The following is a 57,449-nucleotide window of genomic DNA, read 5'->3' as shown; positions in this document are numbered from 1 at the left end:
AATCACGTTGTAAATATTGAAGAATAGAGGGGCTTGAAAATGGTAACGGAAAAAACGTTAAGAACTTGTGAACAGGGACACGAGTACTATAAAAGTAGCGATTGTCCAACTTGCCCAGTCTGTGAGAAAGAGAGAAAACCAAAAGAAGGTTTTTTCTCTCTTCTTTCAGCGCCAGCAAGAAGGGCATTAGAGCACCGTGGAATTCAAACTGTAGAAGAACTCTCAAAATATAGTGAAAAAGAAATTTTAAAACTTCATGGTATGGGACCTGCGTCTTTGCCGAAGCTTAGGAAGGCTTTGGAGGAGAGTGGGTTATCATTTAAATAAAATAGTGCCTCTTCACTACTTACTTGTTTATACCACTATTTGTGGACAGTCAAGCTCTTGCTTATTAAAATTTCATTTTAATAATTTTGAATTAGATAAAAGAAAAAAGTAGGAGAATATCTCCTACTTTTTTTACGCTGTTCCAATCTGATCTTGATCTGCCACATCAGAATCAAATGTATTCGTTGCACTAACACCGTTAAACGTATTCACGACAAATCCAACATTGGAAGCTCCGGACCCATTATAAGCTTTCGTGTTTTCTTTCGGAGAAACGTTATAAAAATCTCCTAAATTGAAAGAACCGTTACTGTTTTGAACGACGAGATTTCCAACAACAGAAGGCATATCCATCCACCTACTTTACTAAACTTTGTAATTACTATATGAATTATTGTGCGGAAGGTTCATCTGTAATATATTGGCGGATTTGCATAATACGAGAGTTATTAAAAACATAATCAACATTTCCAATTTGAAATCCACCAGAGTTTAAAAGTGTGCGCAATTCAACGTTATTCACTTCAATAAAAGGGCATTCATTTACAATATTTAATTTTACATCTGTCGTTCGTTTTGGAATTGTAATGTGTTCATCTGTAAAGATTTCAAAAGCATCAAAGCGACCTTCTCCCCGTATATAAAAAGGAATTTCACGGTGGACGGCAATAGCTCTACTTTTTAATTCCATTTGGTTTGCATCTCCAACTTGAAATACAGCAGCAATCCCTAAAGAAATAATAGAAACATTTTGGACAATAGACACATGATGCAACATAATTTCTCAGTCTCCTTAACCTGGAGTAGGAGGGACATCTGTTACTAATGGTACAAATGGACCCTCTGTAACTGTTTCAAATGGTGTATCGAGAATAGAAGATAGAATGAGGAGATTTGCATCTCCAATTAAAAAGAGTGCGGACGACGATACACCGTTCATTTTAATCTGTCCGACTTTTAACTCACGGTTTACAACGTTAAGGTTCATACCTACTTACTCCTTTCGGAAATTTCCCGGTATGTGCTGAATAAAGGAGAGAAAGGCTTTGTCAATATCTTGTTTCATTGCCTGAATAATGATATCTCGTAAATAATCTGGATCTGTTGAAATACCTTCATATGATTGCGCTTGTGATAAATAATAAGGGAGTCGATGCTCCATCTGTTTTTTTATGTCATCCACCATCATTTGTCGATACATTTCATCAAGCGGTGTTCTCTCTTCTTGTTCAAAATGGAGAATACGATTATATGCTTCTTCATCTAAGTATCGATGCATTTCTTGGAGGATACCTTGATAAAAGTCTGGGTTTGTTTCGGTTTCAGGGTTTACCTTCAATGTTTCTGTATCCACTTGAAAATCTTCAATTTGTTGTCCTTTTGCTGAAAATGGGTTTAAACCAATATTTAAAGTACCATTTAAATTTTCGACTTTTAATTGATCGAATTTGTATTCCACTTTTCCTACAGAAGAGGAGGGGCGATTTTTTAATTCGTTAAGCTCTTCTTGGAGTTGGCGCACTTGATCTTCTAAATTCAGGATGGCTGCTTGTTGTGTTTGAAGAGCTTGTTGAAGTTGGTGTAAGTAAGTATATATATCTTGATTCATTTGTGAAACCTCCTTTTCAATAGGGAGGGTAAAAATATTCCTGCTATATATTTATGACAAGGATGTCTTAAGAAGAACTAGTTGATGGTTTGATAGAAATAATTTGTCCTTTTGCCTGTAATGGGCGAAGCGGTTCCGTAAATCCGCCCGTATTTGAAAATTTAGATAGGGCTTTAATACTTCCGGCAGTACCAATTTGGAACACAGAAGAGGTTGTAATGCTATCAATTTTAATACTGTTGATGATGATACTTTGGTTTACATAAAAATTCAATGCAATTGCCTCCTTTAAGTTGAGCCAATTATCGCTTGATCGATTACATCTGAATCGTTGACAGTCGTTGCACTTTGATAATTGTAGACAGAAACATTATCTCCAACGTTGAAAGAGCCGGCCCCGGCGAAAGCACGTGAGTAACTAATAGGCCTAATCGCAAATACATCTCCAATATGAAAAATACCACTTGATCCAATATTGACGATACGAATATGTCCGACCATAGCTGGCATACAAAACACCCTTCGTTTTTAAAATTTTCTTTTCTACTATTGTATGGGCGTTTCCAATAAAATGTGTATTTTTTTGAAATAAAAGAAACACACGCATTATTGCGTGTGTGTTTTGAACGTTTGATTAGGGTGTAAATCCGTATGTACATGACAAATTACATTTAAGAGCCTGTCCAGTTCTTGGCTACAATCCACTGTTTTTTGAGAAGTCATTCCATAGCGTTCAGCAAAATAAATCATTTTTTCACGTTTTTTTTCAATCGCTTGCTCAAACATTGAAATCGGCTCCATCTCTAAATGAAATTTTTAGTATATATGTAGTACATATTATACAAAAACTTCATAAAAAAGAAATGCATTCGCTAAAAAAAGTAAAATTTCTACATTTTATGCCAAATGATAAAGGGGTAACGAATAGGGGATGAGAAGAATATTGTAAAAATTAGCGTGCATGAGAAGGTTTTTTTCTTGCGGATGCGAATACAATTAAAGGGTATGAGTTTTAGGATGGAGAGTGGAAATATTGCGTTTTGTAACGGCGAAGAAAGAAGAAAAGGTATTTGTAGGTATTGTAGATGAAGAAGAAGAAAAGGTATTACACTTAAGAGAAGCGCAAAGACAAAAAGGGGAAAAGGTTACAATCCCTATTACAATGTTAGAGTGTATTGAAAGAGGGACTGAATGCTTTGAGAAAGTATGTGAAATTGTAAATTGGGCAAAAGAGAACGGGGAAGCGGCGTATTATCCGTTAACAGAGGTGAAAATATTAGCGCCGATTCCAAGGCCAAGAAAGAATATTTTGTGTGTTGGAAAAAACTATCGTGAGCATGCGGTAGAAATGGGCGGAGTAGAGTCTATTCCAGAAAATATAATGATCTTTACGAAAGCGCCAACAACAGTTATTGGCATAAATGAGCAAATTAATGGTCACCCTCATGCAACGGACGAACTAGATTACGAAGGAGAATTAGCTATCATTATTGGTAAGCGAGGGAAGCAAATAAAAAAAGAAAAAGCGCTTGAGCATGTTTTTGGTTATACGATTATCAATGATGTAACAGCTCGAGACATTCAAAGAAAACATAAACAGTTTTTCCTTGGGAAAAGCTTCGATACATTTTGTCCGATGGGACCGTATTTAATTCATAAATCGGTGGTTAATGCGCCGAATGCATTACACATTGAAACGGTAGTAAATGGAGAAGTAAGGCAAACTTCTAACACAAATAAAATGATTTTTTCAATAGAAGAAATTATTTCAACGATAAGTAAAGGAATGACTTTAGAACCAGGCGATATTATCGCAACAGGAACGCCGGCTGGTGTCGGAAAAGGTTTTACACCACCGAAGTTTTTACATGCTGGTGATGAAGTGGTCATTACAGTAGAAGGAATTGGTACTTTACGAAATGTAGTGAAATAAAGAAAAGAGCTATCTTGTTAAAAGATAGCTCTTTTTTATGGCCTTGGGTTATAGAGGTAATCGATAACGGCAAAAGTGTAAAGACCAATGAATGCAAGTGTACAAATGCCAAATAGTATAACCGTAAGTGCGCTTTTTTCTCGTCCAAAACCAATGATAGTAAGAATAACAGCAGTCCAAAATGATGCTTTCAGTAGTGTGAGTGTAGTAGGAGTTGAGTAATGAAGCCATGTTGTGGAAAGTAGGAAACCAAAGAATGTAACTAAAATAAAAGCTGTAGCTAAATAGTTAATATGTTTACCATATCTTAATAGCATGTCGCACCTCCTTTACGATTTTAAAATACAGAAAATTACAATTTCATCTTAATATAAATGAATATAAAAAGAAAGAGGTTGTCCCAACATGTCGGACAACCTCTCTATCATTACGATAATACAGCTTTAATTTTTTGGAATGCCCACTCTAAATCTTCTTCAGAGATTACTAGAGGTGGTGCGATACGAATTACATTTTCGTGTGTTTCTTTACATAATAGACCAGCTGCTTTTAGTTGTTCACAGTAAGGACGAGCTGGCTCGTTTAATTCGATACCGATGAATAAACCTTTACCACGAACTTCAGTGATCATTGGGTTATCAATCTCTTTTAATTGCCCAACTAATTTTTCACCTAATTGAAGAGAACGCTCTGTTAATTTTTCTTCTTCTAACACTTCAAGAGCCGCGATAGAAACAGCACATGCAAGTGGATTACCACCGAATGTAGAACCGTGAGAACCTGGTTCAAATACACCTAAAATGTCGCGGTTTGCTGCTACGCAAGAGATCGGGAACACACCGCCGCCAAGTGCTTTACCAAGTATGTACATGTCAGGAGTTACATTGTCCCAGTCACAAGCAAATACTTTACCAGTACGGCCTAAGCCAGTTTGGATTTCATCTGCTACAAATAAAACGTTTTCTTTTTTACATACTTCAAAAGCTTCTTTTAAGTAACCAGCTGGTGGGATATTAATTCCTGCTTCACCTTGAATTGGCTCTAAAATGAATGCTGCTGTGTTTGGTGTAATTGCGGCTTTTAATGCTTCTAAATCACCGTAAGGAATTACAACGATGCCAGGAAGCATTGGACCGAATCCACGCTTGTACTCTTCATTTGAAGACATAGAAACAGAACCCATTGTACGTCCGTGGAAGTTATCTTCACAAACGATGATTTCAGCACGGTTTGCTTCTACTTTCTTCACATCATAAGCCCAGCGACGAACTGTTTTAATTGCAGTTTCAACAGCTTCAGCACCTGTATTCATTGGAAGTACCATTTCTTTATTAGTTAGTTTCGCAACTTTTTCGTACCAAGGACCTAATTGATCGCTATGGAAAGCACGAGAAGTTAACGTAACACGATTAGCTTGGTCAATTAAAGCGTTAATAATTTTCGGGTGACGATGACCTTGGTTTACTGCAGAATATGCACTTAATAAGTCCATATAGCGGTTTCCTTCAGGATCTTCTACCCAAACACCTTCTGCTTTAGAAATAACGATTGGAAGTGGGTGATAGTTATTTGCTCCGTATGTGTCTGTAAGTTCGATAATATCCTTAGTTTGAATCATGATTGTTCCCCCTTTTGTTATTACAAGAAGTTTGTAAATACTCTAAATATTATAGCATTTAAATGTAAAAAAGCGAAACATTTCCTGAAAATAAATGAACATGTTATCATATAGAGTGAAAAAGTGTGAAAAGAGGAGGTAAGGGATACGATGGTACATATGCATATTACAGCATGGGCGTTAGGTTTAATTTTATTCTTCGTTGCGTATTCACTTTATTCAGCAGGAAGAAAAGGGAAAGGTGTACATATGGGGCTTCGCCTAATGTATATCATTATTATTGTGACAGGCTTCATGTTGTACATGAGTATTGTGAAGACAGCAACAGGTAGCATGCACATGTGGTATGGCTTAAAAATGTTAGCTGGTATTTTAGTTATCGGTGGAATGGAAATGGTTCTTGTGAAAATGAGCAAAAACAAACCAACAGGGGCGGTTTGGGGCTTATTTATTGTTGCGCTAGTAGCAGTATTTTACCTTGGGCTGAAATTACCGATTGGCTGGAAAGTATTCTAATAAAAAATAAAGCCACCTTATAATCTCAAAGACTTGGGAGATTATAAGGTGGTTTTTTACTTTATCCCGTAAACATCAGATTGGTGAAGGTTAATAATCAGTGGGCTACCCCACTGATTAAAGTTTCACTTTATGTCGCATCGATATGCAACTCTTCTCCATTTACTTTCGTAAAACGGAACATATTTTTATTTGACGTAGTGTGACGGACGAAATGGTGCTGCAGTGTACAGATCATTTCTTCGTTATCAAACAAAAGAATATTTACTCCTTCGCGTGACTCCTCTTGCGGTAAGAAAGATAAATAATTATGACAATACATGCAATCATATAAAGAGTAGTGAAGTGATTGCAATGATTCGGTTAATAATGTGAAGACAGAGTCAGGTAATTCCTCCAGCCATTCATTATAGCTAAGAAGTAACTTTTTTCGAATACGTATCATTTCACCATTTTGCAAATGGTGTTGCTCGTTGGCGATTTGTAATACATCTTGTTCATAGAAACGGGCTGGTAGCCAATTGTTATTATACAAAATTTCAAACCCATCTTCGGCAATATCTTCTAATAAAAACGCTTCATCATTTTCATCATCAAAGAATACCCACTCATTGTTTATATATTCTACATTACCGACTGTATGAGCACGGGGCTGATTATATAAAATATGTTTACGTTGTATCATACACGATTTCTCCTTTATGAAAAGTAGTTATTCCTGTTATAGACAGTTCGTGCGTTCTTTATAACTAGACACATCTAGACATAGGTGGGCATACAATAAAACACGTTTTACTGAGTGAGAATGCTATTCCATATGTGGATAGTAGGTTATCGTCAAGTTTTTCATTTTTTTGATCCGCACTCTTAGGGTGGGGATTACTGCACGTTCAAGAAAAGAAATAAGATGGAAGGATGATTTATATGTGCGGGATTACAGGATGGGTGGATTATAAACGCTCATTAGAAGGAGAAAGAGATGTCGTTACGAAGATGGCTGAGACGTTAGCGAAACGGGGGCCGGATGATAATAAAGTTTGGATTAAAGGAAATGTCGCATTTGGGCATAAGCGGTTAATCGTTGTGGATCCTGAGGGCGGTAAACAGCCGATGACTTGTTTAAAAGATGAAACGAATTACGCCATTTGCTATAACGGTGAACTTTATAACACAGAAGACATTCGAAAGGAATTATTAAGAAGAGGATATACGTTCAAAGGTCATTCTGATACAGAAGTATTATTAGCTTCTTATATTGAATGGAAAGAAGAATGTGTCGATCATTTAAACGGTATATATGCGTTTGCAGTATGGGACGAACAGAAAGAACAAGTATTTATTGCGAGAGATCGATTAGGTGTAAAGCCACTTTTTTATAAATATGATAGCGGACGCTTACTATTTGGTTCGGAGTTAAAAGCGATATTGTCGCATCCAGATGTGAAGGCGGAAGTAACGTTAGAAGGATTATCAGAAATATTCGGGCTCGGACCGTCAAGAACGCCTGGCCACGGTATTTATGCTGGTATAAAAGAATTGCGTCCAGGTCATGCGATGACATTTTCAAAGAACGGTTTATGTATATGGAGATATTGGAATGTAGAAAGTAAAAAACATGAAGACTCTTTTGAAGAAACAGTAGAGAAAACGCGCTTTTTATTACAAGATGCTATTACAAGACAGCTTGTTTCTGATGTACCACTATGTACTTTTTTATCGGGTGGTGTAGATTCGAGCGCTATTACAGCTATTGCAGCGAAAGAATATGAGAGATCGGGAAAAGGGCAATTACACACGTATTCTATTGATTACGAAGATAATGACAAATACTTTAAAGCGAATGCATTCCAGCCGAATTCAGATGCTCCGTTTATTAATTTAATGACTGAGACATTTCAAACAACCCATCATCGCTGCGTCATTTCGAATGAAAAATTAGCAGAGTATTTAACTGAAGCAGTACTCGTTCGTGATTTGCCTGGTATGGCAGATATCGATTCGTCATTATTATGGTTTTGCCGAGAAATTAAACAAGATTTTGTCGTTGGCTTATCTGGAGAATGTGCAGATGAAATATTTGGTGGATATCCGTGGTTTTATAGAGAAGATGATTTACAATCGAGTGCATTTCCGTGGATGCGTTCTACAGAGGCACGTGAACAACTTCTAAAAAAAGAATGGAGAAATAAATTAAATTTACAACAATATGTACAAAGGCGCTATGAAGAGTCGATTCAAGAAGTTCCTATTTTAGAGGGGGAAAGTCCGCTAGAAGCAAAAAGACGCCAATTATTTTATTTAAATATGGTATGGTTTATGACAACATTATTAGACAGAAAAGACCGCATGAGTATGGGAGCGAGCTTAGAAGTACGTGTTCCATTTGCAGATCATCGTCTTGTCGAATATGCGTGGAATATTCCTTGGGAAATGAAAATGTATAAAAACCGCGAAAAAGGTCTATTACGTAAAGCGTTAGAAGGTGTACTTCCACATGACATCTTATATAGAAAGAAGAGTCCTTATCCGAAAACGCACAATCCGCACTATACAAAAGCAGTAACAGTATGGCTTCAAAATCTATTAACGGATAAAGGTTCAATTTTACACGAACTGTTTGATAAAGAGCAGTTGAGCGGATTAATTCAGTCTGGCGGCAGTGCATTTCAAACACCATGGTTTGGTCAATTGATGACTGGGCCACAGCTTTTAGCTCATTTAGCACAAATTCACGTTTGGTTTAAAGAATATGGGGTAAATATTAAGGAATAAGGGAAAAGCGGCTTACAATTATGTAAGTCGCTTTTTATTAAAGAAATTTTCATATAAAATTCAAAATCACCTTATAAATAATATTTAATTAGAATTATTATTTTGACGTATTTATTATTACTTGTTATAATTGGAAACGAATGTTCTGAAAAGTATTCTCGTTTATAAAATTGAGGTGTTATATAGATGACAAAGAAAAAAATAGGTTTACTCGTAATGGCGTATGGAACACCAGAATCATTAGACGATGTAGAGGCATATTATACACATATCCGTCACGGGCGTACGCCATCAGAAGAAGCGCTTGAAGATTTAATTGGCCGCTATAAAGCGATTGGTGGAATTTCGCCGCTTGCAAAAATTACGAAAGAACAGGCGCATAAATTAACAGATTCAATGAATAACATATTTACAGAGTATCAATTTACTTGTTACTTAGGTTTAAAACATATTGCACCATTTATAGAAGATGCGGTAGAAGAAATGAAGCGTGATGGGATCGAGCAAGCGATTAGTATCGTATTAGCGCCACATTACTCTACATTTAGCATTAAAGCGTATAATGACCGTGCTATTCGTCTTTCAAAAGAAATCGGTGGTCCTGTTATTGAACCAATTGAACAATGGTACGATGAACCGAAGTTTATTTCGTATTGGGCAGACCAAATAAAAGAGACGTTTACTAATATTATAAATAAAGAGAAAGCAGTCGTAATTTTTTCAGCGCATAGTTTGCCAGAAAAAATTATTGCAGCAGGAGACCCTTATGTAGAACAACTAAAGCATACGGCAGATTTAATTGCAGAAGCTGCAAATATTCAAAACTATACAATCGGTTGGCAAAGTGCTGGGAATACTCCAGATCCGTGGATTGGTCCAGATGTGCAAGATTTAACGAAAGATTTATATGAAGAGCATGGGTACGAATCTTTCATATATTGCCCAGTTGGTTTTGTAGCGGAGCATTTAGAAGTTTTATATGACAACGATTATGAATGTAAAGTTGTAACTGATGAATTAAATGCCAAATATTTTAGACCAAATATGCCGAATGCACAATCAGCATTTATCGACTGTTTGGCTGAAATTGTTTCCAAAAAAGTGAAGGAAATAGTTGACAAAGATTTAGTTTTGAATAATAATTAATTTATAATAATTTTAAATAAATAATAATTACTACGAAATAAAGAGGAGGATCCCCCTAGATGAATCCAAATAATCGCTTAACAACAAACCAAGGTGCTCCAGTTGGAGACAACCAAAATTCTCGTACAGCTGGTCGTCGTGGACCAGTATTATTAGAAGACTATCATTTAGTAGAAAAACTTGCACACTTTGATCGTGAACGTATTCCAGAGCGCGTTGTGCATGCACGTGGTGCAGGTGCTCACGGTGTATTCGTAACGAAAAATAGTATGAAGCAATATACGAAAGCGGCATTTTTACAAAATGAAGGAACTGAAACGCCTGTATTTGTTCGTTTTTCAACGGTTATTCATGGTCAAGGTTCTCCTGAAACAGCACGTGACCCACGTGGGTTCGCTGTTAAATTTTATACAGAAGAAGGAAACTACGATATCGTAGGTAATCATTTACCAGTTTTCTTCATTCGTGATGCAATTAAATTCCCAGATATGGTACATTCCTTAAAACCAGCACCTGATACGAATATTCAAACGCCAGATCGTTATTGGGATTTCATGACGTTAAGTCCAGAATCTACACATATGATGACATGGGTATTTTCTGATTACGGTACACCAGCAAGCTATCGTGAAATGGAGGGTTTTGGCGTCCATTCATTTAAATGGATTAATGAAGAAGGTAAAATTGTTTATATAAAATACCACTGGAAACCACAGCAAGGTGTACGTAACCTAAATGCGAAAGAAGTGCAAGAAGTACAAGGGAAAGACTTCAATCATGCAACTCGTGACTTGTTCGATGCAATCGAAAAAGGAAATCACCCAAAATGGGATTTACACGTACAAGTTATGCAATTAGATGAAATGGACTCTTTAGACTTTGATCCACTAGATCCAACGAAAGTGTGGCCAGAAGATCGCTTCCCATTAATGGAAGTAGGGACAATGACGTTAAATCGTAATCCGAAAAACTTCTTTGCAGAAGTAGAACAAGTAGCGTTCTCTCCAAGTGCAACTGTAAATGGTATTGAGCCATCGGAAGATAAATTATTACAAGGTCGTTTATTCTCTTACCCAGATACACAACGTTATCGTCTTGGGGCAAATTACTTACAAATTCCTGTAAACTGCCCATACGCAGCTGTTCATAACCAACAACGTGATGGTGCGATGCAAGTAAATCAAAACCCATCTACAATCAACTACGAACCGAGCCGTCATGCTGAAAATCCAGTTGAAGACCCAGCTTACCGCGATTCAACTATGAAAGTAGAAGGCTATGTATCTCGTGAAAAAATTGAGAAACCAAATGACTTTAAACAAGCAGGTGAGCGTTACCGTTCATTCTCTAAAGAAGAGCAAGATAACTTAATTGCAAACTTAACAAATGACTTGAAAGACGTAAATGAACGCACAAAATTATTAGCTGTTTGTAACTTCTTCCGTGCAGATCAAGAATACGGTATGCGTTTAGCGCAGGCATTAAATGTTGATATTACGCAATATGTAGGAAATGCTCCGAAATAAATAGGAAAAGACGACCGGGCTTCGGTCGTCTTTTTTGTATAAAGTTATGTGGGGTATTTCGCATGTAAAACATGTCGGAATTTGTTGGTAAATCGATATGTTGTGTCGAACCGTTGATATATTGAAAGAAACAATCGATATATTTGAAAAATCGTTGATATATCCAAAAAACCGTTAATATATTTCCAGTTATACTAGGTGGGGTATGTTGCCCGGTACGCAAAAAAGAGATGCAATCTATCATCGATAGATTGCATCTCTTTTTTAGTTCACTCGCTCAGTATACTCATAAGCTTTCTCCCCATGCATCGAAATATCAAGTCCCATATGTTCCTCGTGCTCATCTACCCGGACAGGGAGGAAGAAGTTGATTGCTTTAATAATGGCATACGTCATTATAATTGTGAACGCATATGTTGCGCCGATCGCTACAAGTTGTTTCAACAGCAGCGAGGCGTTTCCGTAAAATAATCCGTTAGCGCCATCGCCGTTTACGGCAGTAGTTGCAAATAATCCTGTCGCAATACCGCCCCAAGTTCCACCGATGCCGTGACATCCGAATGCATCGAGTGTATCGTCGTATCCGAATTTTGTTTTTAAGAAAAAGACCGCTCCGAAGCATAATACGCCGCCAATTGCTCCGATAAGAAGAGCTGAGAAAGGTGTAACGAACCCGCAAGCTGGTGTAATAGCGACTAGACCGGAAACGGCGCCACAAGCAGCTCCCATCGCAGTCGGTTTTGATTGGAAGAACCACTCTGAAAGCATCCAAGTTAATGCTGAGGCAGCAGCAGCTATATTTGTATTAATAAATGCAGTTAAAGCTACATCATTTAAAGATAATGCGCTTCCGACGTTAAAACCGAACCAGCCAAACCATAATAATCCTGCGCCTAACATTGTAAATGGCAAATGGTGAGGAGAAGAACCATTTATGTTTTTTCGTTTTCCAAGGAAAATAGCTAATACAAGACCAGCAACTCCGGAAGTGATGTGAACGACGTTTCCGCCAGCGAAGTCTAGTGCACCAAGTTCCCTTAGCCACCCGCCGACGCCCCATACCCAATGAGCGACAGGATTGTAAACAATCGTTGTCCATAGAAGGATAAAAATAAGAAAGGCAGAAAATCGCATTCTTTCAGCAAATGCACCTGAAATTAAAGCTGGAGTTAAAATGGCGAACATGAGTTGAAACATCATGAATAAATTGTGAGGAATAGTAGATGAGTAGTCTGGATTTGGTGCGTAGGTAACTCCGTTTAGACCGAACCAATCAAGTGTACCGATAAGCCCGTGCCAATCTGGTCCGAATGATAAAGAATAGCCGATAACAATCCATTGAATCGAAACGATAGCCATTGCACTATAACTATGCATCGTTGTACTGAGTACATTTTTGCTGCGAACCATACCTCCATAAAAAAGTGCCAATCCTGGTGTCATCAACATGACCATTACTGTCGTCACAAACATAAAAACTGTATCTCCCATATTCATGAGCTCTCCTCCTGTAATGTTAGAAAAAATAACATCGTTTTGTTATGTTTCATATCATATTCGAAAAGGAACTAAAAATCAACTAAAAATTCAGAAAAATATATACATGATGTTAGAAAATGTAACATAGATTATTTTGTGAGGATTGAAATCGACATATGCGTTTCTCTCGGATAATTGGTATAATATTCTTACAATTAAAAACTTGGGGGATGCGTGTGGGAAAAATACGGACTAGGAAACTATTCATTTGTTTTTGCTTAGCTTTTGTTTTGTTTGTACCAATACATACTTTTGCAGACGAAAAAAGAGAGTGGAAAGATGAAGTTATATACTCCATTATGATTGATCGCTTCAATAATGGAGAACCGAAAAATGACAAACAATTAGAAGTTGGTAATTTAGAAGGGTATCAAGGCGGGGATATAAGAGGAATTATAAAAAGGTTGGATTACATAAAAGAAATGGGTTTTACTACCGTTATGCTTTCGCCGCTTTTTGAAAGTGGAAAGTACGATGGATTAGACGTGCGAAATTTTAAAAAGGTAAATGAACATTTCGGGACAGACAATGATGTGAAAGAACTTGTAAAAGAAGCTCATGCAAAAGGAATGAAAGTTGTATTTCAATTTCCGCTTGGAGAAAACGAACGACAGGTAATTGACGCAATGAAATGGTGGATAAAAGAAGTTGATTTAGACGGAAGTTATGTTATACATAGTGAAAAAAAGCCGCGTTCCTTTTGGGATAACGCGCAAAAAGATATGCAAGTGATAAAGAAAGATTTTCGTATTATGACAAAGGAGGATAGCGAATACAACGAAAAAATAGTAGAATCGTTTTCCGAAGCGGATGTATCGGTGAAATCGTTATACGATGTGAGTAAAAAAGAAGGGGACTTTGTTACGTTTTTAGATGATCAAGAAACAAAAAGATATGCGCGTATTGCAAAAGAAAATATGTATTATCCACCATCACGTTTAAAGTTGGCGCTTACTTATTTGTTAACATCACCTGGGATTCCGAATTTTTATTACGGAACTGAAATTGCATTAGATGGAGGAAGTGTACCCGATAATAGACGATTAATGGATTTTAAGTCAGACGAAAAGTTTATGCAACACATAACAAAACTAGGTGAACTTAGGCAGGCGAGACCGTCTTTACGACGCGGTACGTTTGAGCTTCTGTATGATAAGAGCGGGATGAGTATACTAAAACGAAAATATAAAGATGAAGTAACTTTAGTAGCAATTAATAATACGAAAGAAACACAAAAAGTCTCCTTACCTGCAAGTGAAATTGGTGAAAAACAAGAGTTAAGAGGATTGTTAGAGGATGAAATTATAAGAGAGGAAAACGGAAAATTTTATCTCGTTTTAAAGCGTGAAGAATCAAACGTGTATAAAGTTAACGGAGAAACAGGTGTGAATTGGTTATTTATCTCCTTAATCGTTGGTGTGAATGTATTATTTATTGCGTTTCTAATTGCAGTTAAAAGGAAACGTAGATGAGATGAGAAGTTACTCACTCTATGCTCATGTCTTCTTATTGGATTTGTAAGTTTGTTCGGTGGGGCCAGGTTAGGGAGAAAGTCTTCTTCCTAGCCTGTTTTTGTGTCCATACGGATAGAGAAAGACCTTTGAAACAATAATTGCAACTATATTAATTTTACATTACATTAAAAGTTAGAGAATACTCTTATACTAATATAGTGCTAAATAGTAGGTGGGAAAATGGAGTTTTACGATTTGGGTATTACCATTAAAGAGCTTAGAATTAAAAAAAATATATCACAATCCGAATTATGTCATGGAATATGTTCACAAAGTCAAATTAGCAAAATAGAAAAAGGTGTGATTTATCCATCTAGTATATTATTATATCAATTATCAGAAAGACTTGGTATTGACCCAAATAATATATTTGCATTAACTCAAAACAAAAAAATAAAATATGTAGAAAATGTAAAATGCGTAATAAAAGATTGCTTAAAGCAAAAACAATATAATGAACTTTATGAAATCGTGAAAAAAGAGAAAGATGAAAAGAATTTCCAGGCAAAAGAAGATAAACAATTTCTCCTATGGCATGAAGCGATTGCTATATTTGAGGTGAACAGATCCATAAAAACTGCTTTAAAGCTTTTAAATAATGCATTAAAACTAACTTTAACCAATGTTGATTTTTTATCAGAAAGAGAAATAGATATTATGCAGACAATGTCTATATTTTATGCGGAAAATAAAGAATATGATAAAAGTATTACTATATTAAGAAGGTGTTTAACTAATTTTAATAAGTTAGATTTCCCGAGAGATAAAGCGATTAAATTAAAAATCATTTTTAATTTAGCGAAATGTTTAGGTATGACCTATCAATATGAAGAGGCGGTAAAATACATTGATAAAGGAATCAAATTAGCTATTAATCTAAATACTTTATACTTATTAGGTGAACTTTACTATTTAAAGGGATGGAATTTATTAAGATTTAAACAACAGAATGAAGAAGATATTGCAAATAACATGAAAAAAGCATTATTTATATTTGAACTAACAGAAAAAGAAAATCTGATAAGAATGGTTAAAGAAAAATATTTTGAAAACCAAACTGAAAACCCCCACTTATAATTCATTTGGAAATCACTTGAAATATAATAAAACCTACAGGGAAAATCCCTGTAGGTTCTAAACTTCTAAACTTTCTTCTAAAATATTAAGTGTTTAATATAAATTTTTGAATAAGAGTTTACTTAGTGTACTTTTTATTTTGAAGTCTGCATCTTTATTAACCATTTATGCTTCTTTTTAACTCCATCCAAATATAATTAAAATTAAGATGTTTCAAGTCGGAGGAAGGCACTTTGAGGTGTCTTTTTTTTATGACCTTTATCATTAACTATTTAATGTTTTTTTAAATGATTACATGACATAGTTTTTTTGTACCAAGCTTTGTTGATACAGTTAGACTTATCCGTTAGTGTATTTGTATTATTAGAACATCCTACAGTATTTAGGGAGAATGTGGCCAATAAAAACCATAGTATTAATTTCTTCATATAACCACTTCTAACTCTTTTTTTATTAACATTTTTTAAGTTCCTTATTAATTTTACATTACATTAAAGGTTGGGAAATATTCTTATACTCATAAATTGTTACGTTTTGGCGGGGGGAGGAATTATGAGTTACAGCGATTTTTAAGATGACTTTGGTCTAGGGTGTAGTTACTAAGAAAAGTAATTCAAATCGAAGGGGGAAACGTCTTGAGGTGTCTTTTTCTTATTTTCAATAAGGTCTGCTAAATACATGTATAAAACAAATTCTACAATAAGGCCTAGTTTAATCATACGGTCACTTGTAAAGTATACGTATGGTTAGACCCTATTCACTTAGCAATTTTCACCGCATATACCTTTTTCTATAGTTTGATCTCGTAATATTGTCTCTACAAGACAAAAAAGAAAACTCCTCTAATTAAGAGGAGTTTTCTTTTTAGCGGTAGTTAATGAACTGTACGTCGATTGGTAAATCAGCGCTACGAACAGCTGCGATTACTGCTTGTAAGTCATCACGGCTTTTTGCTGTAACACGTACTTGATCATCTTGTACTTGTGTTTTTACTTTTAATTTCATTTCTTTAATGATGTTGTTAATTTTTTTCGCGTTATCTTTATCGATACCTTGTTGAAGTGTTGCGCGTTGGCGAACAGTGTTGCCAGTTGCAGCTTCAACTTTTCCGTAATCTAAGTTCTTAATTGGAACGTTACGTTTTACAAGTTTAGAGATAAGAACGTCTTTTACTTGCTCTAATTTAAACTCGTCATCAGAAGTTAAAACAAGTACTTCTTTTTCTAATTTAATATCACTTTTACTTCCTTTAAAGTCATATCGGTTTTGGATTTCTTTTAATGCGATATTAATTGCGTTTGTTACTTCAGGTAATTCTACTTTCGAAACGATGTCAAAAGAACTATCTTTTGCCATAGTTAGCACCTCCAAATAAATTTCTAATCTTGTTATGTACTGTACATACTAAAGTATAGCTGAAAACGAGTCTAGACTTAAGTGTTTTCGTACTTATATTCATGTAACCTCATTTTATTATAGTGAATTTTGGGCAGTTGGACAAATACAGGAAAAATCATGTTATAATTAACTTTTGTTTGGAATGATAAAAAAGATAATTTTATATATATAGAAGGGAATTAAAAAATATGTATTTGCAAATAGGATCGATTGAACAGGTAACTGTTTTACGCGAAACGGAAATCGGATATATGGTTGGGAATGAAGAAGAAGAAATTTTCCTACATAAAAACGAAGTAGCTGGAGAAATTGAAGAAGGCGATACGATTGATGTATTCTTATACCTTGATCACCAAAATCGTATTTCAGCAACAATGAAGGAACCAATTATTACAACTTATGATTGGAACTGGGTAAAGGTTGTAGAAGTTATTCCTAGTTTAGGTGTGTTTGTTGATATTGGTGTGTCAAAAGATATACTAATTCCAGCTGATGAGTTCCCGATTTATATGCCGGTATGGCCAGAAGTAGGCGACGAATTATATTGTACGTTAAAATTAACGAATCGTGATCGTTTAATCGCTCTTCCAGCGAGAGACAGTGATATGCAAGAAATTATCGTAGATGCAACGCCATCTATGCGTAATAAAAATGTAAATGGACGTGTATATCGTTCGCTTCAAGTAGGTTCATTCGTTTTAACAGATGAACATTTCCGTGCTTTCTTACACCATACAGAAAGAAAAGAACAAGTCCGCATCGGTCAGCGTGTAACAGGACGTATTATTGACGTCAAAGATGACGGTACAATTAACATTTCACTTCTTCCTCGTAAAGAAGAAGGAATGGAAGACGATGCTGCAGTAATTTATGCATATATGGAAGAACGAGGCGGAGCAATGCCGTTTTGGGATAAGAGCCATCCAGAAGATATTAAAGAACGCTTTAACATGAGTAAAGCTGCATTTAAGCGCGCACTTGGTAAGTTGATGAAAGAAGAAAAGGTTTACCAAGAAGAAGGTTGGACTTACTTTAAGAAATAAGATGAAAGATTAAAAAGCACACCCTTATCTAAAAAGATAAGGGTGTGCTTTTTTTAATTTCCTTGCGGAGAAACAAGAGTAAATGTATCTTTCAAATCACTATCATTTATTTTAATATTTGCCTTTTTTAATTCCTCTTGTAACAATTTTTTGCTGAATACACGATCAGCAGTACGTTCTTCCTCTAAGTTTTTGCGAATAGAGTTTTTTACCTCATCGTAAGGTTTTAAATCTTTTTTATCAGTTAATTTAATAACGTGATAACCGTTTGATGATTTTACGGGATTGCTAATTTGTCCAACATTTAGTTTGTAGGCAGCCATTTCGAATTCAGGAGCCATTGTACCTGAATTGAAGTATCCAAGGTCTCCGCCTTTATCTTTTGATAGCAGATCTTGTGATTCTTGTTTTGCTAATTCTTCAAATGAAGCACCAGCATCTAGTTTACTCTTTATTTCTTTCGCTTCATTTTCGTCACTTACTAATATGTGACTCGCTTTAATTTCTGGCTTATAGTGGTCTTTTACGTCTTTTTCTGTAATACTTTTCTTAATCGCTTCATTCATAGCAAGTTTGAACTTAATTTGATTTTTGAAATCCTCTTCATCTTTTAAACCATTATTTTCTAATACTTTTTTGAATTGATCTCCATATTGTTTTTTTACTTTTTCTACTTCTTTATTTACCTCTTCATCAGGTACTTTATATTTTTTTGTGATGACGTCTTGTGCCATCATTTCGTATAGCATGTCTTTTCCGTAACGATCTTTCAATTGTTTTTCGAAGTTATCCTTTGTAATGGTGGAGTCTGTTGCTGTAGCGACTGTAGCTGAGCCATTCTTTTGTCCGCAAGCAGATAGCATCAATATACTTATTAGTGCAGTAATAATGAAAATATGTTTCCCTCTCATGCCAACACCTCATCCGAATATGTTATCGCTATTGTAGAATATAGAAGTGAACATGAAGTGAATTTTTAATGTTTTTTTCCTTTAAAATGTAAAAAAGTACATCAACATAATTGTTGATGTACGATGGAATCAAAGGTGATCGGTCTTTTTAGAGTATGCACGTTTACCTTGCTGAATATTTTTTTGCTCTTGCTCATTTTTTTGTGTGCGTTTTGCGTTATTATCGCGTGCTTTTTTGTCGTTATCACTCGTATGTGGCATATGTATCAACTCCATTTCTAAACGTTGTACGTTTATCATTTCCTTTTTCGTAAAGACTATGTATAGCGGTGCATTTATGAAGGGTAAAGGTGGATTCGAAATGGATTTGAAGTTGAATTATACTGAACTTATAAAGAAGTTAATCGTTGTAATCATCGCAGGTTTATTAAACGCGATTGGGATGAATTTATTTTTAACGCCAGCAAAAGTGTATGCGAGCGGCTTTGCTGGATTGTCTCAATTATTATCACAAATATTAGGTGATTTTTTATCGATTCACATATCTACGGGAGTATTGTTTAGCTTATTTAATATTCCTGTCGTTATTTTAGCGTGGAAAAAGGTTGGAAAGGCCTTCACCTTTTTTAGTTTTCTTTGTGTTATATTTATGACTTTGTTTTTAGAAATCATCCCTGTTAGAGCGGTTTCGAATGATATCATATTAAATGCGATTTTTGGCGGGATTATTTCGGCAATTGGAGTAGGGATTGCTTTAAAGTGGGGTGCTTCTACAGGTGGATTAGATATTATCGCCATGATTTTATCAAAAATAAAAGATAAGCCTGTCGGTACATACTTTTTCTTTTTTAATGCAATTATCATTATCGCTGCTGGCTATGTATATGGATGGGAAAAAGCGTTATATACGTTAGTTACTTTATATGTATCAACGAGAATTATTGATGCAATTCATACTCGTCATGTAAAGATTACAGCATTAATTGTTACGAAGAATGGGACAGATGTAAGAAAGGCGATTCACTCACGATTAGTAAGAGGGATTACAACGATACCAGCAACAGGTGCTTATACGAATGAAAATAAAGAAATGTTAATGATGGTTATTACTCGTTATGAGTTATACGAATTAGAGAGGATTATTAAACAAGTGGACCCAGGTGCATTTACAAATATACTGCAAACAGTTGGTGTGTTCGGATTGTTTCGGAAAGATTAAAGAGGACCGAAGTTGGTCCTCTTTTTTAATGTAAATTCGTAATGTTTTGCAATTGCTCTTGCATTTCACGGAGCTGAACTTTTTCAGCAGTTGAAGAGTTTGCGTAAGCGGATTGCAAAGCATTTTTTGCTCTATACACGAGATCTTGTTGCTCAGTACCGCTTGAACAAGATACGGCATTTTCAACAGCATCTCTAGCTTGTTGGAATAGTAAGTTCCCCATTTAAACCCCTCCAAAAGAAGAGTTACTTCTTGCTTTTTCTGCCTCAGCTAATGTACCTCTGTACGGGAATCTTGCATCATGCTTCATAACAGCATCGGCTCCTTGTTGGATAAAACGTTTTGATTTGTTCTTTTTACCCATTCGAAAAACCCCCTTTATTTAGCTGAAAACAATCGACGCGATGTCTCATGCGTCTACTTATAGTATGGACATTTGGCAGGAAACTATAAGTAGGGAATTTTTAGATTACAACCCAAGAACCTCTTCTAAATATAAAGCAATACCATCTTCTTCGTTCGTTAACGTCGTATGGTTTGCAAGTGATTTTAATTCAGGGATGGCATTTCCCATTGCGATACCGTGACCAGCAAATTCAATCATTTCAAAATCATTATCTTCATCACCGAAAGCGATAATGCGCTCTTGTGGAATGTTGTAATGACTAGAAATTTTTTGTAATCCAACTGCTTTATTTAACCCGCTTTTCACAATTTCAATAATCGGCCAAGGTGCGCCCCATTTTCTATGGTCGATTACTTCCGCATGCATATCCGTTAAATGTTGACGAATTGCAGTAGAATGCTCGTCATGTGCGTCAATTAATAAGCAAGTTGGATGATCGTTTAAAATATTTAATAAGTCTCCCGTAAAAATCTTAGGAGAGCCGAATTCGAAAATATGTTTTTTATCTTCATCAATTTCACGAACATACACATCGTCCATTACTTCCGCGTATATATTTTTTACGCCAAAATCAAAGCAAGCTCGGACAATTTCTTGCGCTGTTGCTAGCTCAAGAGGAGAGTGATGTGTTCCCCAGTTTGAATCAAGAGGATGATGTACGTAAGCGCCGTTAAAGTTTACGATCGGTGTGTTAAGATCAAGTTCTTTATAGTAATCATAACTAGCACGGAATGGACGTCCTGTTGAAATAACGACAATATGTCCCTGTTCCTTTGCTTTTGCAATTGTATGTTTCGTTCGAGTGGAAATTATTTTGTTGTCTGTTAATAAAGTGCCGTCTAAGTCTAATGCGATTAAATGTTGTTTGTTCATAATTTCACCTCTTATAATAATTTTTTTGTATCTATCTGTATTTCCGTTTTTAATATGCAGAAATAAGAGGTTAGACTCGGTGAAATCACCATAGATGGAAATTTCACTATATATCCATCTTACGTCTCAAAGTGCTGTGGTGTCTACTATTTATCGTTGGAAATTAAGAAAAGTCAACATCTTTTTAGAAAGTTCAAACAATGTTTCTTTCATTATGTACAAATTGTGAAAAGGGTTACATTGCTCGTGTGATGAGGCATATAATGAACATGTAATCTTCTCGTATATGTTTGACTCTCCTTTGAAACTAGCCTAGAGTAGGTTGGTTTCTTTTTTTTCTACAAGTAGGAAAGAAATCCCTGCTTACGCTTGTGTCATTCATATATATGTACAAGAATGAGATGTAGTACTGTTTCCTAAACATGACAGAAAAGCTTTCTTTTAAAATGGATATACTAATGAGGCAAGACGTCATGGAAGGAGAATGAAGATGGGACAAAATCGCAGGTTTCGTTCTGGACAAAAAGCGCCGAATGATGGCATTTACGTAGAAATTGGTGAAACGGGAAGTATGGTGAAAGATCCGCAAATGGTGAAATTAACTGCCGGTGAAAAGTTTCCGGATAACACGAATCATAACCGCCAGTGGACATATAAAAGAAAACCGTAACAGAAGCCGCAATCATTATTGCGGCTTTTTTGTCGTTACACATTGTAATTTCATTTACCGTATTTTTTAGCAGTATAATGAATGCTCTCTTTTTCTTTTTCAAATAATAAGTTTGAAAATACATAGGCAAAATTATTGTATAAAAAAGTCAGTTGGCGTATAATCAAATCAAAGGTCAAAGAAAGTCAAACTTTTGGAGGGCTGTAAAGATGGACTTAAATCAAATGACAACAAAAACACAAGAGGCGATTATGAGTGCCCAATCTTTAGCGGTATCTCATCATCACCAAGAGGTGGATACTGTTCATCTATTACTTGCATTATTAGAAGAGCAAGATGGATTAGCAGTACGTATATTTCAAAAAATGAATGTTGATATAGAAGCATTAAAGCAAGGTGCTGAAAGTTTAATTAAAAAGAAACCTTCTGTAACGGGGAGCGGTGCAGAAGTTGGAAAATTGTATGTAACGAGCGCTCTGCAACAACTTCTTGTAAGAGCAGGAAAAGAAGCAGAAAAACTGCAGGATGATTACATTTCAGTAGAACATGTATTGCTTGCTTTTTCTGAAGAAAAAGGCGATATAAATCAATTATTTACAAGATTGCATATTACGAAAGATAACTTATTACAGTCTTTAATGACAGTTCGGGGGAATCAAAGAGTGACGAGTCAAAATCCAGAAGCAACTTATGAAGCGTTAGAAAAATATGGTCGTGATTTAGTGGCGGAAGTGAGAGCAGGGAAAATTGATCCTGTAATCGGCCGTGATAGTGAAATACGACGTGTAATCCGTATTCTTTCACGTAAAACGAAAAACAATCCGGTTTTAATTGGGGAGCCAGGTGTTGGTAAAACAGCAATCGTTGAAGGGCTAGCACAGCGTATCGTGAAAAAGGATGTACCTGAAGGGTTGAAAGATAGAACGATTTTTGCGTTAGATATGAGTGCACTCGTAGCTGGTGCGAAATTCCGTGGTGAGTTCGAAGAGCGTCTGCAAGCTGTATTAAATGAAATTAAAAAGAGTGAAGGACGCATTTTATTATTCATTGATGAACTTCATACAATAGTTGGAGCTGGTAAAACAGAGGGAGCCATGGATGCAGGAAATATGTTAAAACCGATGCTTGCGCGCGGTGAACTGCATTGTATCGGGGCGACGACGCTCGATGAATATCGCAAATATATTGAGAAAGATCCAGCGCTAGAAAGACGTTTCCAACAAGTATTAGCAGAAGAACCAACTGTTGAAGATACAATTTCCATTTTACGTGGATTAAAAGAACGCTTTGAAATTTATCACGGTGTAAATATTCATGACCGTGCGATTGTAGCAGCGTCAGTTTTATCAGATCGATATATTTCAGATCGCTTCTTACCTGATAAAGCAATTGACCTTGTTGATGAAGCGTGTGCAACAATTCGTACAGAAATTGATTCTATGCCAACAGAATTAGATGAAGTAACGCGCCGCATTATGCAGCTGGAAATTGAAGAAGCGGCTCTTGGGAAAGAAACGGATCGTGGTAGCCAAGAGCGTCTAAAAACATTGCAACGTGAATTATCGGATTTAAAAGAAGTTGCAAGTGGCATGAGAGCGAAATGGGAGAAAGAAAAAGAAGACATTCACAAAGTTCGTGACTTACGTGAACATTTAGAACGTTTGCGTCGTGAATTAGAAGAAGCAGAAGGCAATTACGATTTAAATAAAGCAGCCGAACTTCGTCACGGGAAAATTCCCGCAATTGAAAAAGAGTTAAAAGAAGCGGAAGAAATGGGCGCGCATAATAAACAAGAAAATCGTTTATTACGTGAGGAAGTAAGTGAAGAAGAAATTGCAGATATTGTTTCACGCTGGACTGGTATTCCTGTTGCGAAACTCGTGGAAGGTGAACGCGAGAAATTATTACGCTTAGAGCAAATCTTATCAGAGCGTGTCATCGGACAAGAGGAAGCAGTAAGCTTAGTGTCAGACGCAGTTCTTCGTGCTCGCGCTGGTATTAAAGATCCGAACCGCCCGATTGGTTCTTTCATCTTCTTAGGGCCAACAGGTGTTGGTAAAACAGAACTTGCAAAAACGTTAGCCCAGTCTTTATTCGATAGTGAAGAGCAAATGATTCGCATTGACATGTCTGAGTATATGGAAAAACACGCCGTGTCTCGCTTAATTGGTGCACCTCCTGGATATGTAGGATATGAAGAAGGCGGTCAATTAACAGAAGCGGTAAGACGTAAACCATATTCCGTTGTTTTATTAGATGAAATTGAAAAAGCACATCCAGAAGTATTCAACATTTTATTACAAATGTTAGATGATGGACGCATTACAGATTCGCAAGGTCGTACAGTGGACTTTAAAAATACAGTTATTATTATGACTTCAAATATTGGATCTGCTCATTTACTAGATGGATTAGAAGAAGATGGTTCGATTAAAGAGGAATCAAGAGACCTTGTAATGGGGCAATTAAGAGGACATTTCCGCCCTGAATTTTTAAACCGTGTGGATGAAATTATTTTATTCAAACCTCTTACAACGAATGAAATTAAAGGCATTGTTGATAAAATTGTAAAAGAACTACAAGGTCGTCTAGCTGACCGTCACATTACAGTAGAATTAACAGATGCAGCAAAAGAATTTGTTGTGGAAGCCGGTTTCGACCCAATGTACGGAGCTCGTCCATTAAAACGATACGTACAGCGTCAAGTGGAAACGAAATTAGCACGAGAATTAATTGCAGGAACAATTACTGATAATAGTCACGTAGTTGTTGATGTAGAAAATAACGAATTAGTCGTTCATGTGAAATAAAAATAAAAAAGAGTTCGGATAAAATCCGGACTCTTTTTTTAGTGTTGTTCTACTGGCTCGTTTGGAATTGCAGCTGAAATTGCTAGTACTAACACAGCAAGAACAACTGAGAAAATAGACGCTTGGTTAAAGTCGTATGTACCGCCAGTCATAGAGCCGATTACATAGCTCATCATATGTACAAGTAAGAACGACCAAATTAATGCCCAAATGAAACGCATATTTTACACCTCTATTCGTTCAATCTGTCCTTATTGTAACACAATTGAAAAAAGAATATAGAAAAATATTTGTAGATTTTTCAACGCAAATTTGCATTCCGTTCATACATTATAAAAGAGTACTTTTATATGTTTAGAAAATAAGGCGGGGGAAAAATGAGTATTACGGAACGTTTTTTTTACTTAGAAAAAGAACCATGTGTCATTTATTTACCGGAGAAGCCAAATGGATTTTCTGTTATGCTCCTCGGTGATTATAACTACTTTATTGAGAATGGTACAAGTTTATGGACACAACATGCGGGTAAATCTTATTTTTTACATGGTCTTATTGAACAAGGCTACACGGTCTTTTCCTCTAATTTATACGGAAGACATTGGGGAAACGATCAATCTGTTCGTCTGGCAAAACGTTTATATGATGTTGTTTTGAGAAAAGAGACGTTAAATGCGAAAATGCACATTATGGCAGATGGTATGGGAGCGCTTGTAGCACTTGAAATGATGAACAAATATCCTGAATGTATTCGTTCTGTTGTTATGCTAAATCCGTGTTTAGATTTACCGGAATATGTAAGTTTTGAGAAAGAGCATAAATTTTTTTACAAGAGACTCGTGAAGGAATTAAGTTTGGCGTATGATGCCAAAGAAGAAGAATTAGAATCAAAAATAAATAAGAAATCATTTACGCTTCTTCCATCTTGTGTACCTGTTAAAATTTTCGTATCAACACAAGAAAAAAGAGGAAGAAAACAGCAGTTGCGTAGATATGAGAAAATGAGGCAACTAAATCAATGTGATACTTCTGTCTTGTTCCATCTGCAAGATGTGAAATATAAAATGGTTAGGCAAACGACTGATTTCTTTAAAAAATATGAAGAAGAATTATGAAGCTCCCATATACATAAATGAGGAGCTATTTGTTTCAGAGGGAAAGGGTTGGTGGTATGGAACGCGTGCTGATAATAGGTGCACTTACGTTTGTAGGTTATCACCTTGTAAATAAAATGATTGCAGAAGAAGTGGAAGTCTATGGTCTTGATTTTGATGAATTCGATAGTATGACGAAAATTAATGAAGAGAAGTTATTATTAATTGGGCGAAATGCGTTATTTACGTATTATTCGATAAGAGATGAAGATGGATGGAGATCGGTTGAGGAAGAGAGATTCGATACTGTTTATTTTTGCTTATATGAGCCAAATCAGCAAAGTGGATTTCGGAATGAAAGAGTCATATTACAATATTTAAAGCGAATTATAAGAATGTGTGAAGAACAAAAAGTGAAGTTAAATTTAATTTCTTCTATTGAAGTAGGCAGTACAGATGAATCCGAAAATAAGCGCCTATTTTTGAAAGTAGAAGAAGGATTGAAAAAAGGGAATTTACAATATAGTGTATTTCGAGTTCCAACATTATATGGACCGTGGCAACCGTCCTTTATGATGTTTCATCAGCTTATTTTATCAGAATTAGGTGAAAAAGAGTGCCGTTGTACGATTGAGGAAAAGGGGAATGATTTACTTTACGTTGAAGATGTATGTGAATACTTATGGGAAAATGGAACGAACGGGGCGCAGCTTGGTATATACAATTTACTTAGTGGTAAACAGTCATTATGGGAAAAAGGTATGAATCTTTTACGCGCGGATGATAAAGTAAATAAAAATAATAACGAAGTAAGAGATGAGGCTATCGAGGTAATTTCAATAAAAAGAAATACTCCGTTAGAATACGGTTTAAATAAACAACTGGCACACATGAAAAAATATAAAGAGTTATACGAAGGGTAGTACGCGTGTTACACTATTGTATGTGAAAGTTTTAATGGAGAGGAAGAGCATAATATGAACGAAAAAAGCATGCAGTTTTTACAAATCGCAATGAAGCATTTACCGGAAGCAAAGGCAATTTTAGATGATAATGGAATTGCACTTGATATGGAGAAGGCACAGCCGGTGTTAGAGTTGTTAATGAAAGTTATGAACGAAGCTTATGAGCTTGGGAAAGCAGATAAAGAATAAAAAGAATAAAAAGAATAAAAAGCATCTTCTTAAGATGGAAGAGAGGCCCGAACCGTGGATAGAAGCGGTCAGGGCCTTTTTTATTCTCGCCTGGGGGGGAAAACCAGAGATATGAAGAGGATAAAGGAAAAGTAGTGAGGAGAACTCTCTAGTTTAGAAGGAAAGCAGATAAAGAATAAAAAGCATCTTTTTAAGATGGAAGAGAGGCCCGAACCGTGGATAGAAGCGGTTTGAGTCTTTTTATATTTTAGAGGTATGTTTCTGTTTCTTTTAATGAAAAATAACGTGAATAATGCGTTAGCTTTCTGTTTTATGCGAAATATATTCTAGACAAAAATACATTTATGTTTTAAAATTAGTACCAAGTCATAACATTTGATATAAAACGGAGGGCTGCGATGTGAACGTGGGCATTTTAGGGATCGGAAGATATGTGCCAGAAAAAGTAGTCACAAATCACGATTTAGAGAAAATAATGGAAACATCCGATGAATGGATTCGTACGAGAACGGGAATTGCAGAAAGACGCATTGCCGATGATACAATAGATACTTCATATATGGCCGTAGAGGCTTCTAAAAAAGCACTTGAAGATGCAGGAATTAGCGGAGAGGATATCGATCTTATTTTAGTAGCAACAGTAACACCAGATCGTGCTTTTCCAGCAGTTGCTTGTGTAATTCAAGAAGCAATAGGAGCGAAACATGCAGCTGCAATGGATTTAAGTGCAGCATGTGCCGGTTTTATGTACGGAATGATTACAGCGCAGCAATTTATTCAAACAGGAACGTATAAAAATGTATTAGTAGTTGGTAGTGATAAACTATCTAAAATTGTAGACTGGAACGATCGAAATACAGCAGTACTATTTGGAGACGGAGCCGGTGCTGTCGTAATGGGAGCTGTTTCAGAAGGTAAAGGCGTTCTATCTTTTGAATTAGGAGCAGACGGAAGTGGCGGCAAGCACCTTTATCAAGACGAGTATGTTATGATGAATGGCAGAGAAGTGTTTAAATTTGCCGTTCGTCAACTTGGTGATTCTTGTCTTCGCGTTTTAGATAAAGCTGGTCTTACGAAGGAAGATGTGGATTTCTTAGTACCGCATCAAGCAAACATTCGTATTATGGAATCTGCAAGAGAGAGGTTAAATTTACCACAAGAAAAAATGAGTATGACGATTGAGAAGTTCGGTAATACATCAGCTTCTTCCATTCCGATTGCAATGGTAGAGGAATTGCAAAACGGACGTATTCAAGACGGTGATTTAATTATACTTGTTGGTTTTGGCGGCGGATTAACATGGGGAGCAGTTGCTCTTCGTTGGGGTAAATAAGGACTGAGAGAAAAAAGGAGTGTATTTTGTATGGAAAAAAAGAGGGTCGTAATTACAGGACTAGGAGCTGTTACACCGGTCGGTACAGATGTTGAAACAGCGTGGGAAAACATTAAAAAGGGTGTATCTGGAATCGGGCGACTTACAAGAATTGATCCAGAACTATTTCCAGCAAAAGTAGCAGCGGAAATTAACGACTTTGAAGTCGAGAAATATATTGATAAAAAAGAAGCGCGCCGTATGGATCGCTTTACACAATATGCAGTAGCAGCAGCGAAAATGGCAGTTGCAGATGCAAAGCTTGAAATTACAGAAGAAAACGGACCTCGAATTGGTGTATGGATTGGATCTGGTATTGGCGGTATGGAAACATACGAAGAACAATTTAAGATTTTTACTGAGAAAGGCCCACGCCGCGTGAGCCCATTCTTCGTGCCGATGATGATTCCAGATATGGCAGCAGGTCAAGTATCAATCGCAACAGGAGCAAAAGGAATTAACACTTGTTCTGTAACGGCTTGTGCATCTGGTGCAAACTCAATTGGTGATGCATTTAAAGCAATTCAGCGTGGTGATGCTGATGCAATGATTACAGGCGGAGCAGAAGCGCCGCTAACAAGTATGGCATTCGCAGGATTTAGCTCAGCAAAAGCATTAACATTTAATGAAGACCCAGCAACGGCTTGCCGTCCATTTGATAAAAACCGTAGCGGTTTCGTAATGGGTGAAGGTTCAGGTATTCTAATTCTTGAAGAATTAGAGCATGCATTAGCACGCGGTGCTCACATTTACGCGGAAATTGCTGGTTATGGTGCAACTGGAGATGCATTCCATATTACAATGCCTGCTCCTGGTGGGGAAGGCGGAGTGCGTGCAATGCGTCAAGCTTTAGCTGATGCAGGCCTACAGCCAGAAGATATTGATTACATTAATGCGCACGGTACAAGTACGGATGCGAATGAAAAATATGAAACGATGGCAATTAAAGAAACTTTCGGCGAGCACGCGTATAAAGTAGCAATTAGCTCAACGAAATCAATGACAGGTCACTTATTAGGAGCAGCTGGTGCTGTTGAAGCGATTTTCTCTATTAAATCAATTACAGACGGAGTAATTCCTCCAACAATTAACTATGAGACACCAGATCCAGAATGTGACTTAGATTACGTACCAAATCAAGCGAGACACCAAGAAGTAAATGCAGTATTAAGTAACTCATTAGGATTCGGTGGTCATAACGCAGTGTTAGTATTTAAATCGTATAAATAATCGATGAAATAAGGAGTTTTTTCGCAATAGATTGCGAAAAAACTCCTTATTTATTTTTACGCCTTTTTCTCCTGTAGCATATACATAAGAAAAAGGAGGGATAAAGATGGGGATTGTTGAAACAGCTGAATGGCTACATTTATATTATGGACGGCCAGAAAAACTTTGTGAGAAATTTACGAAGTATATTCCGTTGCCAAAAGAAAGGTTGTATCGCTTTTTAATTTCAAAAGGGATGTATCGCCCGATCATGCGCGGAGAAAAGGAAATTAAAGAATTAGAGGAAAAGGAAATTTGGAAAGAATTGAGCCTGGAGTATGATAAACTGAAAAATTGGTTAAAAGGTCCAGATGTCCCTGTCTTTATTTTATTATCAGATTCCTATAATCGAACTGTACAAGAAGAGTATAACGGTAGGGCTGGATTATCTATGCGTCATGTTATTTTCTTATTCGTATGTGGGCGGAATTCGGTAGAAGAATTAAAAGTGTTATTGGCGCATGAATATCATCACATATGCAGGTTACATCAAATTGAGACGAAAGAAACAGAATATACATTACTTGATACGATGATTATGGAAGGGCTAGCGGAACAAGCAGTAACAGAAAGGTATACAGAAAAAAACAATGCACCGTGGACGGCGTATCTTTCAAAAGAAGAGGCTGTTTATTATTGGAAAAATGTTGTACATGAAAGAATAAGTATAAAACGAGGAACAAGGGAACATGACATCTTATTAAATGGCTTTCACTCTTATCCGAAGATGCTTGGCTATGCGCTTGGATTTCATATTGTCAAAGATTGTGTAACTTTGGAAGGAGAAGATACACTTTCTTTATTATCTATAGATGCAAAAGAAATATTGAATAAAGCAAGGACATTTCATATATAAAAAACAGGAGTTCTATTTCCTGTTTTTTTAGTATTAATAGAAGAAAAAATAATAATTAGAATATATTTCCTCAAGTGGAATAAAGTTAAGCAAAAATGAACATAATGATTGGTACAAACAGTAGTGAAGTGAGGGGTAGTGAATGTTATATCTACATGATGTATGGGTAAATTGGTTTGAAGGTGAAGAGAATGGGTATAACGTTTGTCATTTTTACGAATGGCGGAAAGATGATACGATTGAGCTATTAGATCAAGTGCCATTATTAAAAGTAGATGCCACATTATATCATTACATCGAGAACGAATTGTTAGAGCTTCCGCAAAAAATGCTGGAAGACGTACATCATAAGGCTTATATTCGTAAAAATCATGAACGTTTGCAGCAAGAGTATTGCTTTGTTGTTACAGATGGAAAAGGAATTATTGCGATTGACACAATTGGTTACAATGTACCAATTCGCAAAAGTAGACTTATACCACGCCAAGAGCAGATGGTATATGAGATGGTAGAAAACGTACAAGCAGAAAAGTATGAGTTCCAAGTAGAAGAAACAGAAAAAGAACATCATATTTTATCACCATCGCCTTTCATTATGAATGGCTTGACTCGTAAAGAAAGACAGCTAAAACAATTATTATTTATGGCGTTAGATCAATTACATACAACGAAAAACACAGCAGAAATTCGCTATTGGTTCACAGAGTGGGATCCATCAGCATATGGAATGGTTCAACATATGGAATTTGAAGATATTTGGGCTAAGCTGTATGATGAAGCGAAAACAGGCTGGTCTGATAAGCACGAACAATTATGCGAGCGTCTCGTAAAAGGACAGCCATTTTTTGAAAAGTTATGGGAAATGGAAAATGAGCAAAAGGTAAATTAAAAAACCGCCAATTGGCGGTTTTTTAATTTTGTAGTAATCTAGCTCCGGCAGCAAGCTCTTCGTGTCTAAGAACCTTTCGCATAAGAAGACAAAAAGCGTCTTCTATGCGAAAGAACCTTAGCCAGTCAGAGCTGAACGAGCTGCCTCCGCTTTATATGTTACCTACGTTTTCTGCTTAGTCCCATTGCGTTTTCTACTTTGCGTAGTTGTTTGAATGCGACGCGGTTTGCTTTTTCTGCACCTTTGTCTAGGATTTCGTCTAGTTCTGGTGAGTTGATTAGTTCGTTATATTTGTCTTGAATTGGACGAATAGCTTCTACGACTACTTGCGCTAGGTCGCCTTTGAAGTCGCCGTATCCTTTTCCTTCGTACATTGCTTCGATTTCTTCAACTGTTTTTCCAGAGAATGAAGAGTAGATTGTTAATAAATTAGAGATACCAGGTTTGTTTTCCTTATCAAATTTCACAATACCTTCAGAGTCAGTTACAGCACTCTTAATTTTCTTTTCAATTGTTTTTGGCTCATCAAGCATACTAATCATTGATTTTGGATTCGGATCAGATTTACTCATTTTTTTCGTAGGCTCTGTTAATGACATAACGCGAGCTCCTACTTTTGGAATGCGAATTTCAGGCATTGTGAAGATTTCGCGGTAACGTTTGTTGAAACGCTCTGCTAAGTCACGTGTTAATTCGATATGTTGCTTTTGGTCATCACCAACCGGCACGATTTCAGTGTTGTAAAGTAAAATATCAGCAGCCATTAATGGTGGATACGTAAGTAATCCAGCTGGAACTGAATCTCTACCAGAAGCTTTATCTTTATATTGCGTCATACGTTCTAATTCTCCAACGTAAGCAACAGATTGCATGATCCATCCTAGTTGAGCGTGTGCTGGTACTTCTGATTGTACAAATAAAGTAGCTTTTTCAGGATCGATGCCGCATGCTACATAAAGTGCAGCAAGACTGCGGATGTTTTTACGAAGCCCGACGGGATCTTGAGGTACTGTAATCGCATGTTGGTTTACAATACAGAAATAACAGTCGTGTTCATTTTGAAGCTCTGTAAACTGCTTCATTGCTCCTAAATAGTTTCCAAGTGTAATCGTTCCACTTGGTTGAATACCAGAAAAGATAACTGACATAAGTAATTCCTCCTAAAATAGAATGCGTGATGTGGGGAAGAGAAGGCAAACAAAAAAGCCCATTCATCCCAAAAAACTATAGGGACGAATGGACCGTGGTACCACCCTAATTATTTCACTACTGTGAAATCTCTCTAATCCATAATAACGTTTGGATATAACGCCAAAGCCTACTACTTTCGGTTCGGTTTGGTGCTCAAAAGCCCATTCCATACTGTACAATTACTTGTTCACACCAACCACAAGCTCTCTGAAATTGCCTCAATATGTACTCTTCTTTATCATCGCATACATATAAATTTATTTATTGTTACTTGAGCTCTTTTAATATGAAAGAACTAAAGTTTTATAACAAAATGTTTTGCTGATTATTATATCATATGGGATAGTGTTTGCAAACTACATCAAAATAGTAAAGCTAATGAGGGTCGAGAACAACCCAAGGAAGATACCTGTAATACAAATTGGATATGTCCATTTGAATGAATATGTTTTATAAATACGTTCTTTCTTATCTGTAGGTTCCTCGACTTCTTCAATTAAAGAGTCAATCTTTTTGTTCGTACCAAATACTCTTTGGAATGCGTAAATGGTTACATTGAAAAAACCATTTTGAAATATGTATAAAAAACCGCCGATAAGAATAAAAAACAGTGCAATATAAAACAAAATGTTGACAAAGTTCAACAAAAATTGAGATGAAATGAGGAATGCACCAATACTAGAAGCAATCATCGCTATAAAAATTAGTATACAAGTATGAAAAAAAACTTTATTCAAAATATTCCCCTCCGTCAAAATATCACTAGAATTATTATACTATAAAAGCTATAATAAGTACTAGGATTAATTTTTTGAAAATTATACGCAATTAAAGGTCTGATTTTAAGATGATGGTAGCAATGTTAATGTATCCCTTTACGAAAAATTAAAAATATAAATATTTTATTAAAAATTTTAACAAAAAAACAAAAAACTATATTCACAATTGTTATATTATATGTATAATGAAAATTGTAGAAACTTGGAGATTATTCTTTCAATTCTACTTTTTAACAAGTGAGGGTACAGGAAGTGCAATTAGGGGAGGCAACACAACATGAAGAAAAAGATACCGTTATTACTTGCATCAACTTTAACTGCAAGTATGTTGCTTAGCGCGTGTAGCTACCAAAAAGATGACGCAAAAGCAAAAGGGAAAGAGAACGCTACGAGTAGTAGTAACGGAAAACAGATTCTTAATTTAACAGAGTTATCTGAAATTCCGTCAATGGATGCATCATTAGCATCTGATTCTTCATCTTCTACAGCATTAAATAATACGATGGAAGGTTTATATCGTATTGGCAAAGATCAAAAGAGAATGCCTGGAGTTGCAGAAGATGTCGAAAAGCTAGATGATGGGAAGAAATACATATTTAAATTAAGAAAAGATGCGAAATGGTCGAATGGGGAACCTGTAACAGCTAAAGATTTTGTGTATTCATGGAAAAGAGCAGTAAATCCAGATACAAAAGCAACGTATTCGTACATTATGTTCGATATTAAAAATGCAGAGAAAATTCATAAAAAAGAATTACCTGCTGACCAATTAGGTGTAAAAGCGATTGATGATTATACATTAGAAGTAGAATTAGACAATCCCGTTCCTTACTTTATCGATTTAACAGTTTATCCAGTATTTTACCCACTAAATGAAAACTTTGTAAAAGCACAAGGTGATAAATTTGGTTTAGAGGCAAATACAACATTATATAACGGTCCATTCGTTATGAGTGATTGGAAACATGAACAAAGTTTCCAATTCAAGAAGAATCCTTCATATTGGGATAATAAAACGGTTAAAATCGAAGAAATCAACTTTAATATTGTAAAAAATACAGCAACTGATGTAAATTTATATGAGACAAACGCGATTGACCGAGCGGCTTTAACGTCTGAATTTGTTGATAAGTTTAGAAAAAGTCCAGAGTTCCAAACAAGAAAAGAAGCAGGGGTTGCTTACTTAAGATTTAATCAAAGTAATCAGTACTTAAGTAATAAAAACTTAAGAAAAGCAATTTCAATGTCCTTTGACCGTGATAACATTGCAAAAGTTATTTTAAATAACGGTGCAATTGGAGCTTACGGATTTGTTGGAAAAGATTTCGCTGAAGGTCCGAATAAAAAAGATTTCCGAGCTGAAAATGGAAAGCTAGTTGAAACAAATCCAAAAGAAGCGAAAAAGCTTTGGGAAACAGCGAAGAAAGAGCTTGGAACTGATAAAATCGAACTAGAATTCTTAAACTTTGATAATGAAGATGCTAAAAAGGTTGGGGAATTCTTAAAAGGTGAGATGGAAAAGAACTTACCAGGTTTATCAATTAAAATTAAACAGCAACCATTCGCACAAAAAAATAAATTAGAAGATTCTCAGCAATATGATATTGCGTTTGGTATTTGGGGACCAGATTTCCCAGATCCAATCTCATATTTAGATATGTTTGTTACGAATGGTTCTCAAAATAAAACAGGGTATTCTAATCAGAAATATGATGAGTTAATCCTAAAAGCTAAAACAGATACAAAAGATTTACAAGCTCGCTGGGACAACCTTCTAGAAGTAGAGAAGATGTTAATTAAAGAGGATGCAGTTATCACTCCAATCTTCCAAAAAGGTTCAGCGTATGTAGTAAAAGGTGCCGTAAAAGATATTATCCCAATTAACTATGGTGGTAAATTAACTTACAAATGGGCATCTGTTGAACAAAAATAATCTTTTTTTCCATCGTTTACAAGGGTATATGCCTATGATGGGCATATGCTCTTATTTTAAAAAAATAAAAGTAAGAATATTTTAAACTATCTTATTGCTTTTGAGAAAAACGGGGAGGTGCTTGATATGGGACGTTATGTATTAAAACGTTTCGTGTACATGGCTTTGACATTATTTTTAATTACTACAATGACTTTCTTTTTGATGAAATTACTTCCGGGTTCTCCGCTTAAAAACCAGGAGAAGCTATCACCGGCACAAAAAGAAATCATTCTTGAAAAATACGGATTGAATGATCCGGTACCAGTTCAATACGCACGTTACTTAGGTAACCTAGCAAAAGGTGATTTAGGGGTATCATTCCAATATGATAACCGCCCAGTAACAGACATGATTGTGGATCGTATTGGACCATCAGCCCAATTAGGTTTACAAGCGATTATATTAGGAACATTTATCGGTTTAATTTTAGGTATTGTTGCCGCACTTCGTAATAATACGTGGGTAGATTATAGTGCAACAGTTATTTCGGTACTCGGAATGTCGGTACCATCATTCGTATTCGCCGCATTACTGCAATATTTCGTAGGGGTAAAACTTGGCTGGTTCCCAGTAGCATTCTGGAAAGGACCAGAGTTTACTGTAATGCCTACAATTGCATTATCGATGGGAGTTATTGCAACAATCGCACGTTTCTCTCGTGCAGAATTAATTGAAGTTATGCAAGCCGATTACATTTTAACAGCGAAAGCGAAAGGAATTAGCCAAGGTGTTATCATTGTCAAACATGCACTTCGTAACGCGTTAATTCCAGTTGTAACAATTTTAGGACCAATGGTTGCGGCATTAATTACAGGAACACTTGTTATCGAGCAAATTTATGCTGTACCAGGACTTGGGGAACAATTCGTTAAATCGATTACTTTAAATGACTATACAGTTATTATGGGAACTACGATTTTCTATAGTGCAATCTTCATTTTAGTTATTTTCATTGTCGATATTTTATACGGAATTATTGATCCTCGTATTCGTTTAGCGGGAGGGAAAAAATGATGAAAGATGTACAAAAATTATCTCCAGATTTATTTCAACAAGCCAATCAAAATAATGTTGATAATGAAGTCATTGCCCGTCCAAGCCTAACGTTTTGGCAAGATGTAAGAAGACGTTTATTCCAACATAAAGGTGCGATGCTTGGCCTTGTATTATTAGTTATCATTGCACTATTAGCGATTTTTGGACCGATGGTAAGTAAACACTCGTATAAAGAGCAAGATTTAGGTCGAGCGAAATTACCACCAAAAATTCCAGTTATTGAAAATGTTCATTGGTTACCATTTGACGGTACAGATCAATATGGTGTTGACCAATATGAAAAACGTGATATTAAAGAGTACTTCTGGTTTGGTACAGATGATCTTGGCCGTGACTTATGGACAAGAACATGGGAAGGTACACGCGTATCATTATATATCGCTCTTTTAGCAGCAGCAATTGACTTAGTAATTGGGGTTGCATACGGAGGTATTTCAGCATTCTACGGCGGTAGAGTAGATAACATTATGCAACGTATTATGGAGATTATTAACGGTATTCCATACTTAATCATCGTTATTTTAATGGTAATCATTATGGGATCTGGTATTTGGTCAATTACACTCGCGATGGCGATTACAGGTTGGATAGGGATGTCGCGTATTGTTCGTGGACAAATCTTAAAGTTAAAAAACCAAGAATATGTATTAGCATCTCGTACATTAGGTGCAACAAATACACAATTAATTGTGAAACATTTAATTCCAAACGTAATGGGACCTATTATCGTAATGACAATGTTTACAATTCCATCAGCGGTGTTTGGTGAAGCGTTCTTAAGTTTCATCGGTTTAGGAATTCAGCCGCCATTTGCGTCACTAGGTTCTCTTGTAAATGATGGTTATAAATCTATTCAAACGTATCCGCATATGATGTTCATCCCTGCGGTTGTCATCAGTATATTAATTTTAGCGTTTAACTTAATGGCAGACGGATTACGCGACGCGTTAGATCCAAAAATGCGTAAGTAAAAGAGGGGAGAGGCAAAGATGAAAACATTGTTAGAGGTAAAAGATTTACAAGTCTCCTTTGATACACATGCAGGTGAAGTACAAGCTGTACGCGGCGTTACTTTTGATTTGAAAAAAGGAGAAACATTGGCGATTGTAGGAGAATCTGGTTCAGGGAAATCAGTTACTTCTAAAGCGTTAATGGGATTAATTCCGAATCCTCCTGGACGCATTAAAAATGGTGAAATCGTATTTGAAGGTCGTGACTTAACGAAATTAACAGAAAAAGAAATGCAGCAAGTACGCGGTAAAGATATCGCGATGATTTTCCAAGATCCAATGACATCATTAAACCCAACGATGACAATTGGAAATCAAATTATGGAAGGTCTAATTAAACACCAAGGGATGAGTAAAGCAGATGCACGTAAAGTTGCTTTAGAATTAATTGACCTTGTAGGTATTCCAAATCCAGAAGCTCGTTTAAAACAATATCCTCACCAATTCTCAGGTGGTATGAGACAGCGTGTAGTTATTGCGATGGCGTTAGCTTGTAACCCGAAATTATTAATTGCCGATGAGCCGACAACAGCGCTAGACGTTACGATTCAGGCGCAAATTTTAGAACTTATGAAAGACATTCAGCAAAAAACAGAAGCAGCAATCATTTTCATTACGCATGACTTAGGTGTAGTAGCAAACGTTGCGGACCGAGTGGCAGTTATGTACGCTGGTAAAGTTGTTGAAATTGGAACTGTAGATGAAATTTTCTACAATCCGAAACATCCATATACTTGGGGTTTAATCGCATCTATGCCAAGTTTAGATGGTTCAGAAGAAGAGTTATATGCAATCCCTGGAACGCCTCCAGATTTATTGAAGCCGCCAAAGGGAGATGCTTTTGCACCACGTAACCCGCAGGCACTGAAAATTGATTTTGAAATGGACCCACCTTTATTTAAAGTAAGTGATACGCACTATGCGGCAACTTGGTTACTTCACGAGCAAGCTCCAGAAGTAAAACCGCCAGCAGTCGTTGAAAAACGCATTCTTCAAATGAAAGCAGGTGAACAACATGACTAAACAACGTGAGAAATTAATTGAAGTAAAAAATGTAAAGCAGCACTTCGACGTGAGTGGTGGTGTTGTCAAAGCGGTTAATGATATTTCATTTGATATTTACCGCGGAGAAACATTTGGTCTTGTAGGAGAATCAGGTTGTGGTAAATCGACAACTGGAAGAACGATTATTCGTTTATATGATGCAACTGCTGGTGAAGTATTGTTCGATGGTGAAAACGTACATGGTAAGAAATCACGCGCAGAACTGAAGAAATTCAACCGTAAAATGCAAATGATTTTCCAAGATCCATACGCATCATTAAATCCTCGTATGACAGTAGGGGATATTATCGCAGAAGGTATTGATATTCACGGATTAGCGAAAAGTAAAAAAGAGCGCATGGACCGTGTTCATGAACTATTAAACACAGTTGGTTTAAATAAAGAGCACGCAAACCGTTTCCCACACGAATTCTCAGGTGGACAACGTCAGCGTATCGGTATCGCTCGAGCGCTTGCTGTAGACCCAGAATTTATCATTGCCGATGAGCCGATCTCAGCACTTGACGTATCGATTCAGGCGCAAGTTGTAAACTTACTGAAAAAGTTACAAAAAGAAAAAGGTTTAACATACTTATTCATCGCCCATGATTTATCAATGGTAAAATACATTAGTGATCGTATTGGTGTAATGTACCGTGGCCAAATCGTTGAGTTAACAACAAGTGATGAATTATATGCGAATCCAATTCATCCATATACGAAATCACTATTATCAGCGATTCCACTTCCAGATCCAGATTATGAGCGCAATCGTAAACGTATCGTATATGATCCATCACAGCATAATTATGGTAGTGAAGCACCAACAATGCGTGAAATTCGCCCAGGACATTTCGTACTATGTTCGGAAGCGGAGTACAAGAAATATAAAGAGATTTATCAATAAGAAAAAGAGCCATTCTTCTGTTATGGAAGGATGGCTCTTTTTCTACTATATAAAAGAATTGTATACATTTGTCGGTCAGTCGATATATTTAAAGAATCGCCGATATAAATCTCATGTATCATTAGTGATATCCATATGCAAAATTACTGAACTTGAACAGAAACATTCTCCTCTTGTTCTTCAGGTTTAACAAGTGCATAACGCTCCCATGCTCTACTTTTCCAGCGGAAGAACATAATAATGGCACGTGTCCATTCGTCGATGGCGATTGCTAGCCAAATACCAACGAGCCCCATATCTAAATGAAAGGCGAAAAAGTAACCTAGTGGTAAACTCATTAACACCATAGAGAAGGCACCGATTAAAACAGGATATTTTGCATCACCAGCTGCACGAAGCGAATTAATGATGACGATATTCATCGTACGTCCCGTTTCAAGTAGTACACTTAGTAAAAGAACACTTGCGCCTAACCCGATAATGTACGGATTATCTGTAAACAGTCCCATTAATTGTGTACGGAATGTAATAACGAGAGCGACCATACATAAAGTTACACCAATCGCCCATTTTACACTTTTCCACAAGCGTTCGTATGCTTCATCTTTTTCGCCACCACCAACGAGGCGGCCAATAATAATGGCTGTTCCCATACCAATTGCAATAGCGAATAAATAAGTGAACATAGAAATGTTCGTAGCGTATTGTCTAGCCGCTAACGATTCCGTTCCTAAATATGTTGCATAGTATAAGAAGACAATTTGACAAGCTTGATACATAACTTGCTCAAAAGCAGATGGAATCCCGATTTTTAAAATTTTCCCGATATATTCTTTTGATAAGGTGAAATAATATTGTAATTTTACACGATATTCCATAACGCGGTATAGTAACCAGAAGAAAACAATAAGCGCTATAAGTCGGCTGACAGCAGAAGAAATGGCAGCCCCTTGTACACCGAGCTCAGGGAAACCAAATTTCCCGAAAATGAGTACATAGTTTCCAGCGATATGAATCATATTCATTCCGAGTGAAATAAACATCGCTTGCTTTGTGAAACCGTGTACACGGATAATTGCGGCTAATGAGTTAATAATAGCTTGTAGGAAGATGGCTCCTCCGACGATAGATAAGTAGTTTTGCGCATACGTTAGTACATCGCCTTGTAAGTTCATTGCGAGCATCATATGTTTCGAAAATAAAAGAAAACCAGCGCTTATAACGAGCCCAACTATTAAATTTAATGTGACGGCTAATGCTGATATTTTAGATGCTTCCATAAAGCGTTTGGAACCGAGGTATTGAGATACGACGATAGCTGCGCCGTTCCCGATGACTTCTAGTACCAAAATAGCGATATGGAGGTATTGATTCGCTGCACCAACCCCAGATACAGCATCGTCTGATAATGCACTTAACATGAAAGTATCAGCGATCCCCATTAACATAAAAAGAAAAACTTCTAGAAAAATAGGCCATGTTAATAAGAATAAACTTAATTTCTCAGTAGGCCCGTTTTTTGCCTGAATTGCTGCCATGTCCGTCCCCTCTTTACCGATATCTATTTTTAGCAAAATGTATCGTAACATACTTTCTTAACCTTTGCACTCATTTTAGCCTACATATTTTTATTATGAAGAGAGTGCTATTTTATGATAAAAACAAAAGGATAATTATACATAAAGTATTATGAGATATAAAATTCATTTTTCTCTGATAATTTAGAAAAGTATAAAAAATATTATTTTTAACACTTTAGTATGAATAATCAGCAATATGAAACGTTTACAAAGGTATATTTTTTAACGAAAAATTTTAATGAAATAGAAATATAAATATACAAAAAATATATTTGTGTGTATAATATGAATTATTAGAACATATATATATTTCTTTTTGTTTGAAAATGAAAGGGTTAACATTTTTTTGGAGGGTGGAAGTATGAAAAAAAAGATACCAGTTTTTGTAGCATCAACAGTAGCGATGAGCATGATGTTAGGGGCATGTAGCTATCAAAAAGATGAATCGCAAGCAAACGCTAAAGGGGATAGCGGAAAAAGCGGCGCGAAGCAAGTTATTAACTTAATTGAAACACAAGAAATTCCAACGATGGATCCAGCGTTATCAGCTGATGCAGTTTCTTCAAGAGTAATGACTAATACGATGGAAGGCTTATACAGTTTAGGAAAAGATGATAAGCTAGTTCCTGGTGTAGCGAAGGAATTCAAAAAATCAGAAGATGGTAAAAAATATACATTTAAATTACGTGAAGACGCAAAATGGTCAAATGGTGAGCCTGTGACGGCAAAAGATTTCGTATATGCATGGCAAAGAGCGATTAACCCAGATACAGCTGCGAAATCAGCGTACATTATGTATGATATAAAAAATGCAGAGAAAATTAATAAAAAAGAGATGAGTCCGGATCAATTAGGGGTAAAGGCGATTGATGATTATACATTAGAAGTGGAATTAGATAATTCAATTCCATACCTTGTAGATTTAATGGTATATCCAATCTTCTATCCTGTGAATGAAAAGTTTGTGAAAGAGCAAGGTACGAAGTTTGGTTTGGAAGCGAATACAACGCTTTATAACGGGCCATTTACATTAAGTGATTGGCAACATGAACGTAGCTTTAAAATGACAAAGAGCGCGTCATATTGGGACAATAAAGAAGTGAAGATTGAAGAAGTAAACTTTAATATTGTAAAAGATACATCTACGCCAATTAACTTATATGAAACAAATGCAATTGATCGAGCGTCGTTATTAGCGGAGTTTATTGATAAATATAAAGGAAAACCAGATTTCCAAACAGTAGAAGATACATCTGTATTCTTCCTTCGTTTAAATCAAAAAGATCCAGCTTTAGCAAATAAAAATATTCGTAAAGCAATTTCACTTGCTTTTGACCGTAAGCCATTCGTGGATACATTATTAAATAACGGTTCTAAGCCAGCGACAGGATTAATTCCTGATAACTTCATTAAAGGACCAGATAAAAAAGATTTCCGTGCTGTAAACGGGGATATTGTAAAACCAAACGTGAAAGAAGCGAAGAAATATTGGGAAGCTGGTAAAAAAGAACTTGGTAAAAATGAAATCGAATTAGAATTATTAAATGAAGATGTAGAGTTATCAAAGAAAACTGGTGAATATTTAAAAGGTGAATTAGAAAAGAATTTACCAGGTTTAACAGTAAAAATTAAACAACAACCATTCGCACAAAAACTAAAATTAGAAGATGCGGGCGATTATGTCATGTCATTCTCTGGATGGAGTGCGGACTTCCCAGATCCAATTACATATCTTGATATGTTTGTAACAGATGGTTCACAAAATAAGATGAAGTACTCTAATCCAAAATACGATGAAATCATTATGAAGGCGAAAAAAGATGGAAGCGATGTAAATGCTCGTTGGAAGAACTTATTAGAAGCTGAAAAAATGTTACTTGATGATGCTGCGATCGTTCCAGTATATCAACGTGGTAGAGCATATTTACAAAGAGATTCAATTAAAAATATGTATAACCATAAATATGGCGGCGATTTAAGCTTTAAATGGGCGTCAGTAGAGAAATAAGAAAAAAAGCAGGCGATCGCCTGCTTTTTTTTAATACGTTCGTTTCTTATAAATGCCTTTTCCGCCAACTTGGTTCCAGCCAGATTGTACACCCAAACTTTTGTTAACAAACTTCATTTTTTCTTTTCCACCAAAGAGCTTTTCGCCGATGCTATTTGTAATGACACCAATCAATGCTGTTATTCCGATGATGAGGGCAGCAACCGTAATAAAATCAATAAAAAAAGCAATCATTTGAAAACTCCCCCTTTGCCTGTCTGTATGTTTATTGTATGAGATAAAAAATGAAAAAGAAAGAAATGTCAGAAAAATATTTAATTTACTTTAGAAATCGTGTAGACAGGAGGGAGGATATTTGTTAAAATAAGAACAAACGTTCCTTTTTATTCTCATTTGTATAGTCTTACATTTCTTAATTGATTTATCAAGAAAAAGTAAGAAAACGTTCTCTTTTTCATAGGGAAGATTATAGATAAATAACTATATATTATATGAAAAATCTATGAGAAGTGAGTAGTAAAAGGATTGAAAGTTATTGTTAAAGTACAGCTGAAGTGAGCGTAATCATGTTACATAGCAGTGAAATGCACGGAAGAGTTTTCTCAACTAGCAGGAAATTTACTGTATATTTCTTGCAAAATCTATTGTATAATGATTATAGAAGTTACTTATTAAAAGTAATTGTTGTTTATTATAAGTTGTTGCTTACATGAAATGCGATTTTTGTACTTTTCAATAAGACAAGTTATCGCGAAAAATTGCTGAAGTTAGAAATTAAAACTGTATTTAGTACAGAATTTGTACTCTTTAAGGAGAGTGAGCTTTGTATGGTAACATTATATAGTTCTCCAAGCTGTACGTCTTGTAGAAAGGCGAAATTATGGCTAGAGGAAAATCATATTCCCTATACAGAACGTAATATTTTCTCAGATCCATTAACGATTGAGGAAATTAAAGAGATTTTACGTATGACAGAAAGCGGAACGGATGAGATTATTTCTACTCGTTCGAAAGTTTTCCAAGAATTGAATGTAAACTTAGAGTCTTTACCACTTCAAGATTTATATAAGATGATTCGTGACTATCCAGGGATTTTACGTCGTCCAATTATGATTGACGAGAAACGCCTTCAAGTTGGTTACAACGAAGACGAAATTCGTCGTTTCTTACCACGTACAGTAAGAACGTTCCAATTACGTGAAGCACAACGTCTTGTAAATTAATTATAATAATATGAAAACCTTCTACCTATTATATAGTAGAAGGTTTTTTTTAATGTTTCACATTGCGTAATCGAACTTGTTGTACGATAAAGCCGATGCATAAAATAGTGAAAATGAACAAATAAGGAATGCTTGTAGTGAAACTTGGATTGTTATGAAAAAAGGTTGCAAGTCTGTCTTCATGTGTAACCATTTTTCCTGCAGTATAGGCAAGAATCGCTGCCCCGCAATAAATGAGGAATGGAAATCGTTCCATAAGTATTAAAATAAGTTTGCTGCCCCAAATAATAATCGGGATAGAAATGAGTAAGCCGATTATGACGAGTAAAAATCTCCCGTGAGCTGCACCTGCAATGGCAATAACATTATCAAACCCCATAACAAGATCCGCGAAAACAATTGTCCGCACAGCTTGAAATAAAGTTGTTTTTCCTTGAATAGAAGAAAGATCGTTGCTATTATCGGTTAATAAATTGACTGCAATTAATGTAAGTAAAACCCCGCCAATCAATTGTAGAAATGGAATGTCGAGTAAATAGACAGCTAGTATAGTAAGGATGATTCTTAGTACAATCGCTAAAAGAGTACCGATCAAAATAGCCTTATTTCGTTTCGATTCAGGTAAATTTCGGCTAGCTAGTGCGATGACGATTGCATTGTCACCACCTAATACAACATCGATACCGACAATCATTAGTACGGATGTTAAAAACTCTAAGTCCATTCGTCTGCCTCCATTTATGATGTTTTAATAAGCGAACTATATGTATGTGATGAAGAAAGTTGGTGTTAAATAATCTCTTCTAATAGAAGTTTCACTTTATTACAGTGTACGGGGGAATGTGGAAATGTATGTCCAAATTTTTTGTAAGTAAGAAATCGCTATAATAATATATTTATGTAGTTTATCGAGGAAAGATAGGCATATAACTATTTTTGTAAAATAAATCGATTTTATTTCCATTCTGGAGAATCTTATCATAAAATGAGAGTACAAGGATCTATTGATTTGTCATATGAGTGGGGAATCCCTTCATAACAATTCTAAGCAGGAAGGGAGAGTTGTATTTTGGATATTGAAAGAATTAATGATCATACGATGAAATTTTTTATTACGTACATTGATATAGAGGATAGAGGATTTAATCGTGAAGAAATTTGGTATGATCGCGAACGAAGTGAAGAGCTCTTTTGGGAGATGATGGACGAAGCTCGTGATCATGACGATTTCTTTATTGATGGACCGTTATGGATTCAAGTGCAAGCAGTCGATAAAGGGATTGAAGTACTTGTCACGAAAGCAGAGCTTTCAAAGGACGGACAAAAGCTGGAACTACCGATAGGGGTAGACAAAATTATAGATATTCCTCTAGATGAAGGCATCGAATCATTATTCCAACAAGAATTAGTCGAAGAGGTAGAAGAACAAACAGGAACAAACTTTAATGAAGATGGTACGTTTGGCTTTTTAATTAAATTTAATGATTTTGAAGATGTCATTTCATTAAGTCATCGTCTTATCTTTGAAGATATAAAAGATGAGCTGTATTCATTTGAGGACCGCTATTATGTATATGTGGAATTCGATGAAGTGCTACATGATGAAGAAGAAATTGATCGTATTTTAAGTATTATTTTAGAATATGGAGAAGAATCAACTTTAACAATTCATCGTGTAAGTGAGTATGGAAAACAAATTGTGAAAGAGCATGCGCTTGAAACGATTCGCAATAATTTTCCTGCTAAAACGTAGGCCGATTTCTGTAGTATGAAATCGGCTTTTTATATGAAGAATAGGAAAGCTTTCTTAGTTAGGAGGTAAGAGATGAAAAATACGTTAAAGCTGATTTTCTTTATACTGCTATTGTTCGCATTATTTGTTTCGTTACGTATGTTTATTGATGTAGCATTTTATTCAGATGTGATTGGGATAAAAGATGTTTCGATTTTAGGTATTATTAGTATTTTATTTACAGTATCTGCGTTTTTAATTGGTTGCGTTATTTTCTTAGAAAATCGACATCCATCTAAAACACTTACATGGTTAATTGTTTTAGGGATTTTTCCGGTATTTGGTTTCTTTGCTTATTTATTATTTGGACAAAATTTTCGAAGAAAAAGAATGTTCCAAAAGAAGGCGTTACTTGATGAACAGGCGTTTTTACAATATAAAGGGCATGAAGATTACGAAGAACGAATTTTACGCAATCATAAGCATCAAGAACTGTTATTTCGTTTAGCGGATCGATTAGGAGCTTTAAATATTTCATTTCAAACTGAAACGAGGACATTAACAAATGGAGATGAAACGTTTCGGGCTATTTTAAATGGGTTAAAACGAGCGAAACATCACATTCATATGGAATATTACATTGTGCGTGATGATAAATTAGGAACAGAAATTAAAGATATTTTAATACAAAAATCGAAAGAAGGCGTTGTTGTTCGCTTTTTATATGATGCGGTTGGAAGTTTTAAGTTATCGAAATCGTATATTGAAGAATTAAACGATGCAGGTGTAGAAATGATTCCATTCTTTCCTGTGCGCTTTCCGATTTTAAACGATAAGATTAATTATCGAAATCATAGGAAAATTGTTGTGATTGATGGGAACGAAGGGTTTGTAGGCGGATTAAATATCGGTGATGAGTATTTAGGGAAAAATAAATATTTTGGCTTTTGGCGAGACACGCATTTGTATTTACGTGGTGAAGCGGTTCAAAGTTTACAACTTATTTTCCTTCAAGACTGGTTTTATATGACTGGAGAGGCTGTGCTAGCCCCTGAATATTTACAAGCAAAAGCAGTTGAGGGTGATCATTGGGGAGGAGTGCAGCTAGTTGCAGGTGGCCCCGATAATAAGTGGGAAACGATTAAGCATTTATATTTCGCAATGATCGCTTCTGCTCGGAAATCAATTTGGATTGCAACGCCGTATTTTATTCCGGATGATGATATTTTATCCGCATTAAAGGTTGCTGCACTTGCTGGTATTGATGTTCGTTTATTAATGCCGAGTAAACCGGATAAGCGTACTGTCTTTTACGCATCGAGATCGTACTTCCCAGAGCTTTTAGATGCAGGAGTAAAGATATATGAATACGAAAAAGGTTTTCTTCATAGTAAAATTGTCATCGTTGATTCTGATTTAGCTTCAATTGGGACAGCTAATATGGATATGAGAAGTTTTCATTTGAATTTTGAAGTAAATGCCTTTTTATATGATACAGATAGCATTCGAAAACTTGTTCAAGACTTTAAAGATGATTTAGAAGAATCAAGTGAAATTCATGGTGATCATTTTCATAAAAGACGTCTTCATAGACGAATTGTTGAATCAACGTACCGATTATTATCACCTTTATTATAAAAAGAGATGTCCGAAATTGGGACATCTCTTTTTTAAAAGGAATTTGTAACAAATTGTAGAATATAAGGAGCTGAAAGGGTGTGATTACGATATTTATCGCTAAAAGAGAAAACGGTGAAAAAATTCATTTACTCTATAATTGTAATGAAGAGCTTTTGCGCCGTATGCGTCAACAAGAACGATTCTTTTGTGTAGCTTGCGGAAAGGAAGTGCAAATGAAATTAGGGAAACAAAAAAGTTGGCATTTTGCTCATAAAAAAGTGGATTCATGTCTTGCCTTTTATGAAGCGGAATCAAAGTATCATATGCATGGTAAAGAATTGTTATATAGATGGTTCAAACGTCAAAACTTTCAGGTGGATATAGAGTACTACCTCCCAGAAATTAAGCAACGACCAGATGTTTTTGTAGAGAGGGCGGGTAGAAAAATTGCAATTGAATACCAATGTGCAAACCTCGCTATAGAGCAGCTGTACAAAAGAACATATTCGTATTGGCAAGCTGGTATACAGGTCATTTGGATCGTTGGTGGAAATCAATTGAAAAAGCAATCTGCATATTGGATGAAATTTTCCTCACTTATGGCTTTCTCCTTACAATCTTATCCTCAGCCACTTCTTATTTTCTTCTGTCCGAAACAAAAATCATTTATGAAATGTGCATTTGTCACTCCCTTTTCTACAAATGTTTTTTTCTCACATACTATATATTTACCAACTGATGCGACTACTTTTGAAATGCTTTTTTCTCCTGTTCCTTTCGGGAAAGAAAGATTGGGTGAAGAGTGGAAGAAGAGAAAGAAAAACTTTCGCCAAAATGCCTTACCGATTTGGAATTATAATTATAAGTCATTATTACGCCTCTTATATCAATTTAAATGTACCCCAGCGAGCTTTCCTTCTGAAATTGGTGTTCCACTCCCTTCTGCATTTGCTTTTCAAACAAACCCATTTATATGGCAAGCTTTTCTATATATGAAGTGTATAGGGGAGCTTGCAGTGGGAGAGTGTATTTCTCTTCAATACGTGTGTAGTTATGTAAAAAGGTATACGAAAAGGCGGATACTTCCGTACTTTTCGCAGCACATATGGAAAATGGCAGTTACTGAATATATGACATTTTTATGCTATATAGGTGTTTTACGTAAAGTGGGAACTTATACGTACCGAAAAATAAGGGATGCCGTGATGTTAAAAACAGAGGAGGAAATTATGAAACATGATGAGATTTGCTTAATACATGCGCTATCTTTATTTGAGGCAAATTTTAACATGAGAGGAGGAAAAGCGGATATAATAAAGAATGATTGTGAAGGAATTACATAAGAAAAAAACGAATTGTACTTAAGTAGAGATATTTAAAGGAGGGCTTAAAGAATGTCTGAACAAAACAAAGCGAAAGCATTACCAGATCGCAACGAGATTGAAGAAGCAAGTACGTGGCGATTAGAAGATATTTTCCAAACGGATGCAGAATGGGAAAAAGAATTCCAAGCTATTAAAGAGCTATTACCGAAGTTAACTGAATTTAAAGGGAAACTTGGTGACTCTGCGGACAATTTACTTGAGGCATTGCAATATGAAGATGAAATATCAATGCGATTAGGTAAGTTATATACATATGCTCATATGCGTTACGATCAAGATACAACAAACTCTGTATATCAAGCATTAAATGATCGTGCAACAAATTTATATTCACAAGTATCTAGTAGCACAGCGTATATTGTGCCTGAAATTTTATCGATTTCAGAAGATACATTGCAAACATTCTTGAAGGAAAATAGAGATTTAAGTGTATATGAACATGCATTAGAAGAAATTACACGTCAACGCCCGCACGTATTATCAGAAGCTGAGGAAGCTTTATTAGCGGAAGCATCTGAAGTAATGAGTTCATCAAGCAATACATTTGGTATGTTGAATAACGCGGATTTAAAATTCCCATCTATTAAAGGGGAAGACGGAGAAGAAATAGAAATTACACATGGCCGTTACATTCAGTTTTTAGAAAGTGATAATCCTCGTGTTCGCAAAGATGCATTTAAAGCTGTATATGAAACGTACGGAAAATTTAAAAACACATTCGCAAGTACGTTAAGCGGAGCAGTAAAACGTAATAATTTCAATGCGCGTGTTCGTAAATATGATTCTGCTCGCCAAGCTGCACTGAGCAATAATAATATTCCGGAAGCAGTATACGATCAACTCGTTGAAACAGTAAATGACAACTTACATTTATTACACCGTTACATCGATATTCGTAAGCGTGCACTAGGACTTGATGAGCTTCATATGTATGATTTATATACACCACTTGTACCAGAAGTGAAAATGAATGTGAAATACGAAGAAGCGCAAGACCTTTTATTAAAATCTTTAAACGTACTTGGTGATGAATATGTTGATATTTTGAAAGAGGCATATGAAAATCGCTGGGTAGATGTGTATGAGAATAAAGGAAAACGAAGCGGGGCATATTCATCTGGTGCATATGGAACAAATCCGTATATTTTAATGAATTGGCATGATAATGTAAATAATTTATTTACACTTGCTCATGAGTTTGGTCATTCGGTGCATAGTTACTATACAAGAAAAACACAACCGCACGTATATGGTGATTATTCCATCTTCGTAGCAGAAGTGGCATCTACTTGTAATGAAGCACTTCTAAATGATTATTTATTAAAAACGACAGAAGATAAGAAAGAGCGTCTATATTTATTAAATCATTATTTAGAAGGGTTCCGTGGTACTGTATTCCGTCAAACGATGTTTGCAGAGTTTGAACATATTATTCATAAGAAAGTACAAGAAGGACATGCTGTTACGCCAGACATGTTAACGGAAATTTACTATGATTTAAATAAGAAATATTTCGGTGACGCTTTAGTAATCGACGAAGAGATTGGTTTAGAATGGTCTCGTATTCCACACTTCTACTACAACTATTACGTATATCAATACGCAACAGGATTTAGTGCAGCGACAGCTCTATCTAAACAGATTTTAGAAGAAGGACAACCAGCAGTAGAACGTTATATTAACGAGTTCTTAAAAGCAGGAAGCTCTGATTATCCAATTGAAGTGCTGAAAAAAGCAGGAGTAGATATGGCATCTCCTGAACCAGTAAAAGAGGCACTACAAGTATTTGAAGAGAAATTAAATGAATTAGAAGCATTATTATTTGAAGAAAAGTAATGAAAAAAGACGAGGGATTGTATCCTCGTCTTTTTGTTGAATAGATTCAATGTCGATATTTGTCGGAGAGAAAGGTGAATTTCTTTGTTTTTCTAACTGAAAGGATAGTTTTACGACTGATTTTTAAAATTAAAACCCTTTGAATCGTTTTTTATAATTGAAATAAGAGAGAGTGATAACGATGATTCCGAATAAAAGAGGTAAGGCAATAATTTTAGGAAAAGCTTGTAGTAGAGAGAGGATGTACAAGAAAAAAGAAACGATGACAGCTAGAAAGAGAAGAGCAATATAAGATTTTTTCATAAATAAACCCCCTAAATGACCTTTTTTATAGCTTATTCAAAAATGAAAACGTTTAGAATGTGACAAAAGTGTGAAATTCGACAAAAGGGGTTGTCATCTGACGTCGAATCTTGTAATATAATAAGCGTGAACGAATTCACATACAAACATATACCCCTTTGTTTGAACGTGAAAATTTCTCCCATCCCCTTTAATATTTTTATAAGCCGTAAAGAAAAAGACCTGGTGTTTACACCAGGTCTTTTTCTTTTGCTATCCATTTCCAATAACGTTCGCATTTTACTTCTATCATTTGTACTTTTCGTTTCAGTTGTAATTTTTTTAGTTCGCGTTCAATTTCTTGTTGCGGACAATCATAAATAAATGCTACTTCTTTTGAAGATATAAATTGTGTTGCTTCTAGTAACACTTCTAAAGGTGGTAATGGTTCTGGCTCAATTTCACATTTTACAAGTTCTTTCAATAATTGTACGTATACATCGTAGGAATAATTTCCAGCGATTTTAATACCTTCTTCATCTGAGTTCGCATGAAAAAAGACGAGGGAAGGTATTTCTGTAATATGCATTTCATTCGTGAATTTCAAGTCACATTGGAAAGCTTTTTTTGCACTAGCAGAATGTAGATCTTTTTTAAATTCTTCTACATCAATATTGCTATCTTTCGCACATGCAAGTAATAGTTCGCAGTCAGGGTTTGATACATTTTCAAGGAAAATGTATTCTTGGAGTTTTCGCAAAAACTTCGAACCTGCTTTTCGGCCTTGCAACTCCGCTGCCTTAATTGCCATCGAAACTAAATATGGTGTTGACGATGCTTCTTGCATATGTACCTTTCCATCACATGAAAAACCTTGTAAACTGGTTGTCTTTTCCCACACAAATCGAATATTAGCAGGTTTATTCCATTTGTGTGAGGAAGCGTTCGTTCCATCCACTTTTCCTGTTACGATATGACGAATAGAGAAGTATTTCCCGTATTCAAGCCATAGTTTAATAATAAAAGGCTCAATTTCCCAGCAATCTTTACAAAGTGGATCAATAAATAAATATGCTTCTACAGACTTATGCTCGCATGCGGAAGGAGATGGCATATTTATATGCTTTGCTTCCTGCTTATCCATTACACTTCACCTGTTTCGTTTGGAGTATTAACCATATGCTGAGCGGTTAATGCTAAACGTTCAAAAACAAACTCTCTTATATGACCATGAACTCCAGTATCATCCATTGCTTGCTCCATACATGATAGCCAAGCCTCTGCTCGTTTTGGAGTAATCTCAAACGGAAGATGGCGTGCTCTTAACATAGGATGACCATGTTCTTCAGTGTACAAATTAGGACCACCTAAATATTGTGTTAAAAATTGCTTCTGCTTCCTAGCGGTTTCTGTTAAATCTTCCGGGAAGATGGGAGATAAGTCAGGGTGTTTACTGACATAGGAATAAAATGTATCTACTAATATTGCAATGCATTGTTCACCGCCAATTGCTTCAAATGGTGTCATCGTTTGCTTGCTCATCCTTTATAAACTCCTTTTTCCATGAAATGTATATCTATTGTAGCAATGGAATGTTCGAGAGGGCAAATAAACAGCTTTCTCAAAGATTCTTTGCTTATTCTACGGGTGTAAACTTTTTTAGTGAGATGTATCCACTAGTGAAACATATTCACTAGTGGAATTTTCACTTTAGCGTGCTTTTTTTTGTTTGGCAAGGAAAAAGCGTTTTACTTTGTTATTTGTATGGCGAACAGGTATGTTATGTTGCGTTAATAAATGAATAAATGCAGCTTTTCCTGTTTCTTCATCTTGCACTTCAAATTCAATTTCATAATCATCGTGATTGTAATAGAAACTATGATCAAAGACAAGCGTTCCGCCTTTAAATAATGTTTCTGCTCTTTCTGTTGTTAAACTACCCATATATGTTAAAGCAGAAACAGGAATTTGTAATTTGTGTAATTGATCTACTACTGCTCCTTGAATGATTGTGTTTGTTTCCATCATCATTTTTGCTTCGTCTTCTGTTACGACTTGATGCGTTTCTAATAAACCGATTTCTGCAGGTTGTTTCAACGTTAACGTATAAGTTTCTCCTTTATGACGAATACGAAGTGCAGAGCCAGCTTCTTTTAAAGAGAAGTCAGGTGTTTCAAAGTAGTGATTCACTTGTTTTGTAAATGCTTCAATAGAAAACGATTTACATAATGTATCGAATTCTTCTTTTGTAACGATATTTTTGAATTCAATTTCAATTTCTTGTGTCATTGTATAATCTCCTTTTGAAAAATAATTCTTTACACATTATCGCTTTTTCATAAATTTGGTTCAATGTTTTATTTGTTTGCGTCCATGTTATGATACAATAATACTGTTAAGTAAGACAGGAAGTTGAGATGGAGGAGTTAGAGCATGCAAAATAAAATCCAAGTTAAGAGCGTAGAAAAGAGAGAGAATGCTCTTATTTTTTGTGCGGAAAATAGTGAAATAGAGGTAAAGGAGTTAAGTGCGCGTAATCACGTACTTGTAGACTCAGACAATTTATCATTTTTATATATCTTAGAAAATGAATCATCTTTCATTTATGTAAGTATTCCGCACACATGCTGGGAAGCAATGCATGAAGCGATGAATAACGATGTGGTTATGTTCGTTCGCGTGAATGACATTGAAATGGAATTAGAAGGATTAAAAGAAGAAGTAGAATATTTAGTTGAAAATATTGAAGGTAATGCAAATTACGGAGAAGAATTAGTAACTGCTGTAGAAAAAGTATTTCTATAAGCAAATGGATTGATTTTGGTGGTGGTTGAAATGAATCGAAATTGGGAAGAATTTTTAGCACCTTACCACCAAGCGGTGGCAGAGCTAAAAGTGAAACTAAAAGGAATGCGTACTCAATTTGCAATGTTAACAGAGCATTCTCCAATTGAGTTTGTAACAGGAAGGGTAAAGTCGGTTGCAAGTATTATTGATAAAGCGGAGAAGAGAAATGTACCGCTAGACCGATTGAGAGAAGATATGCAGGATATTGCTGGGCTTAGAATGATGTGTCAATTTGTTGATGAGATTAAGCCTGTTGTAGAATATCTTCGAAAACGAAATGACTTTGAAATCGTGGAAGAACGTGATTATGTCACGCAAAAGAAAGATAGCGGTTATCGTTCTTATCATGTTGTCATTAGTTATCCTGTTCAAACGATTCAAGGTGAACAAAAAGTATTGGTAGAAATCCAAATACGCACGCTAGCAATGAACTTTTGGGCAACAATTGAGCATTCTTTAAATTATAAATATAGTGGACGTTTTCCTGAAGATATTAAAATACGATTGCAACGTGCAGCTGAAGCGGCGTTTTTATTAGATGAAGAAATGTCTTCTATTCGTCTTGAAATTCAAGAAGCGCAAAAGGCTTTTTCAAGAAAGCAAGAAACGAAAGATTCCGAATCATAAACTAAAGGGTGTTGGGCGATGAAATTTACAATTATGTCAAAGGGAGATCAATCATCAGATACACTGGCAAGCACGATGAAAGAGTACTTGCTAGATTTTGGATTTATAATGGATGAAAAGGAACCCGATATTGTAATTTCTGTTGGGGGAGATGGAACGCTTTTATATGCGTTTCATCGTTATTATAATCGATTGGATGAAACAGCATTTGTTGGTGTACATACAGGACATCTAGGTTTCTATGCAGATTGGTTACCGACAGAAGTAGAGAAATTAGTAATTGCGATTGCGAAAACACCATTCCAAGTGGTGGAATATCCGCTTTTAGAAGTTATTATTCGCTATGTGAATGGAAGTAAAGAGTCACAGTATTTAGCGATGAATGAGGCGACTGTAAAAAGTGCAGAAGGTACATTAGTAACAGAAGTAGAAATACGCGGAGAATATTTTGAAACATTCCGCGGAGATGGCCTTTGTATCTCTACTCCTTCAGGAAGTACCGCATATAATAAAGCGCTTGGCGGAGCAATTATTCACCCATCTATTGAAGCGATTCAAATTGCAGAAATGGCGTCCATTAACAATCGTGTATTTCGTACTGTAGGATCACCACTCGTATTGCCGAAGCATCATACATGTGTGTTAAAGCCAGCTGCAGGAATGAACTTACAAATTACAGTGGATCACTTAACGATGGTTCATCAAGATGTGAAATCAATCCAGTATCGCGTCGCAAACGAGAAAGTACGATTTGTTCGTTTCCGCCCATTCCCGTTCTGGAAACGAGTTCGTGACTCGTTTGTTGCAGATAAATAGAAAGGGTTATATATTTGAACAGATTTACATTGAAATGGGATATAGGGCCGGCTGAAGAGGGAACTTTAGTTAGGGAATTTTTGAAAACGAAAGGTATTTCTAAAGCCGCTTTAACGGATATAAAGTTTCATGGCGGAGCAATTGAAGTAAATGGTCAACATGCGAGTGTTCGTCATCAGTTGCGTGCTGGTGAAGAATTACGTGTCTTTTTTCCAGTGGAGGAAAGAAGTGAAGGGATGATGGCAGAAGATATTCCTTTATGCATTATATATGAAGATGACGCGGTTCTTATCATTAATAAAGAGGCGAATATGTCAACGATTCCGTCTAGAGAACATCCGGCAGGAAGTGTTGCCAATGCGCTGTTATCTCATTATGATAAGCAGCATCTTGCAAGTACAGTGCACATCGTAACACGTTTAGATCGTGATACTTCGGGGCTTATGCTTATTGCAAAAAATCGTTTCGTGCATCATCTTTTATCGAAGCAGCATCAACAAAAAGCTGTGAAACGAACGTATGAAGCAATTGTTCACGGAAAGATTGTAGAACGAGAAGGAATGATTGATGCACCAATTGGTCGAAAATCTGATAGCATTATTGAGCGAACGGTTTGTGAGGATGGACAAAGGGCAGTTACTCATTTTAAAGTAATTGATAGTACATATCATAAGACACATGTAGCGCTTGAGCTTGGGACAGGAAGAACGCATCAAATTCGTGTGCATATGGCTCATATAGGACATCCATTACTTGGTGATAGCTTATATGGAGGGAGAAGGGATGAAATGAAACGGCAAGCACTTCATAGTAAATCTTTGACGTTTTATCATCCTATTTTAGAGAAAGAGATGTCTTTCACTATAAAGCTTCCAAGCGATATGCAAGAAGTGTTGCGGCATACTTAAAAAGGGAACAAAATTCTTATATTATAAAGAATTTTGTTCCCTTTTTCTTAGCGGAATAATATTAAAATTTGGTTTTCACCCGTACGCTTTATAACGAAAAATCCACTTTCGGCTTTTGTAGCAATGCCATTGTCATTTGGAAGACAAAATCCATGTGCTTCGCAAGTGCCGTCATCACGTACTAACATTTGTCCAATTAATCCGACAGGAAGCCACTCGGCGCGATCTTTTCTTGCTACATATTTGCGAGTTGGATCCCATTCTGTATTTAAAAGAGGTTGTATTTCTTCGGTTTCCGTCCATACATATTGGCGTTTTCCAAAGTTATCTGTTTTATAACGTTTTTCCCAACTTAAAGCCCCGCTATTTCCTATAAGGGCAGGGGTTGCACTAGATATTCCTAAAATGAACGAGTCGTGTGAAGTAGCTATCCGAATTTTTTCTTCGCTACTAAATGTAACGAAATAACCGACATCAATAGGTTTATGATCTTCGGTTTCAAACATTTGTGCAAAATCCGTTCCACTTGCATTGTAAGACGCACCCTCAATGTACATTTCTCCATTATGGGCAAGCCATTTAGCCCCGATATTATGGTCGGTGTCGCTTACACCATTTGCAATAAACCAAGAATAAGCTTCTTCTGCAGTGCCGAAGCGCCCCATAATATGGCTACCTGCAAAATGAGCTGTTGATGTATGATGACCTTCCGCATGAGAAGAGGATCCGTTAGCGATAGTTGCGGTTCCTTCTGCGTGTGCTGCTTCGCCTAAAGCAATCGTCTGTTTACCCTCTGCATGAGAATAAGCTCCGCCTGCTGTCGTTTCACTTCCCTCACTATGGGAACTATGTCCGGTTGATTTTGAGTTTGATCCTTCTGCATGAGAGAAAGAACCTTTTGCGTGTGTTAATAAGCCTTCCGCATGTGCTGCCATGCCCTCCGCATGAGAGTGAAGCCCTTCCGCATATGCATATCGGCCGCCCCTTTTAACTTTTGTATTTTCAGGTGTAGGTGTCTCAATTATGAGTGGTTTTTCAGTTTGTATATCATTCGATGAAGCCAATGCCTCTTTTATTTTTTTTAC

63 protein-coding genes and 1 other annotated feature (2 of these 64 only partly in view) are annotated in these 57,449 nt (G+C 35.9%); of the genes, 35 read left to right on the top strand and 28 right to left on the bottom strand.

Going from position 1 to position 57,449, the window contains the following annotated elements; translation table 11 throughout:
* Together addA and GBN91_RS09820 are read left to right on the top strand one after the other, a co-directional pair.
* Positions 1-27, top strand: partial view of a helicase-exonuclease AddAB subunit AddA gene (addA, locus tag GBN91_RS09825; protein ID WP_152121418.1) — the 3' portion only. It extends 3,699 nt beyond the left edge of the window; 27 of the gene's 3,726 nt are visible here — the last part of the coding sequence; its start codon lies off the left edge, out of view; its stop codon occupies positions 25-27.
* A gap of 12 nt (positions 28-39) precedes the next feature.
* Positions 40-327 carry an RNA polymerase alpha subunit C-terminal domain-containing protein gene (locus GBN91_RS09820; RefSeq protein ID WP_152121417.1) on the top strand — a complete coding sequence of 96 codons (288 nt, stop codon included), beginning with the start codon at positions 40-42 and terminating at the stop codon, positions 325-327.
* 132 nt (positions 328-459) lie between these two features.
* Here GBN91_RS09820 and gerPF read toward each other — a convergent pair whose 3' ends face one another.
* The 7 genes from gerPF to GBN91_RS09785 form a co-directional block, all read right to left on the bottom strand.
* Positions 460-675 carry a spore germination protein GerPF gene (gene gerPF, locus GBN91_RS09815; protein WP_001141566.1) on the bottom strand — a complete coding sequence of 72 codons (216 nt, stop codon included), beginning with the start codon at positions 673-675 and terminating at the stop codon, positions 460-462.
* A gap of 43 nt (positions 676-718) precedes the next feature.
* Positions 719-1,105 (bottom strand): spore germination protein GerPE, encoded by a 387-nt coding sequence (locus tag GBN91_RS09810; RefSeq protein ID WP_152121416.1) that lies wholly within the window; start codon positions 1,103-1,105, stop codon positions 719-721.
* 15 nt (positions 1,106-1,120) lie between these two features.
* Positions 1,121-1,315: a spore germination protein GerPD gene (gerPD, locus tag GBN91_RS09805; RefSeq protein WP_001052807.1), complete on the bottom strand. Its 195-nt coding sequence runs from the start codon at positions 1,313-1,315 to the stop codon at positions 1,121-1,123.
* Between the two features lie 6 nt (positions 1,316-1,321).
* The gene (gene gerPC, locus GBN91_RS09800) at positions 1,322-1,936 is read right to left on the bottom strand and encodes a spore germination protein GerPC (RefSeq protein ID WP_001070760.1); all 615 of its coding nucleotides are present in this window, start codon (positions 1,934-1,936) and stop codon (positions 1,322-1,324) included.
* 67 nt (positions 1,937-2,003) lie between these two features.
* Positions 2,004-2,210 (bottom strand): spore germination protein GerPB, encoded by a 207-nt coding sequence (gene gerPB / locus GBN91_RS09795; RefSeq protein WP_001012508.1) that lies wholly within the window; start codon positions 2,208-2,210, stop codon positions 2,004-2,006.
* A gap of 14 nt (positions 2,211-2,224) precedes the next feature.
* Entirely contained in the window at positions 2,225-2,446 is a 222-nt protein-coding gene (gene gerPA / locus GBN91_RS09790; RefSeq protein WP_001111187.1) for a spore germination protein GerPA, read from the bottom strand.
* Positions 2,447-2,542: 96 nt separating this feature from the next.
* The gene (locus GBN91_RS09785) at positions 2,543-2,722 is read right to left on the bottom strand and encodes an aspartyl-phosphate phosphatase Spo0E family protein (RefSeq protein WP_000462841.1); all 180 of its coding nucleotides are present in this window, start codon (positions 2,720-2,722) and stop codon (positions 2,543-2,545) included.
* Positions 2,723-2,969: 247 nt separating this feature from the next.
* On the opposite strand from GBN91_RS09785, the gene GBN91_RS09780 reads away from it, so the two are divergent.
* A complete protein-coding gene (locus GBN91_RS09780; protein ID WP_001213071.1) occupies positions 2,970-3,869 on the top strand; it encodes a fumarylacetoacetate hydrolase family protein in 900 nt (299 codons plus the stop codon).
* 35 nt (positions 3,870-3,904) lie between these two features.
* On the opposite strand, the gene GBN91_RS09775 is transcribed toward GBN91_RS09780, so the two are convergent.
* Positions 3,905-4,186: a hypothetical protein gene (locus GBN91_RS09775; protein ID WP_000926857.1), complete on the bottom strand. Its 282-nt coding sequence runs from the start codon at positions 4,184-4,186 to the stop codon at positions 3,905-3,907.
* A 110-nt stretch (positions 4,187-4,296) separates the two neighbouring features.
* Positions 4,297-5,487, bottom strand: a complete 1,191-nt coding sequence (rocD, locus tag GBN91_RS09770; protein ID WP_000616658.1) for an ornithine aminotransferase — start codon at positions 5,485-5,487, stop codon at positions 4,297-4,299.
* Between the two features lie 150 nt (positions 5,488-5,637).
* Between rocD and GBN91_RS09765 the strand changes: the two genes are divergently transcribed.
* Entirely contained in the window at positions 5,638-6,003 is a 366-nt protein-coding gene (locus tag GBN91_RS09765; RefSeq protein WP_000233494.1) for a YisL family protein, read from the top strand.
* A gap of 130 nt (positions 6,004-6,133) precedes the next feature.
* Here GBN91_RS09765 and GBN91_RS09760 read toward each other — a convergent pair whose 3' ends face one another.
* A complete protein-coding gene (locus GBN91_RS09760; RefSeq protein ID WP_000616046.1) occupies positions 6,134-6,688 on the bottom strand; it encodes a DUF2777 domain-containing protein in 555 nt (184 codons plus the stop codon).
* A 239-nt stretch (positions 6,689-6,927) separates the two neighbouring features.
* On the opposite strand from GBN91_RS09760, the gene asnB reads away from it, so the two are divergent.
* From asnB to katB, 3 genes are all read left to right on the top strand, one after another.
* On the top strand, positions 6,928-8,775 hold the full coding sequence (gene asnB, locus GBN91_RS09755; RefSeq protein WP_016122095.1) for an asparagine synthase (glutamine-hydrolyzing): 1,848 nt from the start codon (positions 6,928-6,930) through the stop codon (positions 8,773-8,775).
* A 186-nt stretch (positions 8,776-8,961) separates the two neighbouring features.
* Complete coding sequence (gene hemH, locus GBN91_RS09750) at positions 8,962-9,921, top strand: ferrochelatase (protein ID WP_000162629.1); 960 nt, start codon at positions 8,962-8,964, stop codon at positions 9,919-9,921.
* A 59-nt stretch (positions 9,922-9,980) separates the two neighbouring features.
* Positions 9,981-11,447, top strand: coding sequence for a catalase KatB (katB, locus tag GBN91_RS09745; RefSeq protein WP_001069179.1), 1,467 nt, complete (start codon positions 9,981-9,983; stop codon positions 11,445-11,447).
* Between the two features lie 264 nt (positions 11,448-11,711).
* On the opposite strand, the gene GBN91_RS09740 is transcribed toward katB, so the two are convergent.
* Positions 11,712-12,944, bottom strand: a complete 1,233-nt coding sequence (locus tag GBN91_RS09740) for an ammonium transporter (RefSeq protein ID WP_001055855.1) — start codon at positions 12,942-12,944, stop codon at positions 11,712-11,714.
* Between the two features lie 158 nt (positions 12,945-13,102).
* Here GBN91_RS09740 and GBN91_RS09735 point away from each other — a divergent pair, with 158 nt between their 5' ends.
* Both GBN91_RS09735 and GBN91_RS09730 read left to right on the top strand, forming a co-directional pair.
* Positions 13,103-14,458 (top strand): alpha-amylase family glycosyl hydrolase, encoded by a 1,356-nt coding sequence (locus tag GBN91_RS09735; protein ID WP_152121415.1) that lies wholly within the window; start codon positions 13,103-13,105, stop codon positions 14,456-14,458.
* Positions 14,459-14,680: 222 nt separating this feature from the next.
* Positions 14,681-15,577, top strand: coding sequence for a helix-turn-helix domain-containing protein (locus tag GBN91_RS09730; RefSeq protein ID WP_152121414.1), 897 nt, complete (start codon positions 14,681-14,683; stop codon positions 15,575-15,577).
* A gap of 864 nt (positions 15,578-16,441) precedes the next feature.
* On the opposite strand, the gene GBN91_RS09725 is transcribed toward GBN91_RS09730, so the two are convergent.
* A complete protein-coding gene (locus tag GBN91_RS09725; protein ID WP_001040149.1) occupies positions 16,442-16,933 on the bottom strand; it encodes a YajQ family cyclic di-GMP-binding protein in 492 nt (163 codons plus the stop codon).
* A 230-nt stretch (positions 16,934-17,163) separates the two neighbouring features.
* On the opposite strand from GBN91_RS09725, the gene GBN91_RS09720 reads away from it, so the two are divergent.
* Complete coding sequence (locus GBN91_RS09720; protein ID WP_000281262.1) at positions 17,164-18,018, top strand: CvfB family protein; 855 nt, start codon at positions 17,164-17,166, stop codon at positions 18,016-18,018.
* Between the two features lie 53 nt (positions 18,019-18,071).
* On the opposite strand, the gene prsA is transcribed toward GBN91_RS09720, so the two are convergent.
* Positions 18,072-18,929: a peptidylprolyl isomerase PrsA gene (gene prsA, locus GBN91_RS09715; RefSeq protein WP_063535875.1), complete on the bottom strand. Its 858-nt coding sequence runs from the start codon at positions 18,927-18,929 to the stop codon at positions 18,072-18,074.
* A 129-nt stretch (positions 18,930-19,058) separates the two neighbouring features.
* Positions 19,059-19,190: a DUF3941 domain-containing protein gene (locus GBN91_RS09710; protein WP_001120851.1), complete on the bottom strand. Its 132-nt coding sequence runs from the start codon at positions 19,188-19,190 to the stop codon at positions 19,059-19,061.
* Between the two features lie 100 nt (positions 19,191-19,290).
* Here GBN91_RS09710 and GBN91_RS09705 point away from each other — a divergent pair, with 100 nt between their 5' ends.
* Positions 19,291-20,148, top strand: coding sequence for a YitT family protein (locus GBN91_RS09705; protein ID WP_000364437.1), 858 nt, complete (start codon positions 19,291-19,293; stop codon positions 20,146-20,148).
* 25 nt (positions 20,149-20,173) lie between these two features.
* Here the strand turns inward: GBN91_RS09705 and GBN91_RS09700 are convergent, their stop codons facing one another.
* The 3 genes from GBN91_RS09700 to GBN91_RS09690 all read right to left on the bottom strand — a co-directional run bounded on the left by GBN91_RS09700 (position 20,174) and on the right by GBN91_RS09690 (position 21,427).
* Entirely contained in the window at positions 20,174-20,371 is a 198-nt protein-coding gene (locus GBN91_RS09700) for a DUF3813 domain-containing protein (RefSeq protein ID WP_000527407.1), read from the bottom strand.
* Positions 20,372-20,512, bottom strand: coding sequence for a hypothetical protein (locus GBN91_RS09695; protein ID WP_000516816.1), 141 nt, complete (start codon positions 20,510-20,512; stop codon positions 20,372-20,374). It lies immediately after the preceding gene.
* Between the two features lie 105 nt (positions 20,513-20,617).
* Positions 20,618-21,427: a Cof-type HAD-IIB family hydrolase gene (locus GBN91_RS09690; protein ID WP_001041232.1), complete on the bottom strand. Its 810-nt coding sequence runs from the start codon at positions 21,425-21,427 to the stop codon at positions 20,618-20,620.
* 490 nt (positions 21,428-21,917) lie between these two features.
* Here GBN91_RS09690 and GBN91_RS09685 point away from each other — a divergent pair, with 490 nt between their 5' ends.
* Positions 21,918-22,097 (top strand): YjzC family protein, encoded by a 180-nt coding sequence (locus GBN91_RS09685; RefSeq protein ID WP_000531421.1) that lies wholly within the window; start codon positions 21,918-21,920, stop codon positions 22,095-22,097.
* Positions 22,098-22,306: 209 nt separating this feature from the next.
* The gene (clpB, locus tag GBN91_RS09680) at positions 22,307-24,907 is read left to right on the top strand and encodes an ATP-dependent chaperone ClpB (RefSeq protein WP_000365401.1); all 2,601 of its coding nucleotides are present in this window, start codon (positions 22,307-22,309) and stop codon (positions 24,905-24,907) included.
* 38 nt (positions 24,908-24,945) lie between these two features.
* Here clpB and GBN91_RS09675 read toward each other — a convergent pair whose 3' ends face one another.
* Entirely contained in the window at positions 24,946-25,128 is a 183-nt protein-coding gene (locus tag GBN91_RS09675) for a YjzD family protein (RefSeq protein ID WP_001211116.1), read from the bottom strand.
* Positions 25,129-25,284: 156 nt separating this feature from the next.
* On the opposite strand from GBN91_RS09675, the gene GBN91_RS09670 reads away from it, so the two are divergent.
* The 7 genes from GBN91_RS09670 (at position 25,285) to GBN91_RS09640 (ending at position 31,538) form a co-directional block, all read left to right on the top strand.
* Positions 25,285-26,019 (top strand): lipase family protein, encoded by a 735-nt coding sequence (locus tag GBN91_RS09670; protein WP_000028691.1) that lies wholly within the window; start codon positions 25,285-25,287, stop codon positions 26,017-26,019.
* Between the two features lie 29 nt (positions 26,020-26,048).
* A complete protein-coding gene (locus GBN91_RS09665) occupies positions 26,049-26,921 on the top strand; it encodes an NAD-dependent epimerase/dehydratase family protein (protein ID WP_006921015.1) in 873 nt (290 codons plus the stop codon).
* 54 nt (positions 26,922-26,975) lie between these two features.
* A complete protein-coding gene (locus GBN91_RS09660; RefSeq protein WP_001986215.1) occupies positions 26,976-27,152 on the top strand; it encodes a ComZ family protein in 177 nt (58 codons plus the stop codon).
* A 400-nt stretch (positions 27,153-27,552) separates the two neighbouring features.
* Positions 27,553-28,485, top strand: a complete 933-nt coding sequence (gene fabH / locus GBN91_RS09655) for a beta-ketoacyl-ACP synthase III (RefSeq protein WP_001100547.1) — start codon at positions 27,553-27,555, stop codon at positions 28,483-28,485.
* Positions 28,486-28,515: 30 nt separating this feature from the next.
* On the top strand, positions 28,516-29,754 hold the full coding sequence (gene fabF, locus GBN91_RS09650) for a beta-ketoacyl-ACP synthase II (protein ID WP_000412656.1): 1,239 nt from the start codon (positions 28,516-28,518) through the stop codon (positions 29,752-29,754).
* Positions 29,755-29,860: 106 nt separating this feature from the next.
* Positions 29,861-30,649, top strand: a complete 789-nt coding sequence (locus tag GBN91_RS09645; RefSeq protein WP_049108559.1) for a DUF2268 domain-containing putative Zn-dependent protease — start codon at positions 29,861-29,863, stop codon at positions 30,647-30,649.
* 142 nt (positions 30,650-30,791) lie between these two features.
* Positions 30,792-31,538 carry a YjbA family protein gene (locus tag GBN91_RS09640; RefSeq protein WP_000966127.1) on the top strand — a complete coding sequence of 249 codons (747 nt, stop codon included), beginning with the start codon at positions 30,792-30,794 and terminating at the stop codon, positions 31,536-31,538.
* A gap of 158 nt (positions 31,539-31,696) precedes the next feature.
* On the opposite strand, the gene trpS is transcribed toward GBN91_RS09640, so the two are convergent.
* A complete protein-coding gene (trpS, locus tag GBN91_RS09635; RefSeq protein WP_000110982.1) occupies positions 31,697-32,686 on the bottom strand; it encodes a tryptophan--tRNA ligase in 990 nt (329 codons plus the stop codon).
* 77 nt (positions 32,687-32,763) lie between these two features.
* Positions 32,764-32,980: a binding site (T-box leader), on the bottom strand.
* A gap of 105 nt (positions 32,981-33,085) precedes the next feature.
* Complete coding sequence (locus tag GBN91_RS09630; protein ID WP_001044997.1) at positions 33,086-33,466, bottom strand: DUF3899 domain-containing protein; 381 nt, start codon at positions 33,464-33,466, stop codon at positions 33,086-33,088.
* A 319-nt stretch (positions 33,467-33,785) separates the two neighbouring features.
* Here GBN91_RS09630 and GBN91_RS09620 point away from each other — a divergent pair, with 319 nt between their 5' ends.
* From GBN91_RS09620 to GBN91_RS09600, 5 genes are all read left to right on the top strand, one after another.
* The gene (locus GBN91_RS09620; RefSeq protein ID WP_000727217.1) at positions 33,786-35,441 is read left to right on the top strand and encodes a peptide ABC transporter substrate-binding protein; all 1,656 of its coding nucleotides are present in this window, start codon (positions 33,786-33,788) and stop codon (positions 35,439-35,441) included.
* Positions 35,442-35,567: 126 nt separating this feature from the next.
* Complete coding sequence (gene opp3b / locus GBN91_RS09615; protein WP_000534172.1) at positions 35,568-36,497, top strand: oligopeptide ABC transporter permease; 930 nt, start codon at positions 35,568-35,570, stop codon at positions 36,495-36,497.
* Positions 36,494-37,510 (top strand): oligopeptide ABC transporter permease, encoded by a 1,017-nt coding sequence (gene opp3C, locus GBN91_RS09610; RefSeq protein ID WP_000974106.1) that lies wholly within the window; start codon positions 36,494-36,496, stop codon positions 37,508-37,510. Before opp3b ends, opp3C begins: the two co-directional genes overlap by 4 nt.
* 18 nt (positions 37,511-37,528) lie before the next feature.
* Positions 37,529-38,572, top strand: coding sequence for an ABC transporter ATP-binding protein (locus GBN91_RS09605; protein WP_000854346.1), 1,044 nt, complete (start codon positions 37,529-37,531; stop codon positions 38,570-38,572).
* Positions 38,565-39,500, top strand: coding sequence for an ABC transporter ATP-binding protein (locus tag GBN91_RS09600; RefSeq protein WP_000166348.1), 936 nt, complete (start codon positions 38,565-38,567; stop codon positions 39,498-39,500). The genes GBN91_RS09605 and GBN91_RS09600 overlap by 8 nt, the downstream gene beginning before the upstream one ends.
* Before the next feature lie 143 nt (positions 39,501-39,643).
* On the opposite strand, the gene GBN91_RS09595 is transcribed toward GBN91_RS09600, so the two are convergent.
* Positions 39,644-41,089, bottom strand: a complete 1,446-nt coding sequence (locus tag GBN91_RS09595; protein ID WP_002164600.1) for an MATE family efflux transporter — start codon at positions 41,087-41,089, stop codon at positions 39,644-39,646.
* Positions 41,090-41,441: 352 nt separating this feature from the next.
* On the opposite strand from GBN91_RS09595, the gene GBN91_RS09590 reads away from it, so the two are divergent.
* Positions 41,442-43,088: a peptide ABC transporter substrate-binding protein gene (locus GBN91_RS09590; RefSeq protein ID WP_000727250.1), complete on the top strand. Its 1,647-nt coding sequence runs from the start codon at positions 41,442-41,444 to the stop codon at positions 43,086-43,088.
* A gap of 30 nt (positions 43,089-43,118) precedes the next feature.
* On the opposite strand, the gene GBN91_RS09585 is transcribed toward GBN91_RS09590, so the two are convergent.
* Entirely contained in the window at positions 43,119-43,322 is a 204-nt protein-coding gene (locus GBN91_RS09585) for a hypothetical protein (RefSeq protein ID WP_000559972.1), read from the bottom strand.
* A 593-nt stretch (positions 43,323-43,915) separates the two neighbouring features.
* Here GBN91_RS09585 and spx point away from each other — a divergent pair.
* Positions 43,916-44,311 (top strand): transcriptional regulator Spx, encoded by a 396-nt coding sequence (gene spx, locus GBN91_RS09580; protein ID WP_000258267.1) that lies wholly within the window; start codon positions 43,916-43,918, stop codon positions 44,309-44,311.
* Between the two features lie 49 nt (positions 44,312-44,360).
* Here the strand turns inward: spx and GBN91_RS09575 are convergent, their stop codons facing one another.
* Positions 44,361-45,035 carry a TerC family protein gene (locus GBN91_RS09575; protein ID WP_000362607.1) on the bottom strand — a complete coding sequence of 225 codons (675 nt, stop codon included), beginning with the start codon at positions 45,033-45,035 and terminating at the stop codon, positions 44,361-44,363.
* Between the two features lie 345 nt (positions 45,036-45,380).
* Here GBN91_RS09575 and mecA point away from each other — a divergent pair, with 345 nt between their 5' ends.
* From mecA to pepF, 4 genes are all read left to right on the top strand, one after another.
* Entirely contained in the window at positions 45,381-46,064 is a 684-nt protein-coding gene (gene mecA / locus GBN91_RS09570; RefSeq protein WP_000350713.1) for an adaptor protein MecA, read from the top strand.
* Between the two features lie 72 nt (positions 46,065-46,136).
* On the top strand, positions 46,137-47,681 hold the full coding sequence (locus GBN91_RS09565) for a cardiolipin synthase (protein ID WP_000799194.1): 1,545 nt from the start codon (positions 46,137-46,139) through the stop codon (positions 47,679-47,681).
* A gap of 80 nt (positions 47,682-47,761) precedes the next feature.
* Positions 47,762-49,006: a competence protein CoiA gene (locus GBN91_RS09560; protein ID WP_000628315.1), complete on the top strand. Its 1,245-nt coding sequence runs from the start codon at positions 47,762-47,764 to the stop codon at positions 49,004-49,006.
* A gap of 51 nt (positions 49,007-49,057) precedes the next feature.
* Entirely contained in the window at positions 49,058-50,884 is a 1,827-nt protein-coding gene (gene pepF / locus GBN91_RS09555) for an oligoendopeptidase F (protein ID WP_152121413.1), read from the top strand.
* 129 nt (positions 50,885-51,013) lie between these two features.
* Here the strand turns inward: pepF and GBN91_RS28795 are convergent, their stop codons facing one another.
* The 4 genes from GBN91_RS28795 to GBN91_RS09540 all read right to left on the bottom strand — a co-directional run bounded on the left by GBN91_RS28795 (position 51,014) and on the right by GBN91_RS09540 (position 53,455).
* Positions 51,014-51,187 carry a hypothetical protein gene (locus tag GBN91_RS28795; RefSeq protein ID WP_000750355.1) on the bottom strand — a complete coding sequence of 58 codons (174 nt, stop codon included), beginning with the start codon at positions 51,185-51,187 and terminating at the stop codon, positions 51,014-51,016.
* Between the two features lie 229 nt (positions 51,188-51,416).
* A complete protein-coding gene (locus GBN91_RS09550) occupies positions 51,417-52,310 on the bottom strand; it encodes a ClpXP adapter SpxH family protein (protein WP_000360645.1) in 894 nt (297 codons plus the stop codon).
* Positions 52,310-52,708, bottom strand: a complete 399-nt coding sequence (locus GBN91_RS09545) for a globin domain-containing protein (RefSeq protein ID WP_152121412.1) — start codon at positions 52,706-52,708, stop codon at positions 52,310-52,312. Before GBN91_RS09545 ends, GBN91_RS09550 begins: the two co-directional genes overlap by 1 nt.
* 168 nt (positions 52,709-52,876) lie before the next feature.
* Entirely contained in the window at positions 52,877-53,455 is a 579-nt protein-coding gene (locus GBN91_RS09540) for a CYTH domain-containing protein (protein ID WP_000191121.1), read from the bottom strand.
* A 144-nt stretch (positions 53,456-53,599) separates the two neighbouring features.
* Between GBN91_RS09540 and GBN91_RS09535 the strand changes: the two genes are divergently transcribed.
* From GBN91_RS09535 to GBN91_RS09520, 4 genes are read left to right on the top strand one after another with little or no spacing between them, the layout of a single operon-like run.
* Positions 53,600-53,971 carry a UPF0738 family protein gene (locus GBN91_RS09535; RefSeq protein WP_001180003.1) on the top strand — a complete coding sequence of 124 codons (372 nt, stop codon included), beginning with the start codon at positions 53,600-53,602 and terminating at the stop codon, positions 53,969-53,971.
* A gap of 30 nt (positions 53,972-54,001) precedes the next feature.
* The gene (yjbM, locus tag GBN91_RS09530; protein ID WP_001081482.1) at positions 54,002-54,640 is read left to right on the top strand and encodes a GTP diphosphokinase; all 639 of its coding nucleotides are present in this window, start codon (positions 54,002-54,004) and stop codon (positions 54,638-54,640) included.
* Positions 54,641-54,658: 18 nt separating this feature from the next.
* The gene (locus GBN91_RS09525; protein ID WP_000673190.1) at positions 54,659-55,456 is read left to right on the top strand and encodes an NAD kinase; all 798 of its coding nucleotides are present in this window, start codon (positions 54,659-54,661) and stop codon (positions 55,454-55,456) included.
* A gap of 14 nt (positions 55,457-55,470) precedes the next feature.
* Entirely contained in the window at positions 55,471-56,364 is an 894-nt protein-coding gene (locus tag GBN91_RS09520) for an RluA family pseudouridine synthase (protein ID WP_152121411.1), read from the top strand.
* Positions 56,365-56,411: 47 nt separating this feature from the next.
* Here the strand turns inward: GBN91_RS09520 and GBN91_RS09515 are convergent, their stop codons facing one another.
* On the bottom strand, positions 56,412-57,449 hold the 3' portion of the coding sequence (locus tag GBN91_RS09515; protein WP_152121410.1) for a peptidase G2 autoproteolytic cleavage domain-containing protein. Its footprint extends 351 nt past the window's final position; the window shows 1,038 of its 1,389 coding nt (coding positions 352-1,389); the start codon falls outside the window, past its right edge; it ends in the stop codon at positions 56,412-56,414.

The organism is Bacillus sp. B1-WWTP-T-0.5-Post-4, assembly GCF_009183795.1.
In the GTDB taxonomy this organism is placed as follows: domain Bacteria; phylum Bacillota; class Bacilli; order Bacillales; family Bacillaceae_G; genus Bacillus_A; species Bacillus_A cereus.
Note: the sequence above shows the minus strand (reverse complement) of the source record. Positions and strands in the feature narration are given on the sequence as shown.

Excerpts from the sequence above, each read along its gene's own strand:
- GBN91_RS09820 (WP_152121417.1), top strand. The coding sequence starts at position 40 with ATGGTAACGGAAAAAACGTTAAGAACTTGTGAACAGGGACACGAGTAC.
- gerPF (WP_001141566.1), bottom strand. The coding sequence starts at position 675 with ATGCCTTCTGTTGTTGGAAATCTCGTCGTTCAAAACAGTAACGGTTCT.
- GBN91_RS09810 (WP_152121416.1), bottom strand. The coding sequence starts at position 1,105 with ATGTTGCATCATGTGTCTATTGTCCAAAATGTTTCTATTATTTCTTTA.
- gerPD (WP_001052807.1), bottom strand. The coding sequence starts at position 1,315 with ATGAACCTTAACGTTGTAAACCGTGAGTTAAAAGTCGGACAGATTAAA.
- gerPC (WP_001070760.1), bottom strand. The coding sequence starts at position 1,936 with ATGAATCAAGATATATATACTTACTTACACCAACTTCAACAAGCTCTT.
- gerPA (WP_001111187.1), bottom strand. The coding sequence starts at position 2,446 with ATGCCAGCTATGGTCGGACATATTCGTATCGTCAATATTGGATCAAGT.
- GBN91_RS09785 (WP_000462841.1), bottom strand. The coding sequence starts at position 2,722 with ATGTTTGAGCAAGCGATTGAAAAAAAACGTGAAAAAATGATTTATTTT.
- GBN91_RS09775 (WP_000926857.1), bottom strand. The coding sequence starts at position 4,186 with ATGCTATTAAGATATGGTAAACATATTAACTATTTAGCTACAGCTTTT.
- rocD (WP_000616658.1), bottom strand. The coding sequence starts at position 5,487 with ATGATTCAAACTAAGGATATTATCGAACTTACAGACACATACGGAGCA.
- GBN91_RS09765 (WP_000233494.1), top strand. The coding sequence starts at position 5,638 with ATGGTACATATGCATATTACAGCATGGGCGTTAGGTTTAATTTTATTC.
- GBN91_RS09760 (WP_000616046.1), bottom strand. The coding sequence starts at position 6,688 with ATGATACAACGTAAACATATTTTATATAATCAGCCCCGTGCTCATACA.
- asnB (WP_016122095.1), top strand. The coding sequence starts at position 6,928 with ATGTGCGGGATTACAGGATGGGTGGATTATAAACGCTCATTAGAAGGA.
- hemH (WP_000162629.1), top strand. The coding sequence starts at position 8,962 with ATGACAAAGAAAAAAATAGGTTTACTCGTAATGGCGTATGGAACACCA.
- katB (WP_001069179.1), top strand. The coding sequence starts at position 9,981 with ATGAATCCAAATAATCGCTTAACAACAAACCAAGGTGCTCCAGTTGGA.
- GBN91_RS09740 (WP_001055855.1), bottom strand. The coding sequence starts at position 12,944 with ATGAATATGGGAGATACAGTTTTTATGTTTGTGACGACAGTAATGGTC.
- GBN91_RS09735 (WP_152121415.1), top strand. The coding sequence starts at position 13,103 with ATGCGTTTCTCTCGGATAATTGGTATAATATTCTTACAATTAAAAACT.
- GBN91_RS09730 (WP_152121414.1), top strand. The coding sequence starts at position 14,681 with ATGGAGTTTTACGATTTGGGTATTACCATTAAAGAGCTTAGAATTAAA.
- GBN91_RS09725 (WP_001040149.1), bottom strand. The coding sequence starts at position 16,933 with ATGGCAAAAGATAGTTCTTTTGACATCGTTTCGAAAGTAGAATTACCT.
- GBN91_RS09720 (WP_000281262.1), top strand. The coding sequence starts at position 17,164 with ATGTATTTGCAAATAGGATCGATTGAACAGGTAACTGTTTTACGCGAA.
- prsA (WP_063535875.1), bottom strand. The coding sequence starts at position 18,929 with ATGAGAGGGAAACATATTTTCATTATTACTGCACTAATAAGTATATTG.
- GBN91_RS09710 (WP_001120851.1), bottom strand. The coding sequence starts at position 19,190 with ATGCCACATACGAGTGATAACGACAAAAAAGCACGCGATAATAACGCA.
- GBN91_RS09705 (WP_000364437.1), top strand. The coding sequence starts at position 19,291 with ATGGATTTGAAGTTGAATTATACTGAACTTATAAAGAAGTTAATCGTT.
- GBN91_RS09700 (WP_000527407.1), bottom strand. The coding sequence starts at position 20,371 with ATGGGGAACTTACTATTCCAACAAGCTAGAGATGCTGTTGAAAATGCC.
- GBN91_RS09695 (WP_000516816.1), bottom strand. The coding sequence starts at position 20,512 with ATGGGTAAAAAGAACAAATCAAAACGTTTTATCCAACAAGGAGCCGAT.
- GBN91_RS09690 (WP_001041232.1), bottom strand. The coding sequence starts at position 21,427 with ATGAACAAACAACATTTAATCGCATTAGACTTAGACGGCACTTTATTA.
- GBN91_RS09685 (WP_000531421.1), top strand. The coding sequence starts at position 21,918 with ATGGGACAAAATCGCAGGTTTCGTTCTGGACAAAAAGCGCCGAATGAT.
- clpB (WP_000365401.1), top strand. The coding sequence starts at position 22,307 with ATGGACTTAAATCAAATGACAACAAAAACACAAGAGGCGATTATGAGT.
- GBN91_RS09675 (WP_001211116.1), bottom strand. The coding sequence starts at position 25,128 with ATGCGTTTCATTTGGGCATTAATTTGGTCGTTCTTACTTGTACATATG.
- GBN91_RS09670 (WP_000028691.1), top strand. The coding sequence starts at position 25,285 with ATGAGTATTACGGAACGTTTTTTTTACTTAGAAAAAGAACCATGTGTC.
- GBN91_RS09660 (WP_001986215.1), top strand. The coding sequence starts at position 26,976 with ATGAACGAAAAAAGCATGCAGTTTTTACAAATCGCAATGAAGCATTTA.
- fabF (WP_000412656.1), top strand. The coding sequence starts at position 28,516 with ATGGAAAAAAAGAGGGTCGTAATTACAGGACTAGGAGCTGTTACACCG.
- GBN91_RS09645 (WP_049108559.1), top strand. The coding sequence starts at position 29,861 with ATGGGGATTGTTGAAACAGCTGAATGGCTACATTTATATTATGGACGG.
- GBN91_RS09640 (WP_000966127.1), top strand. The coding sequence starts at position 30,792 with ATGTTATATCTACATGATGTATGGGTAAATTGGTTTGAAGGTGAAGAG.
- trpS (WP_000110982.1), bottom strand. The coding sequence starts at position 32,686 with ATGTCAGTTATCTTTTCTGGTATTCAACCAAGTGGAACGATTACACTT.
- GBN91_RS09620 (WP_000727217.1), top strand. The coding sequence starts at position 33,786 with ATGAAGAAAAAGATACCGTTATTACTTGCATCAACTTTAACTGCAAGT.
- opp3b (WP_000534172.1), top strand. The coding sequence starts at position 35,568 with ATGGGACGTTATGTATTAAAACGTTTCGTGTACATGGCTTTGACATTA.
- opp3C (WP_000974106.1), top strand. The coding sequence starts at position 36,494 with ATGATGAAAGATGTACAAAAATTATCTCCAGATTTATTTCAACAAGCC.
- GBN91_RS09605 (WP_000854346.1), top strand. The coding sequence starts at position 37,529 with ATGAAAACATTGTTAGAGGTAAAAGATTTACAAGTCTCCTTTGATACA.
- GBN91_RS09600 (WP_000166348.1), top strand. The coding sequence starts at position 38,565 with ATGACTAAACAACGTGAGAAATTAATTGAAGTAAAAAATGTAAAGCAG.
- GBN91_RS09595 (WP_002164600.1), bottom strand. The coding sequence starts at position 41,089 with ATGTTACGATACATTTTGCTAAAAATAGATATCGGTAAAGAGGGGACG.
- GBN91_RS09590 (WP_000727250.1), top strand. The coding sequence starts at position 41,442 with ATGAAAAAAAAGATACCAGTTTTTGTAGCATCAACAGTAGCGATGAGC.
- GBN91_RS09585 (WP_000559972.1), bottom strand. The coding sequence starts at position 43,322 with ATGATTGCTTTTTTTATTGATTTTATTACGGTTGCTGCCCTCATCATC.
- spx (WP_000258267.1), top strand. The coding sequence starts at position 43,916 with ATGGTAACATTATATAGTTCTCCAAGCTGTACGTCTTGTAGAAAGGCG.
- GBN91_RS09575 (WP_000362607.1), bottom strand. The coding sequence starts at position 45,035 with ATGGACTTAGAGTTTTTAACATCCGTACTAATGATTGTCGGTATCGAT.
- GBN91_RS09565 (WP_000799194.1), top strand. The coding sequence starts at position 46,137 with ATGAAAAATACGTTAAAGCTGATTTTCTTTATACTGCTATTGTTCGCA.
- pepF (WP_152121413.1), top strand. The coding sequence starts at position 49,058 with ATGTCTGAACAAAACAAAGCGAAAGCATTACCAGATCGCAACGAGATT.
- GBN91_RS28795 (WP_000750355.1), bottom strand. The coding sequence starts at position 51,187 with ATGAAAAAATCTTATATTGCTCTTCTCTTTCTAGCTGTCATCGTTTCT.
- GBN91_RS09550 (WP_000360645.1), bottom strand. The coding sequence starts at position 52,310 with ATGGATAAGCAGGAAGCAAAGCATATAAATATGCCATCTCCTTCCGCA.
- GBN91_RS09545 (WP_152121412.1), bottom strand. The coding sequence starts at position 52,708 with ATGAGCAAGCAAACGATGACACCATTTGAAGCAATTGGCGGTGAACAA.
- GBN91_RS09540 (WP_000191121.1), bottom strand. The coding sequence starts at position 53,455 with ATGACACAAGAAATTGAAATTGAATTCAAAAATATCGTTACAAAAGAA.
- GBN91_RS09535 (WP_001180003.1), top strand. The coding sequence starts at position 53,600 with ATGCAAAATAAAATCCAAGTTAAGAGCGTAGAAAAGAGAGAGAATGCT.
- yjbM (WP_001081482.1), top strand. The coding sequence starts at position 54,002 with ATGAATCGAAATTGGGAAGAATTTTTAGCACCTTACCACCAAGCGGTG.
- GBN91_RS09525 (WP_000673190.1), top strand. The coding sequence starts at position 54,659 with ATGAAATTTACAATTATGTCAAAGGGAGATCAATCATCAGATACACTG.